This is a genomic window from Streptomyces sp. NPDC001492 (assembly GCF_053597275.1).
Genome location: NZ_JBSFHW010000004.1, coordinates 284,044 through 340,480, shown reverse-complemented (window position 1 = coordinate 340,480; position 56,437 = coordinate 284,044). Strand labels below are relative to the sequence as shown.

Sequence of the window (56,437 nt, the reverse complement as noted above, 5' to 3'; positions counted from 1 at the left end):
TCTCGTAGCCCGTGCAGCGGCACAGGTTGCCCGACAGGGCCTCGCGGATGTCCGCGTCGGTCGGGTTCGGGTTGCGCTCCAGCATCTCGTCGGCGGCGACCAGCAGACCGGGGGTGCAGAAGCCGCACTGGACGGCGCCGGCGTCGAGGAACGCCTGCTGGATCGGGGAGAGCTCGGTGCCCTCACCGGTCTGCGAGTCCTGGCCCTTGGCCGCCCACTCCTGGGCGTCCTGAAGGGACGTACCGCAGGCACCGGAGGCACAACCGCCGTGCTCGGCGCGCTGCTTGGCGTAGTCCGCGAGGCCCTCGACGGTGACGACGTCACGGCCCTCGACCTGACCGGCGGCGACCAGGCAGGCACACACGGGCACGCCGTCCAGGCGGACCGTGCAGGACCCGCACTCGCCCTGCTCGCAGGCGTTCTTGGAGCCGGGAAGTCCGAGGCGCTCCCTCAGCACGTACAGCAGGGACTCGCCCTCCCAGACGTCGTCGGCTTCCTGCGGACGTCCGTTGACGGTGAAGTTGACACGCATCACGCAGCTCCCTCGGTGGTGCGGCGGGCGCCGCGGTACGACTCCCAGGTCCAGGTCAGCGTGCGGCGGGCCATGACGCCCACCGCGTGCCGGCGGTAGCTCGCCGTGCCCCGGACGTCGTCGATCGGGTTGCAGGCGCCGGAGCACAGCTCCGCGAACTGCTTGGCGACCGACGGGGTGATGATCTTTCCGTTGTCCCAGAAGCCGCCCTCTTCGAGCGCCGCGTTCAGGAACTCCTCCGCGGCCTTCGCGCGGACGGGTGTGGGCGCCGCGGAACCGATGCCCGTACGGACGGTGCGCGACGAAGGGTGCAGGGCGAGGCCGAAGGCACACACGGCGATCACCATCGCGTTGCGCGTGCCGACCTTCGAGTACTGCTGCGGGCCGTCGGCCTTCTTGATGTGCACGCTCTTGATGAGCTCGTCGGCGGCGAGCGCGTTGCGCTTCACGCCGGTGTAGAACTCGTCGATCGGGATCAGCCGGGTGCCGCGCACCGACTCGACCTCGACCTCGGCGCCCGCCGCGAGCAGCGCGGGGTGGGCGTCGCCGGCCGGGGAGGCGGTGCCGAGGTTGCCGCCGACGCCGCCGCGGTTGCGGATCTGCGGGGAGGCGACGGTGTGCGAGGCGAGGGCGAGACCCGGCAGCTCGGCCCGGAGGCTCTCCATGATCTTCGAGTACGGGACGGAGGCACCGAGCCGCACGGTGTCCTGGCCGACCTCCCACTCGTAGAGGTCGCCGATGCGGTTCAGGTCGAGCAGGTACTCGGGCCGACGGTGGTCGAAGTTGATCTCGACCATCACATCGGTGCCGCCCGCAATGGGCACAGCGGTGGGGTGCTCTGCCTTGGCGGCGAGCGCCTCCTCCCAGCTGGCGGGGCGAAGGAAGTCCATGACCGGCTCTCTTCTTCTTCGTCTCGTAGGTCGTACGTATCAAGCCAGATCCGGTGCGGCTGGCCCGGCTTGTTCATGTGCTGTTTACGCGGAGTGGAGCCAGTACACAGCGCCGTGCTCCACCCAGGTCAGTCACGGAAACCATGAAGGAGTTGGCTGGCCAGGCCGGGCATCTTGTAGATTCGTATGAACGGAGGTCATCAGTAACCTCTTCGTTTTCCTGTAGAAACGCAGGAAACAGCCTGGCAATCAAAGGATGCGTCGTGCGCACCGGTCGCCGGGCTCCTCCCACCGACCATCCTCACGACTCATCGTAGATTTCGAGACAAAGAACGGCGGCGACGAGAATGCGGCTGCGCGCACTGCTGGACACCGACGCGCTGGGCCTCAGGCTGCTCGGCGGCGAGGACGAGCTGGACCGCACCGTACGCGGTGTGATGACCACCGACCTCCGGGACCCCAGCCGCTATCTCTCGGGCGGGGAACTGGTCCTCACGGGGCTGGCCTGGCGCCGCGACGCCGACGACTCCGAGGCGTTCGTGCGGATCCTGGCGCAGGCCGGGGTGGTGGCGCTGGCCGCCGGCGAGGCGGAGCTCGGGGACATCCCGGACGACCTGGTGGTGGCCTGCGCCCGGCACCGCCTGCCGCTGTTCGCGGTGCACGAGTCGGTGGCCTTCGCGACGATCACCGAGCACGTCGTACGGCAGGTGTCCGGGGAGCGCGCCGGGGACCTCGCGGCCGTGGTCGACCGGCACCGGCGGATGATGACCTCCGGTCCGGCGGGCGGCGGCCCTGACGTGGTCCTCGACCTGCTCGGCTCCGACCTGGACCTGCAGGCCTGGGTGCTGTCCCCCACCGGACGATTGATCGCGGGCCCGAAGGTCGCGGGCCCCGGGCTGCCCGCCGAGACCTGCGCCGAGCTGGCCGCCGAGCATCTCGCCGCCGCCCGCACGGGCCGGCGCGGACCCCACCGGGTGACGCTCGGTGCGGCCACCTACAGCCTCTTCCCGATCCGCAGCTCGGGGCACCGCCCGGCGGCGGCCGGGGGCGGGCGCTCCGCGCAGGCCTCCCGGGACGTGCGGGAGACGGTCCTGTCGGACTGGCTGCTGGCCGTCGAGGCGGACGCCGGGGATTGGCCCGCCGAGCGCCTGGACCTGCTCCAGGGCGTCACCCAGCTGATCTCGGTCGAGCGGGACCGCCGGGACGCGGCGCGCACGGTGCGCAGGCGGCTGGCGCAGGAGGTCCTGGAGCTGGTGCAGACGGGGGCCGCGCCCGCCGAGATCGCCGCCCGGCTGCGGGTGGCCGCGCCGGTGCTGCTGCCCGGCCTCGGGGCCGCCCCGCACTGGCAGGTGGTCGTGGCCCGGGTCGAGTGGGAGGGCGGGGAGATCGAGGCGGGGCCGGTCGCCCAGTCGCTCCTGGAGGAGATCCTCGTCGACCCGCTCGCCACGGGCCCCGAGCCCTCCGACCGCATCGCCGTGGCCCACACGGGCGACGAGGCGATCGCGCTCGTACCGCTGCCGGCCGTCTCCACCGAGCACGACGGCTCGGAGTCCGGCATCCTCGCGGACGCGCTCCTGGAGTCCGTCCGGGACCCGCTGTCGGCCGGGTTGGACGGCGACGGGCAGGTCACGCTGGGCGTCAGCGCGGCCGTGCACTCGGCGGAGGGGCTGCGCGGGGCACTGGAGGAGGCGCGGCACGCGCGCAGGGTCGCCGCGGCCCGCCCGGGCCGGGTGTGCGCGGCGGGCCACCAGGAACTGGCCTCGCACGTCCTGCTGCTCCCGTTCGTCCCGGACGACGTGCGGCGGGCCTTCACCGCGCGGCTGCTGGATCCCTTGCGGGACTACGACCGCCGGCACCGCGCCGAGCTGATCCCCACCCTGGAGGCGTTCCTCGACTGCGACGGCTCCTGGACGCGCTGCGCGACCCGGCTGCACCTGCACGTCAACACGCTGCGCTACCGGGTCGGGCGGATCGAGCAGTTGACGAGCCGTGACCTCTCGCGCCTTGAGGACAAGCTGGATTTCTTCCTGGCGTTGCGCATGAGCTGAGGTCACCGGGGCATGCCACGGATGGGGGTCCCCCCGGCTCGAGCGCAGCCGAGAGTTGGGGGAGGCACCAAGTGCCGTCGCTGTCCCACGACTTTGTGAAATCCTTCACCCACCCCCTTGGCCGGGCGCCGCGATTCGTGCTGAGATGCCGCCACCACTCATAGCTCGATGGCGTGCTCGGGGAGGGCAACGTGGCGCATACCGCCATGTCTGGTAACGGAACGACCGCTGGTGACGATCCCCTCCAGACCGCGGTATGGCGGCTGCGCTCACGCGCCTGCTGGGCCGACGCGGCGGCCCTGCTGGAGCCCGGCACCGCGGACGCCGCGCTGCAGCGGGCCGCGTTGCTGGTCGAACGGTGTCTGTACACCGAGCAGGGCTGGGAGGAGGCCGAGGACGCGCTGCGTACGGCCGAGGCGCTGGCCCACACCGACGACGAGCGGGGCGCGGCCGCTTGTGAACGCGGGTACTTGGCGTATGCCGCGACGCTGCTGGGGGTCCGTGACCGGGCCGACGAGGCGCGTGCCGCGCTCGGGCGGACGGCGGCGCTGATCCCTCCGGGAGCGGCGGGGCGGGCCTTGCTGGACTTCCGGCGCGGGCTGGTGGCGCAGAACCTCGCCAACGCGCCCCAGGCGGCGCGGGCCGCGTTCCGCCGCGCCCATGCGGGGGCGACCGCGCACGGCGATCTCCTGCTGCTGTCCTTCACCTGGCGGCATCTGGCGGGACTCGCGCTGCGGGAGGGGGAGTTGGCGGAGGCGCGGCACGGGTTCGCCGAGTCTCTGCGGATCCGTGAGGAGCTGGGGTATCTCGTGGGTACGGCGCCGGCGCTGGTGTCTCTTGCTGACGCGGAGGTGGAGCCCGAGGCGTCGCGGCTGCGGGAGGAGGCCCGGCGGCTGTTCCAGTTGCTCGGGGGTGTGCCGACGTGGCTGGCGCGGCAGTTGGCGCCGCCTGCGGCGGGGGCGGCCACCGCGTGAGCGCCGCCGCGGCCGAGAGCCCACTGAGAGGAACCTGAGAGGTTGCTGTGCCAGGGTGGCGCGCCCGACCCCCCTGGAGGAAAACCCCGATGAGCCTCGTCAACGGCTTGCCCGCACATGTCCTGCTGGTCCATTTCGTCGTGGTACTGGTACCACTGACGGCCCTGGCCCTGGTCGTGTGCGCCGTGTGGCCTGCCGCCGCCCGCCGCATGGGACTCGTATTGCCGGTGCTGGCCCTGGTCACCCTGGCGAGCGTGCCGCTGACCACGAGTGCCGGCGAGTGGCTGGAGAAGCACGTGAGCAGCAATGCCCTGGTGGAGCGGCACGCGGAACTCGGCGACGGGCTGCTCCCCTGGGCGCTGGGCCTGTTCGTCCTGGCGGCGGCGGTGTGGTGGACGACGCGTCGGTCATCGGCGCTGCGGGACGGTGCCCGGTCCGCCTCCGTCATCCGGATCGCGGCCGCCGTACTGTCCGTCGCGGTGGCGGCGGGCGCCGTCGTCGACGTCTACCGCATCGGCGACTCCGGCGCGAAGGCGGCCTGGAAGGACGGCTACTCGAAGCCGGCTACCGGATCGGCCGACGGGGACGACTGACCTCCGTCGGCGCCCGAAGGGACGTGCGGGGTTTCCGCCCGGCGGGAACTCCCGCACAGACCATGAACGCCCGCGCCCTCAAAGCCTCCCCGCCAAGCACTCTCCCACCAGCCCGCGCAACCACACCCGGACCCCGCCGACCACTCACGACCGACCTCCGCCGGCGCCGTCACGCGCCGCACCAGGAGTCCGCCCGGCGGGAACTCCCGCACGGACCATGAGCGCCGCACCCCTCAGAGCCTTCCCGCCAAGCACTCTCCCACCAGCCCGCGCAACCACACCCGGACCCCGCCGACCAGTCACGACCGACCTCCGCCGGCGCCGTCACGCGACGCGCCAGGAGCCCGCCCGGCGGGAACTCCCGCACGGACCATGAGCGCCCACAGCCCTCAAAGCCTCCCCGCCAAGCACTCTCCCACCAGCCCGCGCAACCACACCCGGACCCCGCCGACCACTCACGACCGACCTCCGCCGGCGCCGTCACGCGACGCGCCAAGGGTCCGACCGGTGGGAGTTCCCGTGGCCACACGTCCCGCAGCGCTCAGGACGCCCCCGCGAAGTGCTCCCCCACCAGTGACCGCACCACATCCAGGTCCCGGGCGATCAGCGCGTCCAGCAGAGTCGTGTGTTCGGTCGCGTCCGTCAGGAGGTCGGCGCGAGGCCGGGAGGACTGGGCTCCGACCAGGGGCCACTGGGCCCGGCGGTGGAGGTCGTCCGCTATCTGGACGAGCTGTTCGTTGCCGGAGAGGGCGAACAGGGCGCGGTGGAAGGTGCGGTCGGACTCGGCGTAGGTCGCGCGGCAGCCGGAGGACGCGGCGCGCAGGGTCGCCTCGGCGAGGGGGCGCAGTGCGGTCCAGCGCTCGGCGGGCACCGTGCGGGCCAGGCGCAGCATCACGGGGATCTCTATCAGTGCGCGGACCTCGGCCAGCTCGGCCAGCTCGCGGGCACCGCGCTCGACCACCCGGAAGCCCCGGTTGGGGACGACCTCGACGGCGCCCTCGAGGGCGAGCTGCTGCATGGCCTCCCGCACCGGCGTCGCGGAGACCCCGAACCGCTCCCCCAGCGCGGGCGCCGAGTACACCTCGCCCGGCGTCAGCTCGCCCGCGACCAGGGCGGTGCGCAGCGCGTCGACGATCTGCCCGCGCACGGAGGCCCGCTGGACCAGGCGGGGCCGGGGGATGGGCGCCTCGCTGTGCGTGTGCTCACCCCGCGTGGCCCCCTCGGCGACGCCCCGCTCCCGCTCCACGCCCTCGGCCCCGGGCTGCGGCGGGACCCGGGGCACCCCTCCGGTCCGGGCCACCGGAACCCCCGTGTCGGCGGAGCCATGGGCGCTCTGCTGCACGGGTCCTCCTCCGGATGTGTCGGTACTTGGGGTCATTACGGCGGGTTGTTACTCGCCCGTCAAGCACCTTAGGCGCAGTTGTCACCAGTTCAAATCCCATTCAATGAGGGTAAGGATAGCCTTACCTTGTTAGTCGTCATGTGTCCGTCACGAATCGGTGGTCCTTGCATGCCTGCGCCCCACTCGGCCCTCAGCGCCGCCTACGCCCGCCTGAGCAGGGCCTTCCCCGGGCTGGCCGTCATGGAGACGGCTGCCGGGGAGCAGGTCCCGACAGGCGGCGGATGGATCCGTGCCGCCTCGCTCGCGGAGGGGGGAGTCGGTCTCGACACATTTCTGTCACGGGACGACGCACAGGTGCTGCGCGACTACGGAGTGCGCGCCCGGCCGGACGTCGTCGCCGGCTTCGGGCTGCACCGGTACGCATGGCCGGCCTGTCTGCTGATCACCGTGCCGTGGTTCCTGCTGCGCCGGGTGCCCCGTCTGCCCGTGGGCCACGTCTCGTTCGACCGGAGCGACCCGGAGCTCTCGATCGGCCGCATGGCCGTGCGGCCCGCCGGCTTCGCCTGTCTGCCCGGCGATCCGGCCGCCGCACTGCCCGGCGCGCGCGTCGTCGCCGACGAGGAGGCGCTGCGGGAAGAGGTGCGGACCGCGGTGGCCGAGCATCTCGAACCCGTGCTCGCCGGGTTCGGGCCGCGGATGCGGCGGCGCGGGCGGGCCCTGTGGGGCATGGCCACCGACGAGGTCGTGGAGGGGCTCTGGTACGTCGCCCAGCTCCTCGGCGAGGAGCAGCGGGCCGTGCGCGAGCTGGAGGCGCTGCTGCCGGGGGCCACCAAGCCGTACGCCGGGTCCGCGGCCTTCCGGGAACTCGCCGGCCCGGACGGGGAGCCGCTGCCCACCCGGGACCGGATCAGCTGCTGCATGTTCTACACCGTGTGCCCCGAGGACACCTGCGCCACCTGCCCGCGCACCTGTGACGCAGACCGGGTGGGCAAGCTGTCGGCCACCGCCGCCAGTTGAGGCACCCTCAGGCGCACCCGCCGTCGGCCGTCCCGTAAGATCGGCGCGAACAAGGCGCCCGCCGGGTTACAGTCAATTCACAACTTCCTCACTTGCCGCAGGAACTTTCCGAGGAACCATCCGTACGGGTAGTCTTATTCGAACTCAACTCCCGCCCCTCAAGCGGCAGTTCGAGCAGAACGCCGCCCTGGGCATCCCCTTGCACTTCCTTGGCGGCCTCTTGCCCCGAAATCCCCTGAGGGCCGGTGGGATTGGGCCACTATGGCGGGCGATACGCCCTATCCCAATGCAAGGGACCCCAGATGAGACTGACCGACATATCGCTGGACTGGCTGCTTCCGGGCGCCGTACTGCTCCTGGGCATGCTGGCGGCGGTGGCGGTGCTCGCGCGCAGCAAGCGCTCCGGGGAGCACGCGAAGACGGACGATTCGTGGGAGCGCAGCGAGGAGCGCCGCCGGCGCAAGGAGGCCATATATGGCACCGCCTCCTATGTCCTGCTGTTCTGCTGTGCGGCGGTCGCCGCCGCCCTCTCCTTCCACGGTCTGGTCGGCTTCGGCCAGCAGAACCTCGGCCTGACCGACGGCTGGGAATACCTGGTGCCGTTCGGCCTGGACGGTGCGGCCATGTTCTGCTCCGTGCTCGCGGTCCGCGAGGCCAGCCACGGTGACGCTGCCCTCGGCTCCCGGATACTCGTGTGGACGTTCGCGGGCGCCGCGGCCTGGTTCAACTGGGTGCACGCGCCCCGGGGCATCGGTCACGACGGTGCGCCCCAGTTCTTCTCCGGCATGTCCCTGTCTGCGGCCGTCCTCTTCGACCGCGCCCTGAAGCAGACCCGCCGGGCCGCGCTGCGCGAGCAGGGTCTGGTGCCGCGCCCGCTGCCGCAGATCCGTATCGTCCGCTGGCTGCGGGCCCCCCGCGAGACCTACAAGGCCTGGTCGCTGATGCTCCTGGAGGGCGTGCGCAGCCTGGACGAGGCGGTCGACGAGGTGCGCGAGGACCAGCGGCAGAAGGAGACGAACCGGCTGCGGCGCCGCGAGGCGGACCGCCTGGAGCGCGCCCAGCTCAAGGCCATCAGCCGGGGCCACCGCGGGTTCATCGGCCGCGGCGGCGGACGGCAGGTGGAGCCCCAGGCCCTGGAGCGAGCCTCCGCCTCGGTCTCCGCGGAGCCTGCCATATCCAGCGCGGAACCGCTGCCCGTACGCTCACGGCCGTCCCTCCAGCCCGTCCGCAAGGCCGGTTCTGAACCGGTGACCGTCGACCTCACCGCGGAGGACGACACAATGGCCCTGCCGCGCCTCGACTCCCTGGAGCGCAAGCTCAAGGACCTCGAGCAGCAGTTCGGCTAGAACGGCCTGCACGGGAAGGGGGCGTGACCTTCGGGTCACGCCCCCTTCCCGTGTCATGTCGCTCCGGCGTCGAGTTCGAACCACACCGCCTTCCCCACCCCGTGCGCCCGTACCCCCCACGCGTCCGCGAGGGACTGCACCAGGACCAGGCCTCTGCCGTGCGTGCCGTCGTCGGCGTTCGGTACGCGCAGTCTGGGCCTGCGACCCACGAAGTCCCTCACCTCCACCCGCAGTCCGCGGGGCCCGACGGTGGCGGTCAGCACCGCGTCGTGGTCGGTGTGGATGAGTGCGTTGGTGACGAGTTCGCTGGTGAGCAGTTCCGCTATCTCCGAGCGACCGGGCCTGCCCCACTGCCGTAACAGCTCGCGCAGTGCCCGGCGTGCCTCGGGCACCGCCTTCAGGTCCGCCCGGCCCAGTCTCTGCCGCAGCTTCCGTATCTGGGACGGCTGCGCCTGGTCCGCGTCGCCGTCGGTCTTGTCCTCCGTCTTCGCCGAGAAGGCCCCGATCGCCATGGGACCGCCCCCTCGTGCCTGCCTCTTCATGACCCCCGCCCGCGTGCCGATGTCGGTTCCCCTCCTTGTCGAACACGTTCACGGGATCCATGCCCCTCTGGGCACGCGGCAGTCATGTCGAATGCTCAACGACCAGGTGTTCGGCCACGGATGCTGCAGTTCCGGCCGGATGGAGGGAACCTTCTGGAACGAGGCACCACAGCCGTCCGAGCGCCGAGGGAGCCGCCGTGCACGACGACCGAACGCTGGTGGAGGCGCGCCTGGAGCGCGCCATGGGACAGTTCGTGCGGCCCGCGCAGTACGCGCAGCGCGTGCCGCTGGTGCTGTCCGTGTGGCATGTGCCCGGCGAGCCCGTGCCGGTGGACCAGGCACTGCAGGCCGACTACGAGACCTTCACAACCGGAACGGCCTGGGGAAAGCCCTGGTCGACGAGTTGGTTCCGCTTGACCGGCCGGGTCCCTGAGGAGTGGGCCGGGCGCCGCGTGGAGGCGGTGATCGACCCCGGGTTCACCGGCGACGGCCCCGGTTTCCAGGCCGAGGGACTGCTCTACGACGCCGCGGGCGTCCCCCTGAAGGGCATTCACCCGCGCAACCGTCACCTCGCCGTCGGCTCCCCCGCGAGCGGAGGCGAACCGGTGCATCTGCTTCTGGAGGCGGCCGCCAATCCGGCCGTGCTGCACGGCTTCGCGCCTACGCACCTGGGAGACGTCCTGACCGCCGGGGACCGGCCCGTCTACCGATTCCGCTCTGCCGACCTCGCCGTACTCGACGAAGCCGTGTGGCAGTTGGTGCTGGACGTCGAGGTGCTTTCGGAACTGATGCACGAACTGCCGATGGACCGGCCCCGGCGGCACGAGATCCTGCGCGCCCTGGAGGACATGCTCGACGCCCTCGACCTGCACGACGTCTCCGGTACGGCGGCAGCGGCCCGTGCCGCGCTGACGGACGTCCTGTCCCGCCCCGCCTCCGCGAGCGCACACAGGATCTCCGCAACCGGGCACGCACACATCGACTCGGCCTGGCTGTGGCCGCTGCGCGAGACGGTCCGCAAGGCCTCGCGCACCTTCGCCAACGTCACCGCGCTCGCCGCCGACTACCCCGAGCTGGTGTTCTCCTGCTCGCAGGCCCAGCAGTACGCCTGGGTGAAGGAGCACCAGCCGCACATCTGGGAGCGGATCAAGAAGGCGGTGTCGGACGGCAACTGGGCGCCCGTCGGCTCGATGTGGGTGGAGTCGGACGCCAACATGCCCGGCGGTGAGGCGCTGGCACGGCAGATCGTGCACGGAAAGCGGTTCTTCGCCGAAGAACTGGGCGTGGAGACGGAGGAGATCTGGCTGCCGGACTCCTTCGGCTACACCGCGGCCTTCCCGCAGCTCGCGAAACTGGCCGGAATCCGATGGTTCCTCACACAGAAACTCAGCTGGAACCAGTCGAACAAGATGCCCCATCACACCTTCTGGTGGGAGGGCATCGACGGCACCCGTGTCTTCACGCACTTCCCGCCCGTCGACACCTACAACTCGCAGTTCCACGGCCGCGAACTCGCCCACGCGGAACGCAACTTCGCCGAGAAGGGGCGCGCCACCCGGTCACTGGTGCCGTTCGGGTGGGGCGACGGGGGCGGGGGCCCGACCCGCGAGATGCTGGAGAAGGCCCGGCGGCTGCGCTCCCTGGAGGGCTCACCGCGGGTCGAGGTCGAGAGGCCGTCCGCGTTCTTCGCCGCCGCCGAGCAGGAGTACGGGAGCGAGGCCCCAGTGTGGTCGGGCGAGCTGTACCTGGAGCTGCACCGGGCCACCTACACCACCCAGGCGAAGACCAAACAGGGCAACCGGCGCTCGGAACACGCCCTGCGCGAGGCCGAGCTGTGGTGCACCACGGCAGCCGTACGCAATCCGTCGTACGCCTACCCGTACGACGCCCTGGACCGGCTGTGGAAGACGGTGCTGCTGCACCAGTTCCACGACATCCTGCCCGGGTCGTCGATCGCCTGGGTGCACCGGGAGGCACGGGACACGTATGCGCGGGTCCTGGCGGAGGTGGAGGAGCTCACTGCGGCGGCCGTGGAGGCGCTGGGGACGGGCGGGCCCGTGGTGCTCAACGCCTCGCCGTACGAGCGGACCGAGGTCGCCGGGGGTGTGCTGGTGACCGCGCCGGGACTGGGCAGTGCGCCGGTCGTCGGCGCGGCGGGCGAGGTCGTCCGGGCCGAGCAGGGCGAGGGCGCCTGCGTACTGGAGAACTCCCGGCTCCGGGTGACCATGGACGCACAGGGGCTGCTCTCCTCGGTACGCGACCTCACCGCCGGCCGCGAGGTCCTGTGCGGCCCCGGCAACCTCCTCCAGCTGCACCCCGACCATCCCAACGCCTGGGACGCCTGGGACATCGACCGGCACTACCGGCACCGGCGCACGGACCTGACGGACGCCGAGTCCGTGGAGCTGGTGGAGGACGGGCCGCTGACGGCGGCGGTGCGGGTGACGCGGACGTTCGGGACGTCGCGGATCACCCAGGAGATCCGCCTCGCGGCCGGTGCCCGGCGTCTCGACATCGTCACGGACGTCGACTGGCAGGAGTCCGAGAAGGTGCTGAAGGCCGCCTTCCCGCTCGACGTGCACGCCGAACGTTCCACTGCGGAGATCCAGTTCGGGCACGTCCACCGCCCGACGCACACCAACACGTCCTGGGACGCGGCCCGCTTCGAGATCTGCGCACACCGCTGGCTCAGGGTCGCGGAGGAGGGCTATGGCGTGGCGGTGCTCAACGACTCGACGTACGGCCACGACGTGACGCGCACCCCGCACGAGGGCGGCCTCGGCACCACCGTACGCCTGACGCTGCTGCGTGCCCCGCACAGCCCGGACCCGGAGACCGACCTGGGCACGCACCGCTTCACCTACGCGCTGCTGCCGGGCGCGGACGTCGGGCACGCGGTCGCCGAGGGGCTCGCCCTGAACCTGCCGCTGCGGGTGGCCGAGGCGCCGGTCGTGGAGCCGCTGGTCCGCGTCGACCACCCCGCCGTCACCGTCGAGTCGGTGAAGCTCGCGGAGGACCGCAGCGGGGATGTGGTGGTACGGCTGTACGAGTCCCGGGGCGGGCGGGCGCGGGCCACGCTGACGCCCGGCTTCCCCGTGGGCCGGGCCGAGGTGACGGACCTGCTGGAACGGCCGCAGCACGAAAGCGACTTGGGCTTCGAGCTGCGGCCGTTCCAGATCCTCACACTGCGACTGCGACCGCAGTGACTACTTGGCCGCCGCGCCCTTCTCCCCGATGTGGAAGATCTGGCGGCTGTCGCGGGTCATGTCCACCACCAGCTTGGTGGTGGTGTTCCGGCTCCAGGTGAGGGTGACGACGGCCTCCGTGCGGTTCGCGGTGCTGCCGTTGTCGGTGACCTTCCAGGCGAGCGGGACGTTCTGGGCGCGCAGGACGCCGTCGGCGTGCTCCCTGTCCTCCCAGGCCGCCAGTTCCTTCTGGAAGGCGGGGGTCAGGTAGTGGGCGCGCAGCGCGTCGCCGAGGTTGCCGCTGTCCTCGTCGGTGACCGCGTCGATGTAGGCGCCGTAGAAGTCCGCGATACGGCTGATGTTGTCGGACGGCTTGCCGCTGACGCTGTGCGCGGCGCCGGCGGAGGCCTGGGCGGTGGCGCCGAGGCCGAGGGCCACGGCGAGAAGGCCGGCGGTCAGGACGGTGCGGGTCTTGCTGCTCATGTTCGGTTCCCCGTTTCGAGTGGGTGAGTGATCGAGTCGAGTGGTCGGGCTGTGCTGTGGGCCGCCCTCCCGACCCCCGAGGCGAGAGGGCGGCCCTGGTGGTGCGGTCAGTGGAGCTTGTTCACGGCCGTCGTGGTCGTCTTCTTGAAGGCCTTCACGGGCGCGCCCCTGAAGTCGCCCAGCTGCGCCCAGTTCACGACCGTGACGGTGCGGCCGTCCCGGCCGACCGACAGGAGGCGCACGTCGGTCGCGCCCCCGGAGGTCTCGGTGTGGACGCCGTACACATGGGCGCCCTCCTCGACGGCCAGCTTGCCGTAGTCCTTGCCGGTGGCCTCGGTCTCCGGGTCCTGCTGCTCGATCCGGGCGGCGCAGGACTTGATGTCCTTGTTGAGCCACGAGGTCAGCTGCTTGGCCGCACGGGTGTCGGGCAGGACCACGGTGATCTGCCGGGCGTTCGTGTCGAGGTCGGTGCGGAACTCGCGGTGCCAGGCGGACTCGTGGCCCGGCAGCGCCCGCAGGCAGGTGTCCCGGTCCGTGTCCTCCGGGACGCCGGCGGTGACCTTGCCGGCCGTCCAGGACGAGCTCGGGTGCGGCGGCAGGTCGGCCGCCGCGAGGAAGCCGGGCGCCTTGGGAGCGGCGGCCGCCGGTCCGGCGAGCGCCGCGGTCAGACCCGTGACGGCGACGGCGAGAAGCGCGCCTGCTCGGGTGCGCTTGGGCATGGGTGTCCCCCGTGAATGAGTGCATGGGTGTCGGCTGTCGCCCGACGCCGATGGGGCGGTCCGGCCCTGGTCGGTGCGACACCAAGAGCATCGGCGGTCACAGCGGCCCGGCGCAACGACTGCCGCCCTTTCGGCGACGGTGGAACCATCCCAGCCCATCTGACGTGCAGGTATATGAGTGCCTGGGATACGGGATGCGGTGGATGACGGGGGAAACAGTGGAGACTCGGGACGACGTCGAGGCGTTCGCGGCGCTGTTACGGCAGCTGAAGGACCGCACGGACCGGAGCTATGGCTCCCTGGCACGGCGCGTCAACATGAACACCTCCACGCTGCACCGGTACTGCGCGGGCGAGGCGGTACCGCAGGACTTCGCGCCCGTGGAACGGCTCGCGTCCTTCTGCGAGGCAACACCCGAGGAGCGGCTCGAACTGCACCGGCTGTGGCTGCTCGCGGTGGCGGCGCGGCAGCGCCCGCGGGCGGTCGAGGCAGCCGTGGAGCCGACGAAGGCCGAAGAGGCACCGCCTTCGAGTACGGAGCGTCCGGTGGTGCGCGCGCCCTGGTTCCGGCGCAGGCGCACGCTTCTCGGCACGGCGGTGGCGACCGTACTGCTGGTCACGCTGGGCAGCCTGTCGGCACTGTCGGCGGATCGCTCGCCGGACGATGCGGCGCAGGCGCCCGGTCACCCCCGTACGGGCGCCTCGCACCACCCCTCGGCCTCGGCGACCGGGCCCGCCCGCACCCGCCCCTCCGCCTCCCCCTCGTCGGGGGTACGGGACTCCGCGGGCCCCCGGCCGAAGAACAGCCCGTCGGCAGCCGCGCAGAGCGACACACCCGTGGCCACCGGTGTGCCGCTCGCCTGGACCGCCGACTCGCAGGTGTGGGACGGGGGCTGCGCACACGACTACGTCATCGGCAAGGAGCCGGACCAGGTGCCCCCGCCGCCGGTACCGCAGGACGCCGCGGCATGGGCGGCGACACAGGGGGCGGTGCACGGGCGGCAGACGATGGTGCGGATCTCGGTGCAGGGCAAGTCGTCCACGGCCGTGGTCCTCGAAGCCCTCCGGGTCCGCGTCGTCAGCCGCGGCACCCCGCTCAAGGGCATCACGTACGACATGGCGCAGGGCTGCGGCGGCGGCCTCGGCCCGCGCTACTTCGACGTGAACCTCGACATCAACCGCCCCGTCGCCCGCGCGGTTCCCGGCGTCGACGACAAAGAAAACCACGTCCCCGCCGTGCAGTTCCCGTACCGCGTCTCCGCGCAGGACCCGGAGGTGCTGCTGGTCACCGCGACGACCGAGGCCTACGACTGCGGCTGGTACCTGGAGCTCGACTGGTCCTCCCAGGGCCGCACCGGCACGGTCCGCATCGACGACCACGGCCGCCCGTTCCGCACCAGCGGCATCAAGGGCCTGCCCCGCTACTGGTACGGCACGAACGGCCATGGGGTGCGCCAGTGGGTACCGGCCGACAGCTAGTCAGGGCCGAGGCACGTTACGGAGGTTCGAGCGGGCCAGCTGCAGCATGCGGCCGACCCCGCCGTCCAGCACGATCTTCGAGGCGGACAGGGCGAAGCCGGTCACCATCTCGGCGCTGATCTTCGGCGGGATGGACAGGGCGCCCGGGTCGGTGACGATGTCGACGAGGGCCGGGCCCTTGTGCTTGAAGGCGTCCTTGAGGGCGCCTGCGAGGTCCTTGGGCTTCTCGACGCGGACGCCGTGGGCGCCGCAGGCGCGCGCGACGGCCGCGAAGTCGGGGTTCTTGTTCGCGGTGCCGTACGAGGGAAGTCCCGCGACCAGCATCTCCAACTCGACCATTCCCAGGGAGGAGTTGTTGAAGAGGACGACCTTCACCGGGAGGTCGTGCTGCACCAGGGTCAGGAAGTCGCCCATCAGCATGGAGAACCCGCCGTCCCCCGACATCGACACGACCTGCCTCTTCCGGTCGGTGAACTGGGCCCCGATCGCCATCGGCAGCGCGTTCGCCATCGAGCCGTGCGAGAAGGACCCGATCACGCGGCGGCGGCCGTTGGGTGAGATGTAGCGGGCGGCCCAGACGTTGCACATCCCCGTGTCGACCGTGAAGACGGTGTCGTCGTCGGCGAGTTCGTCGAGTACGGACGCCACGTACTCGGGGTGGATGGGCACGTGCTTGTCCACCTTGCGCGTGTAGGCCTTCACCACCCCCTCCAGCGCATCGGCGTGCTTCTTGAGCATCCGGTCGAGGAAGCGCCGGTTCTCCTTCGGCGCCACCCGAGGGATCAGACAGCGCAGCGTCTCCCGTACGTCGCCCCACACGGCAAGGTCCAGCTTGGAGCGGCGGCCCAGGTGCTCGGGTCTCACGTCGATCTGAGCGATCTTGACGTCGTCGGGGAGGAAGGCGTTGTACGGGAAGTCGGTCCCGAGCAGGATCAGCAGATCGCACTCGTGGGTGGCCTCGTAGGCGGCGCCGTAGCCGAGCAGCCCGCTCATGCCGACGTCGTACGGGTTGTCGTACTGGATCCACTCCTTGCCCCGCAGCGCATGCCCGACCGGCGACTTGATCTTCCCGGCGAACTCCATGACCTCGGCGTGTGCGCCCGCCGTGCCGCTGCCGCAGAACAGGGTGACCTTCCCCGCCTGGTCGATCATCTCGACGAGGCGGTCGATCTCGGCGTCGCCTGGGCGGACAGTGGGCCGGGAGGTGACGAGGGCGGTCTCGGCGGCCTTTTCGGGGGCGGGCTGGTCGGCGATGTCACCGGGCAGGGAGACGACACTGACGCCGCTGCGGCCGACGGCGTTCTGGATGGCGGTCTGCAGCAGCCGTGGCATCTGCTTGGGGCTGGAGATGAGTTCGCTGTAGTGACTGCACTCGCGGAACAGCTGGTCGGGATGCGTCTCCTGGAAGTAGCCCAGGCCGATCTCGCTGGAGGGGATGTGCGAGGCGAGGGCGAGGACGGGGGCCATCGAACGGTGGGCGTCGTACAGGCCGTTGATGAGGTGGAGGTTGCCGGGGCCGCAGGAGCCGGCGCACGCGGTCAGCTTCCCGGTGATCTGGGCCTCCGCGCCGGCCGCGAAGGCGGCGGTCTCCTCGTGCCGGACGTGCACCCAGTCGATGGCGGCGTTGCGGCGCACCGCGTCCACGACCGGGTTGAGGCTGTCGCCGACGACGCCGTAGAGGCGCTTCACTCCGGCGCGGACGAGGATGTCGACGAACTGCTCGGCGACGTTCTGCTTGGCCATGGCTCACTCATGCCCTTCGGTCTCCGCGGATCCCCGTAGGTCCATGCATAGCCCATGTGCGCGGCGTCCGCCGCCGCCGATCTGTCTTTCTGCTGGGGGTCCGGGGTTGTCCCCCGGACTGACGCAGCACAGGCCGGGCGCTCACGCCTCCCAAACGGCGGCAGCCGTACGGTCGTCCGCGTACCCCTTGACCCTGACCTGGGTGTCGGCGAGGAACGCGGCGAGGCCGGGCGGGGTGGGACCGGACCACCTGGTCGTCAGATACCGGCACAGATCGGGTTCGCCGCGCAACGGCTCCGCGAGGCCGCCGGAGCACATCAGCAGCGTGTCCCCCGGGCGGGCGACCGAGGCGCGGAAGCGGAAGGGTTCGCGGGGCGGCTCGGGGGCGGGTTCGTAGGGGCTCGGCGGGGTCGGGATCCCCAGGTCCATGGTGAGCCGGTCGCCCTCGGGGGTCTCGGCGGGCAGGGAGCCGAAGCCGACCACGGGCTCGCCGGTGACCTCGCCGACCCGCGGCTCGATGTCCTGCCAGTCGCCGTCGCGCAGTCGGAACAGTCCCCCGGCGCCCACACCGAAGAAGACGCGCGTACGGCACTCGGGGTCGGCCGGCAGGAGCAGACAGCGCAGGGTGGCCGCGTACTCCTCGGGCTCGATGCCCTGCTCGGCGGCGCTGGCGCGGAGTTTGCCGAGGCTGCGGTCGGTGAGGCGGTGCAGGCCCGACTTGAGGTCGCCGCGCCGGGCGGCCCTGATGTCCTCCGCGAGCCGGGCGTGACTGCGGCCGACGGCCCGGCCGATCCAGTGGCAGGCCTCAGCGGCCGCACGGTGGGCGCCGGGTGTGGCGCGGGCACCGGTGGCCATCGCCACCAGGACCAGTGCGTGCTCTCCGGTGCCGAAGCGGGCCGTGAGCAGGGAGTCGCGGCGGGGCTCGCCCCGGTACCGGGCGGAGTCGCCGCGGACGGAGACGGCACGGAGGGTGCAGGCGCCGTAGCGGGCGCCGTCCAGCACGGTGTCCGCGACCAGGTCGTCGAGGTCGTCGGGGTCGGCGGGCGGGAGCGCGGTGGGCTCGGCGTCGTAGGTGGGCGGGCCCGAGCCGACGTAGTCGACGGAGGCCGGGGGGAGGGTGGGGAGGTCCAGGTGGGTGGCCGTGCGGAGGGGGGCGGCGTCGGCCACGGGGGCCGGCGCCGAAGGGGAGGCGGCCTGCTGCGGGACGGGGCTCTGTGCGGCGGCGCGATGGCGTGCGGTGTGCGGGAGAGTGCCGTCGGGGATCTGCGGCGGAGGGTTGTCCGCGGCATGGCGGGGGCGGTGCTCCGCGTCCGCCGGGGTGGCGGCGGGCGAGCCGTCCCGGGCGGGGTCTGCGGACGGTTGCGCCGGTGCCTCGGGGGGCATGCGCGACTCGGGCACCGTCGTGACGGGTGTTTCCGTGGAGGTACGGCCGCCGGGCGGGGGCGGTGGGTCCCAGGGGGCCCTCCGCTGGGTCAGCCCCTCGTCCACGGCCTCCTCCCCGGCCTCGGCGCCCACGGCCCCGGCCACCGAGGCGAACCGGTCGTCCAGGGTGTCGGGCGCGGGTGCGGGACCCGTGTCCTCGGTGGAGTCGTCGTACAGCTGCCCCCACCAGTCGTCCTCATGACCGGTGGGACTTCCCCCCTGCTGGCTCATGCCCCTAATTGTCCACCGCATGGGCGGTATGAAAACGGGGCATCAGGAAAAAGCGGCGCAGCAGAACGCGTCCGGCACCCGTCGAGGGTGAGCCGTCGAACGGCGGTGCGGAAAGAGTGGCCGGTGTGACCCGGGTCCGGACTGCTGACCTGCGTCTCCTCCTTCCCTCCGGCACTCTGGTGAGATGGGAGTGTGGGACCTCCTGCTGGTCGGACTGGTCCTCCTGCTCGGCCTGTGCGGAGTGCTGGTGCCCGGGGTGCCGGGCTCGTGGCTCGTGTGGGCCGCGGTCCTGTGGTGGGCGCTGAAGGCCACACAGCCGGTGTCCTGGTGGATCCTGGTGGGCGCGACCCTCGCGATGTTCCTCTCCCAGGTGGTGCGCTGGGCACTGCCCCCGAGGCGGCTGCGCGCGAGCGGCGCCACCCCCCGGATGGGGGTGTACGCGGGGGCGGGCGCGTTCCTGGGCTTCTTCCTCATCCCCGTGCTCGGCGCGATCCCCGGCTTCATGGGCGGCATCTACCTGTACGAACGCCTCCGGCTCGGCCGGCACCGCGAGGCGAAGGCGGCACTGCGCACCGTGATGCGCTCGGGCGGCTCCAGTGTGCTGGCGGAGCTGTTCACCTGTCTGCTGATCGCGGGGGCCTGGCTGGGCGCCGTGATCTGGGGCTGACGTAGGGCCTCGGGACTAGGCCGAGGATCCGATGTGCTGAGCGGGCCGGGCGTGTTTCGCTGCTCCCATGACCGAATTCAGCGAGGCGGAACGCGCGTACCTGAAGTCGCAGCGCCTGGGGCGGCTGGCCACCGTCGACCCGCAGGGACAGCCGCAGGCCAACCCGGTGGGCTTCTTCCCCCAGGACGACGGCACCATCCTGATCGGCGGATACGCCCTGGGCCGCACCAAGAAGTGGCGCAACCTCCGGCACAACCCCAAGGTGGCCCTGGTCGTCGACGACATCGTGAGCCTGCGCCCGTGGAAGGTACGAGGCGTGGACATCCGGGGCGAGGCGGAACTCCTCACCGGCCCCCACGAGTTGGGCCCGCACCTCAGCGAGGAGTTGATCCGCGTCCACCCGCGACGCATCCACAGCTGGGGCCTGGAGGACCAGGAGGGCTAGGCCCTGTCGTTTGGATCAGGTCGGCCGTAGGGAACTGCGCCTTTCAGCCGCCCCGAGCGGGGTCTGGTGCGTGCAGCTGCAAGGCGGAGGAGGGAGTCGACGCGGAGCGTCGGCGAGTGACGACAACGCCGCAGATGTGCGTGCCAGACCCCGCGACGCTGAGCTGATCCAAACGACAGGGGCTAGAGGGCCGGAGGGGCCGACGGCGACCGGAGGACACCTTCCAGCGTCAGCAGCCGCACCTTCCGTTCGAGGCCGCCCGCGTATCCGGTCAGCGAACCGTCCGCTCCGATCACCCGGTGGCACGGCCGGACGACCAGGAGCGGATTGGCGCCGATCGCGCCGCCCACGGCCCGTACGGCAGCCCGTGAGGCGCCGATCCGGGCGGCGATCTCGCCGTAGGTGGCGGTCGCCCCGTAGGGAACGGTGTCGAGAGCGGCCCACACCCGCTCCCTGAACTCGCTCCCGGCGGTGCTGAACTCCAGCCGGAACTCCTTCAGTTCACCGGCGAAGTAGGCAGCCAACTGCTCCTCGGCGGCGCGGAACGGTGCCGGCTCGCGCCGCCAACCCGCCTGTACCGCAAGGCCGTTCTTCTGTCCGGGCACGGACACGGAGGTCAGAGCACCGTCCGTATCGGAGGTGAGGAGGAGGGGCCCGACGGGACTGTCGAGGCGGCTCCAGAGAACACTCATCAGGATCGGTCCCACTCTCTTGCTGCACGAAGGTGTTGCAGGGCGTACGAGCGCCAGGGGCGCCAGCTGTCGGGAACGTCCGCGCCGGGCGGGGCGACGTCGGGATCGCCGAGCGCCCGGGTGCGGATCACGGCGACGGTGCCGGCGTCCATGCCGGGCACGGCGAGCAGCGCGGCCTCCGCCTGGTCGCGGTCCACGCCCGGATCCAGTCGTACGGCGCCGTCGGCGAGGGCGGCGGTGAGCGCGCCCAGGGTGCCCTCCGGTTCGGCCTCCGCGAGGACGGCGGGCTCGGGGAACAGACGGGTGAGACTGCCGGACGGTGCGTCCAGCGCCTTCCCGTACTGCCGTACGAGCCGCTCGGCCTCCGCACGCCCTACCAGCGCGCGCACCGCCAGTTCCTCCGGGTCGGCGGCCCCCGGCGACCGCAGCCCCGGCCGTGCAGCGACCAGCGGCGCGAGCCGCTCGTCACCGCCGAGCCGCTCGTCCACGGCGTACGGATCGGCGTCGAGATCGAAGAGCCGCCGCAGCCGCCCCACGGCGGTGGTCAGATCACGGGGGTCGCTGAGATGCAGCCGCACGTCCAGCCAGCCACCGGGATGGGCACCGGACACGGACCTGGCCGCCCCCGGCCGCTCGTCGACGGCGACGATGCCGGTACCGTGCGGAAGCCGGAGGGTACGCCGGTAAGTCCGCCGACCACGCTCCCCGCCGACCTCCTCCACCCCCTCCACGGCCTCCTCCGCCAGCAGATCGAAGACGGCACCGGCCTGATACGGCCCCCGGTGGGCGAGCCGCAGCGGAATCCCCCCGGTCGGGGCGGCCGCGCGCCGGCCGGCCCTCGGGGCGGCGGCCCTCAGCTCGCTCGGCGTCGACGCGTACACGTCCCGGATCGTGTCGTTGAACTGCCGCACACTGGCGAACCCGGACGCGAAGGCGATCTCCGTGATCGGCAGCTCGGTCGTCTGCACCAGGACCCGCGCGGTGTGTGCCCGCTGGGCCCGGGCGAGAGCGACGGGCCCGGCCCCGAGCTCACCGGTGAGCTGCCGCTGTACCTGCCGGGCGCTGTACCCGAGCCGCGCCGCCAGCCCGGTGACCCCCTCCCGGTCGACGACCCCGTCCCCGATGAGCCGCATGGCCCGCCCCACCACATCCGCCCGCACATTCCACTCGGCCGACCCCGGCACGGCATCCGGCCGGCACCGCCGGCAGGCCCGGAACCCGGAGCCCTGCGCGGCGGCGGCCGTCGCAAAGAACCGGACGTTACGCCGCTTCGGCGTCACGGCGGGGCAACTGGGCCGGCAGTAGATCCCGGTCGTCCGGACAGCGAAGAAGAACTCCCCGTCGAACCGGGCATCCCGACTCCGCACGGCTTCGTACCTGCTGTCTTCGTCCACCACGCCCTCCAGTCTCCGCCGGACGGGACTCCCCGGCCAGCGGAAATCGGACGTGGAGTCCTCTCAGCCCGTCCGGCGTTTGAGGACGGGGCCGTTCAGGCCGAAAGCGGGGGTCTGGGCGCGGCAGGCCCCCAGACGGCGCCCCCGGCCCCCTTACCGCCGCCCCCGCTTCAGCTCCATCGCCGCCCGCCCCGCAGCACCCTTCCGTTTCCAATCCCGTCGAAGCTCCGCACGGAGCCGCGCATCGGTCTTGGCCACGATCCACTGATTCTCCCGAATCAGCTTGCGGTAGCTCTCCAGCCGCCGATGCGGCAACTCCCCGCTCTCGACAGCCTCCCGCACCGCACACCCCGGCTCCGCATCATGCGCGCAGTCGTGGAAGCGGCACCGCTCGGCCAGTTCCTCGATCTCGGAGAAGACCTGTCCGACCCCGCTCTCGGCGTCCCAGAGGCCGACGCCCCTGAGCCCCGGTGTGTCGATGAGGACACCCCCGCCGGGCAGGGCGAGCAGGTTGCGGGTGGTCGTCGTATGACGCCCCTTGCCGTCGACGTCCCGCGCGGCCTGCACCTCCATCACGTCCTCGCCCAGGAGGGCGTTCGCGAGGGTGGACTTGCCCGCACCGGACTGCCCGAGCAGCACGGACGTACCGCCGGAGACAAGGCCGACGAGGACATCGAGCCCGTCCCCGTCCACGGCGCTGACCGTCAGCACGGTCACGCCCGGCGCCGACAGCTCGACGTCCTGGACGAGATGCGCGCGGGTCACCGGGTCGGGCACCAGGTCGGCCTTGGTGAGCACGACCAGCGGCTGCGCGCCCGACTCCCAGGCCAGGGCCAGGAAGCGTTCGATGCGCCCGAGGTCGAGTTCGACGGCAAGGGACACGGCGACGATCGCGTGGTCGACGTTGGCGGCGAGGATCTGCCCCTCGGACCGCTTGGAGGAGGTGGAGCGTACGAAGGCGGTACGGCGCGGCAGATACGTCCGTACGTAGCGGGGGTTGCCGCCGGGTTCGACGGCGACCCAGTCGCCGGTGCACACGACCCGCATCGGGTCGTGCGGGGTGACGAACGCGGTGTCGGCCCGCAGGACGCCGTCGGCGGTGACCACGTCGCACTGGCCGCGGTCGACCCGGATCACACGTCCGGGCAGGAGCCCCTCGGGCTCGTGGGGGGCGAACGCGTCCGCCCATGCCTCGTCCCAGCCGTAGGGAGCGAGCGCGGAGAAAACAGCACCGGAAGCGGAACTGAAAGCAGAGCTGGAAGTCAAGGGTGACCCTTCACAAGGGTGGCCCCGGCGAAAGGAGTTGAGGTCAGCCGAAGGCCACGGAGGTGGACGTGATGATCTGGATGCGGGCAGCGCTCGTCGCAAAGACAGCCATCGGTCAACACCTCCCGGTTCCACGCTCGTTCGGCAGCGGCGGCCACCGGCCACCGCTCCATGTCCGCTCACCATAGAGCCGTACGTCCGCCGGGCGCCACGGAATATTCGGAAAGCCGCTCGACAGCCCCCACACCCGCTCACAGCGCCCACACCCGCTCAGAGGCCCGGTCCCGCAAAGGGTCCGGGCACCTCCCCCGACCCCCGCCTGATCAGCTCCGTCGGCATGACGAGGGTGCGGGGCGGCGAGTCGTCGCCCTGGATGCGGGCGAACAGCAGGTGCGCGGCCGTGGTGGCGAGCGCGACGGGATCCTGCGCGATGACGGTGACGGGCGGCGACAGCCGCTCGGCCAGCGGGAAGTCGTCGAAAGCGACGAAGGCGATCCGGGGCGGCAGGACCGTCAGCGCGCCGAGGGCGAGGTTCTCGTTGTCGGCGAGGAGGGCGGTGGGCGGCTCGGCGGAGGCGAGGAGGGCCGTGACGGCCTCGGCGGCGGACGGCGCCGAGCGCAGACCGTGGCGGACGAGCCCGGGGTCGGCGCCGATGCCCGCGGCCCGAAGTGCCGCCCGGTAGCCCCGGTGACGCTCGCCGTTGGTCCAGACGTCCTGCCGGCCCCCGAGGTAGCCGATACGGCGGTGGCCGTGCGCGATCAGGTGCCGTACGGCCTCCTCGACCGCGGCACGGTTGTCCACCACCACGGTGTCCGCGTCCAGTCCGGGTGCGGCCCGGTCCACGCACACGATCTTGGTTCCCTGCTCCTGCGCCGGCCGCAGGAAACGGTGGCTGCCCGCGGCCGGCGTGAGGATGAGGCCGTCGACGCGGCGGGCGGTGAAGGCGGCGACGACCTCGCGCTCCCGGCGCGGGTCGGCGCGGCTGGAGCCGATGAGCACCACGCTGCCGCGCCGGCGGGCGACGTCCTCGGCGGCGGAGGCGACGGCGGCCATGAAAGGATCGGCAACGTTGTCCACCAACAGGCCTATCGTCCGGCTGGGTTGGTCCGCTCGGCGCAGTTGGCGCGCCAACTCGTCGCGCTGGTAGCCCAGTTTGCGGACGGCGGCCTCGACTCGCGCGGCGGTCCGCGGTGCCACGCTCCCCGCACCGTTGACCACCCGGGACACCGTCATCGCGCTGACGCCCGCCTCGGCGGCGACGTCCTTCATCGTGGGGCGGCCGACCACGCCGCAGTCCTCCTCGGCAGTCGGGCGGGCGGCTCCCGGGCCGCTGTGCAACCTCTTGAGAACGGGTCACACACGACCCTTGACGCCCACCCACGGGGCTCCCAGAATCGACGAACTGTTAACGATACCAACGCGAAGGCACAACATGGCCTCTGCAAGGGAACCACTTCTCGCGGCACACGGTGTGGTCAAGCGTTTCGGTCACGTCCAGGCGCTGCAGGGCGCCGACTTCACGGCGTACGCGGGCGAGGTCGTCGCCCTGATCGGCGACAACGGCGCAGGAAAGTCGACTCTGGTGAACGTCCTGTCGGGGGTGCTCGCACCCGACGAGGGCGAAGTGCGGGTGGAGGGGCGGGCGGTCCGGTTCGGCGGGCCGATGGACGCCCAGCGGCACGGACTTGAGACGGTCTACCAGGACCTGTCGCTCGCGCCGGACCTGGACGCGGCGGCCAATCTGTATCTGGGCAGGGAGGTTGTGCGCGGCGGGCTGCTCGGCCGCCTGGGAGTGCTCGACCGGCCCGCGATGCGACGGGAGGCGGTCAAGGCGTTCGCCGAGCTGGGCGTCGAACTCAAAGATGTGACGGCTCCTGTGACAACGTTGTCCGGCGGTCAACGGCAGTCGGTGGCCGTGGCGCGTGCGGTCGCGTTCGCGAACAAGGTCATCTTCATGGACGAGCCCACGGCCGCGCTGGGGGTCGTGCAGCGCGCCCGCGTCCTGGACACCGTGCGCAGGGTCGCCGACCGGGGCATCTGTGTCGTGCTGATCAGTCACAACATGCCGGAGGTGCTGTCGGTCTCGGACCGGGTGGAGGTGCTGCGGCTCGGGCGCCGGGTCGCCTCGTTCACGGCGGCGGACACGACGATCGAGGAGCTCGTCGGGGCCATGACCGGGTCGCTGGACGAACCCGCCGGGCAGAACGGGTCCTTGAGGAAAGCGGAGGACGGGCGATGACCGCCGACAGCAAGGAAGTCCGGCCGGCCGCGGCACAGCAGCAGGCCCCGCCCGCCTCGGACGGTGGACACCGGACCGTACCCGACTGGCTGCGGCGGGCGGCCGGCATCAGCGAGCTGTGGACCTTCGTGATCCTCGTGGTGCTGGTCCTGTTCTTCACCGTCGCCGCGCCGGGCAAGTTCTTCACCCAGTACGACCTCACGCAGATCGCCGTGAACGCGGCCATCTATCTGGTGCTGGGCGTCGGCATGACGTTCGTGATCATCACGGCGGGCATCGATCTGTCGATCGGTTCGGTGCTGGTGCTGGCCGCGGTGGCCGCGGGCGAGTACAACATCCACCACGGCGGGCCGGACGCCGGCTGGGGCACGGTCGCGATCTGTGTGGTCATCGCCCTTGCGGTGGGCGCCGGTTGGGGTGTGCTGCAGGGTGCGGTGGTGGCGACCGGGAAGGTTCCGCCGCTGATCGTGACGCTGGGCGGCCTGGGTGCCGCCCTGGGGATCGCCGAACTCGCCACCGGGGGCCAGGACCCGGCGGGTGCGGCGGCCACGCATCTGCAGAACAGCCTCGGCTTCGGCAAGGTGCTCGGCATTCCCTGGCTGGTGGTCCTGGCCGCGGTGGTCACGGCCGTGTTCGGCCTGGTGCTGGGCGCGACCCGGTTCGGCACGCACACCTTGGCCATCGGCTCCAATCCGACCGCCGTACGCCGTGCGGGAATCGGGGTCGGCCGCCACCTGGTGATGGTGTACGGGCTGATGGGCCTGCTGGCCGGGCTCGGCGCGGTGATGTGGCTCGCCTCGTACGGCACCACGTCGATCGCCGGGCACTCCACCGACAACCTGAAGGTGATCACCGCCGTGGTGCTCGGCGGCACCAGCCTCTTCGGCGGGCGCGGCTCGGTGCTGGGCACCGTGATCGGTGTCTTCATCCCGGCCGTGCTCACCACCGGACTGATCGTCATCGGCGTCCAGCAGTACTGGCAGGACGTCGCGGTGGGCGTGGTGCTCGTCGCGGCCGTCTACGTCGACCAGATGCGCAGGAAGACCCGAGAGCAATCCTAAGGAGATGTCTCGATGTTGAGCATTCGCAGCAGGCGCAGCGCACTGGTCGCCGCGGGCACCGTACTGGCCCTCACCGGGGCCGCCGCGTGCAGTTCGTCCAGCGGTGGCGGGTCGGGATCGTCCGGCGGGGCAGCGCACAAGAAGGTGCGGCTGATCACCGGAGTGAAGAGCGACCCCTTCTACATCACCATGACCTGCGCGGCGAAGACGGAGGCGAAGGCCAAGGGCATGGACTTCGGCGCGGACGGTTCCGCGCAGTGGGACGTGTCGGTGCAGCGTCCGCTCCTGGACTCGGTGGCGGCCTCCCGGCCGGACGGGCTGCTGATCTCGCCGGTGGACACCAGCGCGCTCACGCCGTCGCTGAAGCAGATCCAGTCGGCGGGCACCAAGGTCGCGCTGGTCGACACCACGGTCACCGACGACTCGATCGGCATCACCCGCATCTCGTCCGACAACGAGAAGGGGGGCCGGGTCGCCGCCGACGCGCTCGCCAAGCTGATGGGCGAGAAGGGCTCGGCGATCGTGATCAGCGTCAAGCCCGGTGTCTCCACGACGGACGCCCGGATCAAGGGCTTCACGGAGGAGATGAAGAAGTACCCGAAGATCAAGATGCTGCCCACGCTCTACGACAACGACCTCCCTGCGACCGCCGCCTCCCAGATCCAGTCGACGCTCGCGGCCCACCCCGACCTGGGCGGTGTCTTCGCAGGCAACACCAACACCGGCCAGGGCATCGCCACCGGCCTCAAGCAGGCCGGCAAGCAGGGCAAGGTGAAGGTCGCCGCCTTCGACGCCGAACCCGACGAGGTCGCCTCGCTCAAGGCGGGCACGCTCCAGGTCCTGGTCGCCCAGGACCCGGCGGCGATCGGCAGGGAGGCCGTCGACCAACTGGCGGCCGCCTTCGAGGGCAAGAGCGTCCAGAAGGCGATAGGCACCAACATGGTCGCCATCACGAAGGCGAACATGAACGACCCGTCGGTCAGCAAGTACTTCTACAAGTCGGGCTGCTGACCGGCCGGCGCCGAACGACCGGGGGACTCTGCCGGGTCCACCCGGTCGGGGCGCCTGACTCGGGGCCGTACGAGATCAACTCTTCGCGCAGGCCAGCCCGTTGAGCGTGAAGTCGTACGGCGAGGAGTTCTTGCCCTGCCAGGACCCCAGGAAGCCGAAGGTGATCTTGCCGTCGGCGGGGACGGCCTTGTTGTAGTCGGCGGCGGTCGCGGTGACCCGGGAGCCGTTCTGGGCGACGCTCGCGTCCCACATCTGGCCGACCTTCTGGCCGTCCCGGAAGGACCAGGCGACGCGCCAGGTGTCGAGGGCGTCGACGGTGGTGACGGTGACCGTGGCCTGGAAGCCGTCGGTCCACTGGCTGTCCAGGTGGTAGGCGGCCTTGCAGGTGGCGGACGCGCTCTTGCCCGGATCCGGTGCGCTGCTCTGCGTGGTGGCGGAGGTGCCCTGGGGTTCCGGGTCGGAGTGCTTGCCCCCCTCGGGTTTCGTCGGGGTGTCGGAAGGGGTCGGGGAGGCGCTCTTCGGCGTCGGTGTGGCCGACGTCAGGGACGGGCGCGGGGCCGCCACCGGGCTGCTGTCGGTCGGAGCGTCACTGCTCGCGGCCTCGTTGTCGTTGCCACCGAACGGCATCATCGAGGTGGCCAGCGCCAGCAGCGACACCATGACGGCGGCCACGAGCAGCCCGCCCCGTATGACGCGGGCGCGGTCGGCACCGCTCTTCGCCGCACCGCTCTGCCCGTCTCCCGCCCCCGGTCGCCCGACACCGAGGCGCACCTCGGCGGCCCGGCGGCGGCGCTCCAGATAGGCGAGGCCGCCCCAGCCGATCACGCCGCCGGCGAGGGCGGCGGGCAGCCCGCCGCCCTGCGGACGCAGACAGGAGGCGGCCTCCGCGCAGTCCACGCAGGTGGCGAGGTGCCGCGAGAGGTCCGGCGGGATGTCGGCGGCGGGCGACCTGGTGATCGCGTCCAGCAGGCGCGCATAGCTGCGGCACTGCGCGTCCATCGGCGTGTCGAGGTGGTTACGGTGGCAGCGGTCCCTGAACAGGCCCCGCACCTGGTCGAGTTCCTCGCCCACGAGGTCCGGGTCGAGGCCGAGCCGGCGGGCCACCGCGGACCGCGGCAACGACTCCACCTCGGTCAGCCACAGCAGCGCCGCATCCGCCTCCTGGAGGTCGCGCAGACCGCGCAGGGCGATCGGGCGGCGCAGCGGGGGGCCGGTGTAGCGGGCGGCCTTCTCCGAGTTGAGCCACAGGCGCAGGTCGGGGTCGAGGTCCTGGCCCTGTCCGCCGGCCTCCCAGGCCGCGGCCGTGGTGCGTACGGCGGTCAGCAACAGGGGGATCACGGGGAGCCGGGGCGAGCGACGGCCGTTGCCCGGTGAGCTTGCGGTCTCGGCGGCGCGGACCTCGCGGATACCGAGGGCGAACGCCTCCGTGGCCAGCTGAGTGGCCGCACTGGCGCCGGCCGTGCACAGATCGGCGTAGGAAAGCACCGCGTCCCAGCACTCGGAGAACAGCGCGGCCTCGGCGGCGTCCTTCGGGGTCGGCAGGTCGGGCATGAGTCTCCTGCATCCACAAGCGAGGTCAACTCACCATTTCGGCGAAGGAGTTGGGGGGAACCTCGCGGCAGGACAGGAGCCTTTCACGTTTTCGACACAACTGACAAGCGCTGTGTTCAGTTGCCGTGACGGAACCTGTGAACCGGCCGGAGACACAACTCCGGCCTCTTGTACGGACGGGGACCCGATGTGACTCGAAGTCCCCGCCTGTCACTTACACCTCAGCCGCCTCCTGCGCCGGGAGGCTGTCCATGAACGAGCTGACGGAGAAGACCGCGCGGCCGGGTCCGGGCGGGCCGTATCCGGGCGGGGAGGAGAGGCCGAAGTCGTCCATCGTCCTGCGATAGGCCTGCAGCAGCCGGATGTGGTACTCCAGCGGGGCGCCGTGCGGGTTGGCCTTGCCGAGCGGGGTGGTGGGCTCGGGGCACCAGGTGGTGAAGCGGGGTGTGATGCCGTGCGACATGAAGAAGCGCAGGCCCTCGGTGGTGGACTCGATGGCCTCGTCGACCGTCTTGAACCCGAAGGGCTCGGCCATCTCCACGCCGGCCACGAAGTTGGGGATGACGTTGCGGGCGCCGAAGATCTCCGCCGAGTCGAGGATCCGCCTGTGCCACTCGTCGCGGCCGACGTAGCGCTCCTTGCCCGGGCAGTACATCTTGAACAGGTACTCGTCCCACACCTCGTAGTTGGGGTGGTAGATCTGCACGCCGTAGTCCTTGAACCGCTGCACGTCGTCACGCGGCAGCGCCTGGGCGACGACCTTGCCGATCCACCGGCCCGGGAACCGCTCCTCGATGGCCTTGGCGTAGTGGCCGTAGAAGTCGGCCTCGTCGCGCCCGGAGACGGTCTTGGTGATCGCGCCGCCGGTCAGCGTGTAGGCGGTGGACGCCTTCGCGGTGTCGTAGCGGTCGATGATCTCCAGGGCTTCGAGGACCTCCTCGACGTCCTTCACGCCCGTGTACGGCCGCCCGGCGGCCTTGTGCTGGCGCCAGTTGTGGTTGATGTCGCAGTACTGGCACTCCTCCTTGGCGCCGAAGTACTGGCAGACCCGGAAGACGGTCAGGTAGATCAGATAGCCCCACTGGATGGTCGGGGCGACCTCCATGACCGACTTCCCGTTGGAGAGGGTGTGCCGGTAGTACTCCGGCATCGGCGGCACACCGACATCCGCGATGCGCTTGCCGTCGAGGTAGAGCCCGAGCATGCCCTCCTCGTCGGCGGCGACGCGGTAGGGCGAGGCCGGGTTCACGCGTACGGAGACGACGGTACGGCGCAGGTCGTACGGGCCGCCGGTGAGGATGATCTCCTCCGGGGGGCGCCTCAGCGCGGCCTCGCCCAGCTCCGGCAGGGTGCCGTGGTCGAAGGAGAAGATGAAGTACGACTTCGGCTTGACCTCGCCGGACTCGTTGTCGCTGAGCGCGGACGGGTCGAAGGCCACGCCTCCACGCAGCAGGTCCTCTTTGAAGACGGCTTCCCGCGGTACCTGCGGGAACCGCTCCATCAGATCCTCGACCAGTGCGGTACGGCTGCCCATCCCGACTCTCCTTCCGGCTCAGGCGTTCGACTCCTCACGGTATGCCCCCGCGTGTACGTCAGCCGTGCCGGGTCCCCCCGCGGCGCGCGATGTGTCCTGGTACGGGGGTGTCCGACGGCAGCCGGGGGTCGGGGACAGGGGTGCCCCAGGCGGAGGTCAGCGGCAGGGTTCCGGCCCACAGGCCCAGCTCCGCGTCGGGTCCGTCGCCGTCGTCGGGTGCACCCGTGCGGATCTTGACCGAGGCCTCGTCGAGGGACAGGGCGAGGAGGGTGGTGGCCGCGAGTTCCTTGCGGTGCGGCAGCCGGGCGTACGACCACTGGCCGGGCGCCGCATGCTCGGTGAGCCGGCGCAGGCCTTCCAGCTTCTCCTCGGGGTCGGTGACCTTGCGTGCCGCGCCGTGGATCATCGCGCTGCGGTAGTTGACACCGTGTTCGAAGACGGAGCGGGCGAGGACCAGGCCGTCGACGTGCGTGACGGTCACGCAGACCGGAGTGCCGCCGACGAGACTGCGGCTCGCCACCGAGCCGTGGAGGTACAGCTGCCGCTCGTCCCGTCCGTAGACCGTGGGCACGACCAGCGGCCGCCCCTCGACCACCACACCCAGATGACAGACGAACCCGGCATCGAGGATGGCATTGAGATCGGCGCGGTCGAGGCTGCCCTGCTCGCGCAGTCGGCGGTGTCGGGTCAGGTCGGTCTCGGGGAGCGGTTCGAGCGTCATACAGATTGACGCTACTGATATCGCAGTCGTAGCGCCAGAGCTTTACGAATAGCTCCGTGAGCCCTGCCCGCATCTACGAAATCCGCACTTCACGCCTCCCGCTCCAGCGCCCCCGGATCGACCGGATGGGCCAGCTCCCCGCCCGTCAGCAGACGTGCGGCCTCCTCCGCGACCGTCATGCCGAGACGGGACAGCTCGTTGCCCTGGGAGCCCGCGAGGTGCGGGGTGACGAAGGCGCCCGGCAGGTCGTAGAGGGGAGAGTCGGCGGGGAGCGGCTCGGGGTCGGTGACGTCGAGGACGGCGTTCAGCCGGCCGGTGCGGACCTCGTCGACCAGGGCCTCGTGGTCGACCAGGCCGCCGCGCGCGGTGTTGATGAGGGTCGCCCCGTCCGGCATCAGGGCGAGTTCCCGGCGGCCGATCAGGTGGTGGGTCTCCGGCGTCTCGGGCGCGTGGATCGTGACGATGTCCGACGTGCGCAGAAGGTCGTCCAACGGCAGGAGCCGCACCCCGAGTTCGGCCGCCCGCGGCCCGGTGACGTACGGATCGCTGAGGCTCACCCGCAGGTCGAAGGGTGCCAGCAGCCCGATGACGCGGCGGCCGATCCGGGAAGCACCGATCACGCCGACACGGCGGCCGTGGTTGCCGATGCCCGCGACGACGCCCCAGCCGGGATGGGTCCGTGTGGTGCGCAGACGTTCCCGGGCGCCCAGGAGGTCCTTCCCGGCGAGCAGGATCATCGCGAGCGTGTACTCGGCGACCGGCAGCGCGTTGGCCGCGGCGGCCGAGGAGACCGTGATGCCGCGCCGCCAGACCTCGGGAGTGGTGAAGCCCTTGACCGAACCGGCCGAGTGCAGGATCGCGCGCAGTTTCGGGGCCGCGTCGAGGACGGCCGCGTCCAGGCGGGGGCAGCCCCAGCCGGTGACCAGGATCTCGGTGCGCGCGAGCACCTCCCGGACGCGCGGCTCGGTGAAGTCCTCGGTGACCAGGTCCGGATCGATGTCCACCGCCTCGCGCAGTCGCCCAAGCACCTCTGCGGGGAAGACGAGCGGCAGGTTCTCGGCGGTCATGGCGAACAGAGCCTGGGGACGCTCGGGCAAGGGTGGGCCCTCCGGCTTCGGCGGGGACGTTGCAGAAAACGCTCTCAACGGTAGGTCGCGGCAAATGAGAGGGTCAATGCAGAGGGTCAATGCACACGCACTCGCCGGAGGACGACAGGAATGACGGAGACGGTCACCAACTGGGCAGGCAACATCACCTATGCGGCCAAGGAGTTGCACCGCCCCCACTCGCTCGACGCGCTCAGGACTCTGGTGGCCGGCAGCGCCAAGGTCCGCGTCCTGGGCAGCGGCCACTCCTTCAACGAGATCGCCGAGCCGGGCCCCGAAGGCACCCTGCTCTCGATCGCCGGGCTGCCGCCGGTGACCGACGTGGACACCACGGCCCGCACGGTACGGGTGTCGGGCGGCGTCCGGTACGCGGAACTGGCCCGCGTGGTGCACACGCACGGGCTCGCGCTGCCCAACATGGCGTCCCTGCCGCACATCTCCGTCGCCGGTTCGGTGGCGACCGGCACGCACGGCTCGGGGGTGAGCAACGGATCGCTGGCGGCACCGGTGCGGGAGGTGGAGCTGGTCACGGCCGGCGGGGACACGGTACGGATCGGGCGGGGCGACGCGCGGTTCGACGGCGCCGTCACCTCGCTGGGCGCGCTCGGCGTCGTGGTCGCCCTCACCCTCGACCTGGAGCCGGCCTTCGAGGTCGAGCAGCGCGTGTTCACCGAACTCCCCCTCGCCGGGCTGGACCCGCAGACGTACGAGACGATCGCTTCGGCGGCGTACAGCGTGAGCCTGTTCACCGACTGGCGGGAGCCCGGCTTTAGGCAGGTGTGGCTCAAGCGTCGCACCGACCAGCCGCTGCAGGACTTCCCGTGGGCCGCGCCCGCCACCGAGAAGCTGCACCCCGTGCCGGGGATGCCGGCCGTGAACTGCACGGAGCAGTTCGGGGTGCCGGGGCCGTGGCACGAGCGGCTGCCGCACTTCCGGGCGGAGTTCACACCGAGCAGCGGGGCCGAGCTGCAGTCGGAGTATCTGCTGCCGCGGCAGCACGCCGTCGACGTACTGCATGCCCTCGACGGGATCCGGGCGACGGTGGCCCCCGTGCTGCAGACCTGTGAGATACGGACGGTCGCCGCCGACCAGCAGTGGCTGAGCCCGGCGTACGGGCGGGACACCGTGGCGGCGCACTTCACCTGGGTGGAGGACACGCGGGCGGTGCTGCCGGTGGTGCGGCGGCTGGAGGAGGCGCTGGACCCGTTCGACGCCCGCCCGCACTGGGGCAAGGTCTTCACCACGCCCGCGGCGGTCCTGCACGGCCGGTACCCCCGGCTGGGTGACTTCCGGGTGCTTGCGCGGGCCCTGGACCCGGACGGAAAATTCGCCAACCCCTTCGTGCGGACGGTGCTGGGCGACTGACCTGTGAAGGGCTTTATAAACCCCCTTTCCTAACCCCTTGTCGAAAGTCCCCCGCAGGCCATAGCCTTGCGCCGCGCCGGTGCCGACGTGCCCGGTGCGCCTGAGCGAAGGGACGGGGGTACGCCACCGGTGCTGTGTCTTCCCGGGGGGCAACCCCCGGACCCCCGGCCGAGATGCACGCACCGGCGCCCGCCTGTGAGGGGAGATCGATGAAGCGCGGCACATCACGTGACATCCGCACCGCGAATCGCTACGAGGTGCTGCGCCAGATCATCGCCGCGTCCCCCACCTCCCGGCAGGAGCTGGCGGCCGCCACCGGTCTGAGCCTTGCGACGGTCGCCACGCTCGTCGGCGAGCTGCTCGATCTGCGGATGATCACCGAGGTCGGGTTCGAGGACTCGGCGGGCGGCCGCCCCCGGGGTCTCGTGGCGGTCAACGCGTCGGGGGGCGCGTTGATCGGCGTCGACATCGCGGAGACGTATGTCCGTGTCGAGCTGTTCGACCTGGCGCTGAATGTGCTCGCCCGCGCCGAGGAGGACGTCCGCCCCGGTGAGAGCCTCCCCGAGGAGATGGTCGGCCATGTCGCCGCTGCCGTCGGCTCGGTGGTCGCACAGGCCGGCATCGAGGGCGCGCGGGTGCTGGGCGTGGGCGTCAGCGTGCCGGGGCAGGTGGACCGCGACACCGGCGTCGCCGAGTACGCGCCCAACTGGGACTGGCACGACGTGCCGCTGCTCGACCTGCTCACCGAGCACATCGCCTACCCCCTGTACCTGGACAACCCGCTGCGCGCGGTCGCGGTCGCCGAGCTGTGGTTCGGGGCCGCCCGCGGGCGCGGAGACGCCGTGGTGGTCACCCTCGGCACCGGTGTGGGCGCCGGGCTCGTCCTGGGCGGCGGGCTGCACCGCGGGATCAGCAACAGCGCCGGCGAGTGGGGGCACAACACGATCGTCCTCGACGGCCGGCTGTGCCACTGCGGCAACCACGGCTGTGTGGAGACGTATGTCGGGGCGCCCGGAATCATGCTGAACCTGCGGGAGCTCAGCCCCGGCAGCCCGCTGCTGCACCCGGAGGACCAGACGGCCACCATCGCCGCGCTGGCCCAGGGGATGCGCGAGCACGACCCGGTGGCGGTCAAGGTGGTCCGGGACACCGCCCGTTACCTCGGTGCCGGCATCGCCGACCTGGTCAATCTGTTCAACCCCGAAGTGGTCGTGCTCAGCAGCTGGGTCGCGGCCGCCCTCGGCGAGCCCCTGGTCGCGGAGGTGCGCGAGGCCGTCGCCCGGCACGCGCTGCCGCGGCCGATGGCCGCCACCGAGATCGTCCTCTCCCCGATCCCCACCGACCCGGCGTGTCTGGGTGCGGCGACGTTCGCGCTGGAAGGCGCGCTGCAGTCCGTCGGGCAGAGGAATGCGAAACGCACCCCCGCAAGGAGCCGTACCGCACCACCTTCATGACGACGGAAGGGATGCACGTGTCTCACCCCCACCCCCGCAGATCCGCTTTGTGGACGGCCGCAGCCGCACTCGCCGTCGCGGGTCCCCTGATATCCGCCCCGTCCTCCTCGGCCGCGACCCCCACGGCGGCCGAGGTCTCCCCGCACGCCGCCCAGACCATCGACGACATCGGTGCGTCGGGTGCCTGGTGGGTCAACGACCTGCAGCACTTCAGGCCCGCGGTGCAGGCGCGGGTCGCAGGCCTGCTCTTCTCCCGGCAGGGCCTGGCCCTCTCCTCGTACCGCTACAACATCGGCGGTGGCGGTGTCGCGGTCACCACCCCGGCCCGCGCCGCCCAGGACTTCCTGGGCCCCGACGGCTCGTACAACTGGAGCAATGACAAGGGGGGCCGCACCTTCCTCAAGTACGCCGCGAAGTACGGAGTCAAGGACCTGATCGGCTTCGTCAACAGCGCGCCCGCGCAGTGGACGACCAACGGCCAGAGCTGCGGCGGCCAGTTGAAGGCGGGCAGCGAGGCGGACTTCGCCACGTACGTGGCGGACGTGACCGACCACTTCGCCGAGCAGGGCGTGAAGCTGGATTACATCAGCCCGTTCAACGAGCCGGACAACGACTTCGGGGACTGCGGCCAGGAGGGCATGCAGGTCACCGTCGACCAGCGCGACGACATCGTGCGGGCGTTGGGCGCCGAGCAGCGGGCCCGCAAGCAGCGGACGTCGATCATCGCCGACGAGTCCAGCAAGACCACCCAGTTCACCGACGAGCTGCCGCAGTGGATCTCGCAGCCCGGCACCGCGCAGTATGTGTCCGCGCTCGCCCACCACACGTACAACAACCCCGATGACGGCCAGCTGGGCAACGTCTACGAGACGTCGAGGGCGGTCGGCAAGAAGTCCTGGGCCACCGAGATCTGCTGCTTCGGCAAGGGCGGCACGGGCTGGAACCAGGAGTACGACCCCACCATCGACAACGCCCTGCTGATGTCGCGGATCATCTACAAGGACTTCGCGAGCTCGCACGACTCGGCGTTCCAGTGGTGGGTGGCCCTGGCCTCCGGCTACGGCACCTCGCCCACCGAGCGCAACGACACGGGCTGGAACGACGGCCTGATCTACTACGACCCCGACTACGCGACGAACGGCAACCAGAAGCTGTACTTCACCAAGCGGTACTACGCGCTCGGCCAGTACAGCAGGTTCGTGAGGCCGGGCTCCGTCGCGCACAACGTGACCGGGGCGCCGGACGGCGTCGAGGTGTCGTCGTACGACCGGAACGGCACGTGGGTGGTCGTGGTCAACAACCACAACTCCACCGACACGCCGCTGAGTTTGCACTTCAACAACAAGACGCCGGTGCGGGCCGAGAAGGCCGTGCGGACCTCGGCCACCGAGGACTGGGCGAACGTCGCCAGGCCGACGGTGAGCGGCGGCACGGCCTCCACGACCCTCGCCGCCCGCTCCGTCACGACGTACGTCTTCGACCAGAAGGGCAAGAGCAGCTCGGCGGTCACGGGTGCGCTGCAGGGCAAGCAGTCCGGCAAGTGCCTGACCGCGGGCGCGTCCGGGGCGGCCATCAGCACGTGCACGGGCGGGACCGAGCAGTCGTGGTCGTACGACGGCAAGGGCGCCCTGAAGGGTGCGAACGGCTATCTCACGGCCGGCAGTTCGGGCCTGACGACGGCGGCCGACTTCACCGGCGACGCGAGCCAGCGCTGGCTGCTGAACGCCAACGGCCAGATCCTCAGCGAGGCGTCCGGCAAGTGCCTGGACGTCAGCGGGCAGGCGACCGCCGACGGCGGCAAAGTGATCCTGTACAGCTGCAACGGCGGCACCAACGAGGTCTGGAACAAGGCCTAGTCCCCTGCACCGAGGGCCGCCGGCCACATCCTGACCCGGCGGCCCTCACCTCCGCACCGACCCCCATGTTCGGGATTCCGAACCGGATTTAACGCTTCGAACAGACTTCGTCCAACCCCTTGCCGAAGCCTTAGCCGAAGGTTAACGTCCCCGCACCACAACGCAATTCGAGCCACGCAGCAGCCAGGTGCGCTGGAGCCGTGGAGCCGCAGCCGCAAACGAGACAAGGACGTCAGCATGTCGGCAATGAGCAACAGCAACTTCTCCCGCCGGTCACTCTTCCGGGCGGCCGCGGGCATGGCCGCCGCAGGCACCCTGGCCGCGTGCGGCAGCAACAACGGGCGGGGCGGGAGCGGTGGGGGGTCGGGCAAGCAGCTCACCCAGTACTTCCACGCCTACGGCGAGGCCGGTACGGAGCAGGCCCTCAAGCGGTACGCGGCGGCCTACAAGAAGGCCAACGTCAACACCAACTGGATCACGGGCAACAACTTCGAGTCCGCGCTGTTCGCGGCGCTGCTCACCGCGAAGGCGCCCGACGTCTTCGAGTTCCACCCGCAGCTGCAGCTCGTCAAGAGCGGCCAGGTGGCGGACCTGACCGACATCATCGACCCGGTCAAGAGCGACTTCAACCCGAACGACATCAAGTCCCACACCGTCGACGGGAAGATCTACGGGATACGCATGATCGACGACCCGCAGTTCTTCTACTACCGCAAGTCGATGCTGGAGAAGGCGAAGGTCGACGTCCCGACCACGCTCGACGAGCTGATCGAGGCCGCCGCCAAGCTCACCACCAGCAAGGTCAAGGGCATCTTCCTCGGCAACGACTTCAGCGCGATCCAGAACCCCATCATCTGGTCCGCCGGCGCCGACACCATCAACGAGAAGAACGAGATCGCCTATCACACGGACGGCGTCATCGGGGGCCTCAAGCAGCTGCGCAAGCTGTTCACCAGCGGCCATGTGCTCCTCGACGCCCCGACCGACTTCTGGGACCCGTCCGCGCTCAACCAGGGCCTGTGCGCCATCCAGTGGGGCGGCATGTGGTCCATGCCCGCCATGCAGAAGGCGCTCGGCGACGACCTCGGCATCTTCCCGTTCCCGAAGATCGGCAGCGCCGGCAAGCAGTCCGTCTACAACGGCGGCTGGTCGATCTTCGTCAACGCCAAGGGCAAGAACGTCGAGGCGGCCAAGGAGTACGTGAAGTGGCTGTGGATCGACCAGACGCAGTACCAGGAGGACTGGGCCACCTCGTACGGCTTCCACATCCCGCCGCGCACCTCGATCGCCAACAAGGCCACCAAGCTCAAGTCGGGCCTGCCGGCGGAGGGCGTCAAGCTCTTCACCGACTACGGCCACTTCGACAACATCGCCTACGACCAGACCATGCAGACCGCGTTCGCCGACGTGATCGCGTCCTCGGTCCGTAAGAACGGGGACCCGGAGAAGGCGCTCGACACCTGCGACAAGAAGGTCAACGTCGAGCTCAAGAAGCTGTTCGGATAGGCCGCCGGGAAGACCACGACATGTCGACCACCACCACGCGCGGGGTCGCCCAGCCCGCCCCGGCCAAGGCCTCCCCGGCCCGGCCGCGGCGGGGCCTGCGGGGCAACGCCACCGTCAACTTCTGGCTCTTCACCGGGCCCTTCCTGATCGGCCTGGCGATCTTCGTCTTCGTGCCGATCGTCTGGAGCGTCTGGCTCAGCTTCTTCGACGCCCGCTACACCGTCACACCGAGCCATTTCATCGGCTTCGACAACTACAAGCAGATCCTCACCAACAGCGAGTTCCCCGGTTCGCTGGTGACGTTCACCGTGTTCGCCGCGTTCATCGTGCCGACCACCTGGGCGCTGTCGCTGGGCCTCGCGCTGCTGGTCAACCGGCTGCGCTTCATGCGGGCGTTCTTCCGCTCGGTGTTCTTCCTGCCGACCGCCGTCTCCTATGTGGCCGCGGCCCTGATCTGGAAGATGTCCATCTTCAGCGGCGTTCGCTTCGGACTCGCGAACACGGTCATCGGCTGGTTCGGCGCCGACACCATCGCCTGGATGTCCAACCCCACCCCGCCCTGGTACTGGCTGGTCATCGTGACCCTGCGCCTGTGGATCCAGTCCGGCTTCTACATGATCCTGTTCCTGGCGGCGCTGCAGAACATCCCGGCCGAGCTGTACGAGGCGGCCGCCATCGACGGTGCGAAGAAGGGCTGGCAGACCTTCCGGTACATCACGCTGCCCCAGCTGCGCGCCACCTCGACCGCGGTGATCCTGCTGCTGCTCATCGCCGCCTACCAGGCGTTCGACGAGTTCTTCAACATCATCGGGCAGAAGGCGACCTGGGCCCAGACACCGCTCATGGTGCTCTACAAGTCGGCCCTCGGCACCAGCCAGGACTACGGCGCGGGCAGCGCGGGCGCGGTCATCCTGTCGCTGCTCATCTGTCTCGTCACCCTGATCCAGGGCAAGTTCATGGGCTTCGGAAGGGGGGATGAGTCCAAGTGACCACCACCGCACCCCAGGTCGGCCGGCAGCGCAAGAAGGGCCGGGGCGTCTTCGGCAACACCGGGCTGTACATCGCCGTCGGTGTCGCCGCGCTGCTCTTCCTGATCCCCTTCTATCTGATCGTCCGCAACTCCCTCTCCACGGACCTGGAGATCACGGGCGAGAACTGGAAGGTGCTGCCCTCCTTCCAGTGGGGCAACATCTCCGAACTGTTCGACGACCCCACGGTCGACTTCGGCCGCTCCATGCTCAACTCGCTGGTGGTCGCCGTCCTGACCACCTTCGGCACCCTCCTGGTCTGTTCGCTGGCCGGCTACGGCCTGGCCCGCATCCCGTACAAGCACGCCAACAAGGTCTTCTACGCGGTCCTGGCGACCCTGATGGTCCCGACGGCCGTCACCTTCGTGCCCAGCTTCGTGCTGGTCTCGTCCCTCGGATGGGTGGACACCTACCGCGGTCTGATCATTCCGGGCCTGTTCAGCGGTTTCACGTGTTTCCTCTTCAGGCAGTACTTCCTGGGATTCCCCAAGGAGCTGGAGGAGGCGGCACGCGTGGACGGGCTCGGCTACTGGGGCGCGTACTGGCGGATCGTCGTGCCGAACTCGCTGAACTTCTTCGCGGCGATCGCCACGATCACCTTCATCAGTGCCTGGAACTCCTTCCTGTGGCCGCTGGTCATCGGCCAGGACCCGAGCTCCTGGACCGTGCAGATCGCGCTGTCCTCCTTCATGACCAACCAGACCGTGAACTTCCATCTGATCTTCATGGCCACCGCCATCTCCATCCTGCCCCTGATCTTCGTGTTCCTCTTCCTCCAGCGCTGGCTGGTGCAGGGGATCGCGCAGACCGGTATCAAGGGCTGACACCCGCAATCCCGAGACCCCGAGACCTGGAGACCGATGTCTTTCCGCACGACCACGGCCATCGACTACGTCGAGGACGTCTCACCCGGCAGCGGGGCCCTTCCGCCCCGCGCCTGGTACGCGACCTCCGACGCCAAGTCGCTTTCTCTCAACGGCAGTTGGCGACTTCGCGTCTCACCGACCGCCGACGCCGAGGACGACTCCTTCGCGGAGGAGGGGTACGACGCCGGCAGCTGGGCCGAGGTCACGGTCCCCGGCCACTGGGTCCTCCAGGGCGACGGCGCATTCGGCCTGCCCATCTACACCAACCACCTCTACCCCTTCCCGGTCGACCCGCCGCACGTCCCGACGGAGAACCCGACCGGCGACCATCTGCGCGTCTTCGACCTGCCCGCGGACTGGCCCTCCGAGGGCGGTTCCGTGCTCCGCTTCGACGGCGTGGAGTCCTGCGCCCGCGTCTGGCTGAACGGCACGGACATCGGCGAGTTCAAGGGCTCCCGGCTGCCGCACGAGTTCGCGGTCGGGCACCTGCTGAAGCCGAGCGGCAACGTGCTCGCCGTACGCGTGCACCAGTGGTCCGCCGGCTCCTACCTGGAGGACCAGGACCAGTGGTGGCTGCCGGGCATCTTCCGTGACGTGACGCTGCTGCACCGCCCGGCGGGCAGCGTCCTGGACTTCTTCGTCAACGCTTCCTACGACCACGTCACGGGCGAGGGCACCCTGCGCGTCGACTCCGACGTGGACGGGCGGGTGACCGTGCCCGCGCTGGACATCGATGTCGCCACCGGGGAAGCGGTCACGGTACCGGTCCAGCCGTGGTCGGCCGAAGTGCCGAAGCTGTACGACGGCGAGCTGGTCACCGAGGGCGAGCGGGTACCCCTGCGCATCGGCTTCCGCACGGTGGAGCTGGCCGACGGCCTGATCAAGGTCAACGGCAAGGCGGTCCTCTTCAAGGGCGTCAACCGCCACGAGTGGCACCCCGAGAAGGGCCGCGCCCTCGACCTGGAGACCATGCGCGAGGACGTGCTGCTGATGAAGCGGCACAACCTCAACGCCGTGCGCACCTCGCACTACCCGCCGCACCCGGCCTTCCTCGACCTGTGCGACGAGTACGGCCTGTGGGTCATCGACGAGTGCGACCTGGAGACCCACGGCTTCACCGAGCAGGCCTGGCGGGACAACCCGGTCGACGACGACCGCTGGACCCCGGCCCTCCTGGACCGTGCGGCCCGCATGGTCGAGCGGGACAAGAACCACCCGTCGGTCGTCATCTGGTCGCTGGGCAACGAGGCCGGCACCGGGCGCGGCCTCACCGCCATGGCCGAGTGGATCCACGGCCGCGACTCCTCGCGCCTCGTGCACTACGAAGGCGACTGGAACAGCCGCGACACGGACATGTACTCGCGGATGTACGCCGACCACGGCGAGGTCGAGAAAATCGGCAAGGAGCTGGACGGCGGCACGCACAAGCGCCGCGACCTCCCCTTCATCCTCTGCGAGTACGGCCACGCCATGGGCAACGGCCCGGGTGGCATCGCCGACTACCAGGAGCTGTTCGAGAAGTACGAGCGGCTCCAGGGCGGCTTCATCTGGGAGTGGATCGACCACGGGATCACCCACCCGGAGCTGGGCTACGCCTACGGCGGCGACTTCGGCGAGGAGCTGCACGACGCGAACTTCGTCTGCGACGGCCTGATCTTCCCGGACCGGCAGCCCTCCCCGGGCCTGCTGGAGTTCAAGAAGGTCATCGAGCCCGTCTCCATCGAGGGCGCCGACGGCACCGTACGGGTCACGAACAAGCAGGACTTCGCCGACCTGTCCGCCTTCGCGTTCGAGTGGTCGTACCAAGTGGACGGCGAGACCGTGGAGTCGGGCCCCCTGTCCGTGCCCGCGCTCGCCCCGGGTGCCTCCGCGGACGTCAAGCTGCCCGAGCCGCCCGCCGACCACGGTGGCGGCGAGACGCAGTGGACGGTACGGGCGCTGCTGGCCGCCGACACCGTCTGGGGGCCCGGGGGCCACGAGGTGGCGTGGGGCCAAGTCCCCCTCGCTGCACGGGTGTTGCCGTCGGTTGCGGCCACCGACGGTCCGGTGGCGGGCGACGGCGTGATCACGCTCGGCCCGGCCTCCTTCGACGCCCGGACGGGTGCGCTGAAGACGATCGGCGGCGTCGAGGTGAGCGGCGGTCTGCGGCTGGACGTGTGGCGGGCGACCACCGACAACGACGAGGGCGCCGAGTGGCTGACCGGCATCCGCTCCGCCGAGCTGTGGCGCAAGTACGGCCTGCACCGCATGCGGCACCGCCTGGGCTCGGTCGAGCTCGGTGACGACGCGCTGACCGTGCGGACCCGGGTGGCGCCGGCCGCCTGGGAGTTCGGGCTCGCCGTGGTGTACCGCTGGACCTCGGACGGCAGCCACCTCAGGCTGACCGTGTCCGTGGGACCGGAGGGCGAGTGGCCGGTGCCGCTGCCGCGCCTGGGCGTACGGTTCGGGCTCGCGCAGGCCGACACCGTGAAGTGGTTCGGCGGCGGTCCCGGCGAGGGCTATCCGGACACCAAGTCGGCGTCCAGGGTGGGCCGTTGGGAGTCGACGGTCGACGGGCTGCAGACGCCGTACCTCCGCCCGCAGGAGAACGGCGCACGCGCCGACGTCCGCTGGGCGGAGATCGGCGGGCTGCGCATCGAGGGAGACCCGGAGTTCTTCCTCACCGCCCGCCGCTGGACGACCGAGCAGCTGGACGCAGCCACCCACCTCACCGGCCTCACCCCCGGCGAGACGGTGTGGGTGAACCTCGACCACGCCATCCACGGCATCGGCACCGGGTCCTGCGGTCCGGGCGTGCTCCCCCAGTACCAACTGCACGCCACACCCGCCGAGTTCTCCTTCGCCTTCTCGGAGATCAGTTGACGGACACGGACATACAGTCCCCTGCGGCCGGCCGGCTCTTCAGTCGGCCGGCCGCGGTGGCGTCCTGTCTCGGCTTCGTCCTCATCGGCATGCTCCAGGCGCTGTACGGCCCCTCGGTGCCGGGCCTGCGTGCGCAGTTCGGCCTGTCCCCGTCCGGTGCCGGGCTCGGTCTGAGCCTGCACTTCACGGGCGGTGTCGCGGGCGTCCTGGCCTTCAACGCGATCCACTCGCGGATCAGCAACAAGGCGCTGCTGGCGGTGAGTTACGGCCTGATGGCACTCGGCGGCGCGGGCTTCGCGCTCGCCCCGGACTGGCCCCTCGCGCTCTCCGCCGCCTTCCTCGGCGGCCTCGGCTTCGGCGGCATCGACTACGGCCTCAACCAGCTGTTCGCGGTCGGCTTCGGCGACCGCTCCACGGCCATGCTGAACGTCCTCAACGCGCACTTCGGCATCGGGGCGGTGCTCGGCCCGGCGGTGGTGGCCTGGCTGGGCCCGGACGCGTACGCGTATGCCTTCGGGGCGTGTGCGGTGCTGGCCGCGGTGCTGGTCCCGCTGGGCTCAAGTGGCGTACATACGGCCGCTGTTGAGCCGCCGGACCAGCAGACCGGATCGCTGGGCGGCCTTCCTCGCATCCTGGTCGGCTTCCTCGCGCTCTACATCCTGAACGTCGGCGTGGAGGCCGGTGTGGGCGGCTGGGAGCCCACGCATCTGGAGACCGTCGGCTACAGCGCGACCGTGGCCGCCTCGGCGACCTCCGTGTACTGGCTGATGATGACGGCGGGCCGTTTCCTCGTCGTGCCGATCACCCTGAAGCACTCCCCCGAGCGGATCCTGACGATCTGCGCGGCCGGTATGACCGTGTGTCTGCTGCTGGCACGTGTAAAAGGAGTGGCGCCGGTGGCCTACGCCGGTGTTGGGTTGTTCATCGCGCCGGTCTTCCCGACCGGACTGCCCTGGCTCAACAGGGCGCTTCCCCAGGCGAGGCGCGCCGGTGCCTGGGTCATCGCCGCGTCGATGATCGGCGGAGTGGCGGCTCCCCCGCTGCTGGGGGCGGGCATCGAGGCCTCGGGCATCCACGCCGTCCCCTGGCTGCTGACCGCGCTCTCCGCCGCCTCGCTCGCGGTGACCGTCTGGCTGATCCAGCTCACCCGGAGGTTCATCGAGTGATCGGCAGTATCGAGGTCCGCTCCCTCTCCCGCTCCTTCCACACCACCGTGCGCCGTCCGGGTTTCGCCGGCGCCCTCAGATCTCTCGTCAACCCGGAGCGGGCCGTCAAGCACGCCGTCTCCGACATCAGCTTCGACGTGGCGCCGGGCGAACTCCTCGCCCTGCTGGGCCCGAACGGCGCAGGCAAGTCCACCACCATCAAGATGCTCACCGGCATCCTCACGCCCACCTCCGGCGAGGCCCGGGTGGCGGGCGTGGTGCCGTACGAGGAGCGGGAGCGCAACGCCCGCAACATCGGTGCCGTGTTCGGGCAGCGCACCCAGCTGTGGTGGGACCTGCCGGTGCGGGAGTCGTTCTCGATCCTGCGGGACATCTACGACGTGCCGGATGCCGAACACGCCGCCCGGCTGCGGGAGTTCGACGACATCCTCGAACTGTCCGCCTTCTGGGACACCCGGGTACGCCATCTCTCCCTCGGCCAGCGGGTGCGCTGCGACCTGGCCGCCGCGCTGCTGCACGACCCGCCCGTCGTCTTCCTCGACGAGCCGACCATCGGCATGGACGTGGTGGTCAAGGAGCAGGTCCGGGAGTTCCTGCGCCACCAGGTGGAGGAGCGCGGCCGTACGGTGCTGCTGACGACGCACGACATGACGGAGGTCGAGCGGCTCGCGGAGCGGGTCGTCCTGATCAACCACGGGCGGCTCGTTCTCGACGGCACTCTCGACGAGATCCGCCGCAAGTTCGGCTCGACCTGGCAGGTGCGGGCGACGCTCGCCGACGGGCACGGCGACGTCGTACCGCCCCCGGGCATCGCACTGCTGCGGCAGGACGGCCCGCAGGTGGTGTTCGGCCCGGACGGACCCGGCGCCCCCACGGTCCACCAGGCGCTCAAGGCGGTCATCGAGCGGTACGAGGTGACCGGCGTCGCCATCGACGAGGCGGACCTGGAGGACGTCATGCGGGTCGCGTACGCGCATGCGGAGCCCGCGGCGGAAGGGGTCTGACATGGCCGTTCTGCACGCGTGGCGGGCCGCCCGCGTCACCCCGCTCGGCGAGCTGCACGCCCCGCCCCGGATGACGGCCGTCCTGGTCCGGCTGGTCGTCCAGGTGGTCCTGGTGGCGTCCCTGTGGAGCGGCCTGTACGCACATTCCGGCGCCACGGCCGGTATGAGCCGCGAGCAGGCCGTCACCTACGCCGTGCTGGCCGTACTCGCCTCCCGGCTGAGGGAGTTGGACCAGTACGCGGGCCGGGACACGGTCCTGCAGCACATGCACTTCGGCACCATCGTCTACTGGTATCTGCGTCCGCTGCCGCCCGCCCGCTACCACGCGCTGCGCGCGCTCGGCGAGCAGGTCTACGGGGCCGCGTGGGCGCTGGCCGGATACGCGGTGTGTCTCGCGGCCGGGGTGATCGAGCCGCCGGGGTCAGCGGCGGTCGCCGGGGTGTTCGTGGTCAGCCTGCTGCTCGGCCAGCTGGTCCTGTACTTCGTGATGCTGCTCCTGGACCAGCTGTGCTTCTGGACCCTCCGCAACAACTCCGCGATGCTCATCCTGCTCTTCGCGCAGAACCTGCTGTCCGGGGTGTACGCCCCGCTGTGGTTCTTCCCCGGCTGGTTCCGCACCATGAGCACCTTCCTGCCCTTCCAGGCGACGCTCAGCGTGCCCCTGTCGCTGTATGTGGGCCGGATCCGACTGGCCGACGCGGGCGGGCAGTTGGCGATCCAGGCCGTCTGGGTCGTACTGCTCTTCTTCCTCACCCGGTTCCTGTGGCGGCGGGCCGCCCATCGGGTCGTCTCCCAAGGAGGCTGATGGCCATGAATGCCGTCCGGATCGCCTGGCGCATCACACGCCTCAACATTCGCGCCCAGATGGAGTACCGCATCGAGTTCCTGCTGAACATCGCGATCGGCGCGATCTGGCAGGTCTCGGTGATCGTGTTCGCGACCGTGCTGCTGACCCGGTTCACCGGGATGGGCGGCTGGGACAGCTCTCAGGTGCTGCTGATCCCGGCGACACGGATGCTGGCCCACGGGTTGTTCGTGCTGTGTCTGGGCCGGGTGCACCAGCTGGGCCGGTTCGTCCAGGAAGGGAGGATCGACATCTATCTGCTGCGCCCGATGCCGGTCCACCGGCAGGTGCAGCTGCAGTTCTTCCCCACCAACGCCTTCGGTGACCTGACGGTCGCGGTGGGCCTGATGGTCGGCGCCCTGTCCCGCAGCCACCTCGACTGGACGGCGGGGCGGGCCGCGTATCTCATCGCCTGTGTGCTCGGCGGCATGCTGCTGGAGGCCGCCCTGTTCACGGCGGTCGCCTGCGCCGCGCTCCGCTTCCCGGCCGCCGACTACTGGGGCCGCTGGCTGGAGGAGCTGCTCGGCACCTTCGGCAGCTACCCGCTGAACGTGCTGCCCAAGGCGGTGGGCGGCTTCCTCACCTTCGGCCTCCCGCTCGCCTTCGTCGCCTACTTCCCGGCCGCGGTGCTCACCGGGCACGGACACGACACGGGCGTTCCGTACTGGCTGGCGGCCGCCTCCCCGCTGCTCGGCGCGCTCGCGTACCTCGGGGCGCGGCTGCTGTGGCGCCGGAGCCTGAACCACTACACGGGGGTCAATGGATGACGGTGACCGCGACGGCCGGGGCTTCCTCCGGACGCCTGGGCCGCCCTCGGCCGCCGTTCACGCGGTGACCAGGTCGTCCCAGTGCTCTGCGAGCTCCGGAATGGGCTGCGGAACGGGGCCGAGGCCTCTGTCGTACGGGGCCTCCAGCTCGTCGACCGCGTCCTTGACCGCCCGTTCGGAGACGGCCGGCGGCACGGGAGGAAGGGTGTAGCGGACGCCCGGGCCGTCGCAGGTGTGCGGGGAGGTGTCGGCGTGGTGCGGTACGGGTGTGTAGCTGGTCCAGTCGAGGCTGTTGAGGCGGTGGATCTGCTCGGCCCAGTGCTGGGCGTCACGCATGTCACCGCGGCGCAGATGGAGCAGATACAGGCACAGGGCGGCGGTGACGCTGCCGGCGCCCGCGGTGTAGCGCCACCAGAACTGGGCGCCCTCCTCCTGGTCCGCGAGGTACAGCAGACAGGCGAAGGTGAGGGCGCCGTCGGGGTCGCGTTCGGTGTCGAAGGCGGTGATGCGGCGGGCGGCACCGTGGTGGTGGACGGTGCCGCGGCACAGCAGGCGCAGGTCGTGCGCCGCCTGTTCGTGCAGGGCGGCCGGGAGCGGGGTGGCCCCGGCGGCGTGGCCGCAGTGCGCGGCGGTGTTGAGGAACCGCATCCAGCGCAGCTCGTGCAGGTCACGTGCGAGGTCGTGCCGGGCGGCTTCCAGGTCGGCGTAGCTGTACTCGCCCGGGAAGACGCGGGAACGGCGCAGGGCCTCCTCGATGCTGCGCGGGGTGCGGTTCACGGGTGGGTCACTCCTTGTCGTCGTCGGCGGTGTCGGGAGCGGTGCCGGGGGCGTCCTCGGTCCGGTAGCCCATGGCGGTCGCGAGCCGGTGGATCGCGGTGCGCCGGGTGGACCGGACGGTGGCCTCACGGATGCCCATGATCAGCGCCGTGTCCCTGGTGTCGAACTCGAGCACGTCCCGCAGCAGGATCACGTCGAACTGGCGCTCGCTCAGCCGTGACATCTGCCGGAACAGGCCCAGTCCTTCCTCGAGTTCGGCGATCTCCTCTCCGTACTCGGCCTGGAAGGCGCTGCGGAAGGCGCCGAGCAGGGGTGCGCTGGCCGCCCGGATGGCCCGTGCGAAGGCGAGGGTCTCGGTCGTGGCCGGGCTGCGGCCCTGGGCGGTGAGTTCGCCGTGGACACGCTGCTTGAACAGGGCCCAGGCGTAGGCGCCGGGATTCTCCATGGCCTCCAGGCGGGGCCAGATGGTGGCCAGGTACAGGAAGGTGCGGTTGACCAGCCGGCGGGCTGCGAGGGCGTTGCCGCCGAGGTGGATGCGGCTGTACTCGAAGCACGCGCGGTCGTAGCGGGCGTGGAAGTCCCAGAACTCCGGCGGCATGACGAAGTCGGAACTGCGCCTCGTGCCTCCCGCGGGGTCGGGCTGCGGGCTGGTCATCGGTGGCCTCCTTCGGACCAGGAGGCCGGGGCGGGGGGTGTCGGAGCGGGGGGAGGCTGCTGTTCGCTCAGGGCGAGGGCCCCTACGCGGACCCCGGCGCCGAGCAGACGCCGCACTAAGAACCACACGTCGGGCGCGTACGAGCGCGCCACGGCGGCGAAGGCCAGCACGAGGCTGACTACGTCGTAGTTCACAGTGACTGTTTTCCTTCTCTTCGGTCAGTGCCGTTACCGCCCGGTCCCCCGCACTGGACGGGCCTGGCACCTAGAGCCTCGTTGCTCTGGGAAACAGACAACCGGACGCGACCCGGGAAACGTGCAGTCCTTCGAACAGATCTTTCTAACGGAGGGTAACTTTCCGCTGACGGTTGGCCAGCGGCGAATTCACACCCGCGCACCACGGCGACCCGCCGCCCCTCACACCCCGTGCGCCACCCCTGCCGAACTGCACGTCCACCGAAACCGAAGAACTTCGAACGCCGTTTGCGCGAACGTGACGTGATGGACTCCGTAGGTGCTGTGCCATAGGTCACATTCACGCGGAAGGGATGCGGGCCGCCGCGCAGGATGGGGCCATGAACCCGCCCTTCGACGACCCTGCTCCCCGTCAGGTCCAGCCCGGCGAGTACCCCGCACTGGATGAGGCTCTCGCCCTGGTCAACCGGGACCTCGCCGCGACGCTGCCGGAGCAGGCCGCGCTCCGGATGATGGCCCGGCCGCACTGGGAGGAGAGCGAGCTGGAAATCGTGTACCTCTCCCCGCCCAACGGCGACTGGTGGGGCAGCAGGCTCTGGCTGAACTCCCCCGAGGCGCCCCGCGACGACCCCCTCGCCACTCTCACCGTCGTCGCCGAGGCGGCGCAGGACGCCCTCACCGAGGACCTCTGGCAGGCCTGGCCGGTGTGCACCGTGCACGACCTCGGGATGCATCTGGGCGAGGCGGACGGGCGGCCCGTGTGGCGGTGCGTCGGCACCGGGCAGGACCCCGCGCACGTACGGGCGGCGGTCGGAGAGCTCGGCACGCTCCGTCCAGGAATGTGATCACGCCAACTCCGCACGGAACCCCTGGCGCCACGACGGGTACCGCGGCTCCCAGCCCAGCTCCCGCCTCGCCTTGGCGTTGGAGAAGCCGCGGCCCTCGGTCATCATGGCGACCACCATCTCGCCGGCCAGCAGCCGGGCCAACCACACCGGGAGCCGCCGCGGCGGCTTGGCGCCGGCGCACCGCGCGAGATACGGCAGCCACGCGGCGACCGGCGCGGGCTCGTCGTCGACGATGTTGAAGACACCCCTGGCCTTCTGCTCCACGGCCAGCACGGTGGCGCTCGCCGCGTCGTCGAGATGGACCCATGAGGTGTAGCCGGTGCCGCCCCCGACGAGCGGGAACATCCGCCTGCGCACCATCCTCACCTGGTCGTCGTTGGCGCCCGGCCCGTAGAACGCGCCGTAGCGCAGGGCCGCGCCGCCGGCGCCGACGACGGCGTCCTCGAGGTGACTGAGGGCCTTGGTCCCCTCCACCACCTCCAGCGGGTCCTCCTCGGTCTTGACCCAGCCGCCCTCTCGGTTCCCGTTGAAGCTGGCGTGGCTCTGCGCGACGACGTGCGAGACGCCGGTGGCCTCGGCAGCGGCCAGCAGATGGTCGATCCCCTCGGTGCGGAGCCGGTTGGTGGTGGCGAAGAACCGCTCGGCCTTCCTCATGTCGGGCTTGCCGGCGTGCCCCTCGGAGAGGCCCGTCATCTGATGCACGATCACGTCCGGCCGGGCCCCCGCCACCGCCTGTCCGACCGACACCGCGTCCAGCCCGTCCATCACGACCCCTTCGGCACCCAGCCGCCTCAGCAGGTCCAGCTTGGCCGGACTCGTCGTCGTGGCCGTCACCTGATGCCCCCGGGCCACCAACTGCCCCACCAGCCGCCGCCCCAGGACCCCGCTCCCGCCTGCCACGAACACCCGCATGACCATCACCTTCCTGATCCCGAACCTGGTTACGAAGCCTTTCTTCGGGATCTGGGACGAGACGGCCCGGTCGTCTGTGACACGGGAACCACATTTCGCTCGCCGAGAATCGACTTGGGGTACTAGGTTATTGCCTAGGAACCCTAGGAAGGGCATTCGATCCATGGTCAGAGCCGGCCTCACCCCCGCCCGCATCGTCGCGGCGGCAGCCGACCTCGCCGACGAGGTCGGCTTCGAGAACGTCACCCTGTCCGCCCTGGCCCGCCACTTCGGCGTGAAGGACGCGAGCCTCTACTCGCACGTCAGGAACCTCGACGACCTCCGCACCCGCCTCGCGCTGTTCGCGGGCGCCGAGCTGATCGACCGCATCGCCGTCGCGGTCGCGGGACGGGCGGGCAAGGACGCGCTGGCCGCCTTCGCAGGTGCCTACCGGGAGTACGCGCTGGAGCGGCCCGGGCGGTACGCCGCCACCCAGATCCGTATGGACCAGACGCTGATCGCCGCCTCTCCCGACTTCCGCCGCACCGCCGAGATCACCTACGGCATGCTCCGCGCCTACGGCCTCGAGGAACCCGATCTCACCGATGCCGTACGCCTGTTGCGCAGCACCTTCCACGGCTACTGCGCCCTGGAGGCCACCGGCGGCTTCGGCGCCGCACGCGAGGTACAGAAGTCCTGGGACCAGGCCGTCGACGCCCTGCACGTGGCGCTCGAGAACTGGCCCCGGGAGAACAACAACGAGAACAACAGCAAGAAGAACAGTGAGGAGCAGAGCAATGGCTGAGGACCTGCACTACGACGTACGCGGCAAGGGGCCCGTCCTCCTGATCGTGCCGGGCGGGGCCGGGCATCCCATGGGATTCGCCCCCATGACGGAGGTGCTCGCCGACCGCTTCACCGTCGTGACGTACGACCCCCTCGGCCTCGCCCACGGACGGCTCGGCGAACCCGTCGGCGACCAGCGGGTGCAGGAGTGGAGCGACGGGGCAGGCCGCGTCCTCGACCAGGTCCTCGCCGAGGGCGAGTCCGCGTACGTCTTCGGGACCAGCTCCGGCGGTATCGCCGTCCTCGACCTGCTCGCCCGGCACCCCGAGCGGCTGAGCCACGCCGTCGCACACGAGCCGCCGTGCGTGGGAGTGCTCCCCGACGGGCCACGGCAGCAGGCCCTGTTCCAGGAGGTGTACGACACCTACCGCGCCGCCGGACTGCAGGCAGCCGCCGTCCGGCTGGGCGCCGTGCTCGCGGGACAGCAGCCGGAGGACGATCCGTCGGGTCAACCCCTGTCCCGCGACGAGGAGTTGGGCACCCCGATGGCCCTCTTCCTCGCCCATGTGCTGCGGCAGTTCACCTCGTACGTCCCCGACCTCCCCGCGCTCGCCGCCTCATCCGCGAGACTCACCCTCGCCGCGGGTTCCGACTCCCGCGGTCAACTCCTCCATCGGACCGCCCGGTTCCTCACAGAGCAGAGCGGCGAAGACAGCCGCTTCGTCGAGTTCCCCGGCGGGCACATCGGTGTGGCCGAACATCCCGTCGCGTTCGCCGAGCTGCTCACCGGGACGCTGGAGGAGGCGGCACACCTGCCCCTCTGACCACCTAGACTGGAGGCTTCGGGGGAGGGAGCGTGCCGTGTCTCAACAGCAGCTGGGACGCGGTCCCTTGAGATCGGACCGCACCGCACCGGAACCCGGCGGGCCGAGCGAGGCCGCACGGTTCGTCGGCTGGCTGGGCAGCCTCGGCTGCGCTGCCGCCGGGTATGCCGTGTTCCAGTTCCTGTTCGGGGTGCTGCCCGGCTCCCTCGGCGGGGAGGCCGCCAAATACCTGGTCTCGGGGGTCAGCGGGATCGGGACCGGCGTGGCCGCCTGGCTCGCGGCGGCACTGCTCAGGGCCCGTGCCGCGGCCGGCCCCTCCCGGCCCGCCACCACCGCCCCCGTCGTCACGGAACGCTCCGCGCCGGGCCCGCTCCCCCAGGTCTACGCCGCCGCGTACGGCACCCTCGTCGACAAGGTGTGCGTGGTCGACGACCCGGCCCGCGGGCGGCTGACCGGCTGGTCGCATTCCCTGGGCGAGAGCAGCCCGCCCCGCCCCACCTCCGTGGGCACGGCCTACGGCCTGCACATCATGCTCGACTTCGGCGTGCCCGACGGACGGCTGCGCACCGGCGATCTCGTCGACACGCTGTGGCGGCTGCGGCTGCCCCACGGGGGCTGGTCCGCACGGTCGCAGGGCGCGGAGCCACGGCCCGAGGTCACCGCGCTGGTGCTGGGCGCACTGGCCCGGGCGGGCGCGTCCGGCGAGCGGCTGGCCGAGGAGGTGGGCCGCTGCACGGCCGGCTTCACCCGCGAACTCGACCGCGCCGGGCGGGAGTCGACCCACGTGGTGACGACCGTGCTGCGCGGGCTGCTGCGCGCCGCGCCCGGCTCCGCCGTACTGCCCGTGCTGCGCGAGGCCCTGGCCGACGGCGCGATCAGCGACCCGCGCCGTGAGCACCTGCGCTGCTGGAGCTACCGTCTCGACCCGCCGTACGGAATGCCCTCCGCTCTGCACACCGCGCAGGCGGTGGTGGCCCTGGACCGGGCCGCCCGGGTGCTGGACGAACCCGAGGGCGCGGGTGCCCGCTCCGCCCGCGAGGACGGGGTGCGCTGGCTGCTGGCCTGCGCCGGCGCGGCCCACATCCGCTGCCCGGACCTGCGGAACCTGCGCGAGGAGGTGCGCCGCCCCCGCACCGACGACCCCGAGCGCCACGAGGTGCTGAACGTACGGCACTTCACCGCCTCCTGGGTGCTGCGCGCCCTGATGACCCCGGGCGCCCGCGAGGTCGCGGCGCAGGACGGACTGGAGGATGCCTGGCGGGAGCGGCTGGACGGGGCGGCGGCCGCCGTGTGGGCCGGGCAGACGGACGGCATCTGGTCCTGGGGCCGGACCGACAGCAGTGAGCTGCGGCATCCCATGTGGATGACCTACCAAGGTCTTTCGGCGCTGCGGGCACATGCCGTATGGATGTATCGACCGGGAGAATGAACCGGAAGCCGTAGGACGAAAAGCAGCGAACGCGGAGGTATGTGTGCATGGGCGGTCGGCAGGTTCTGGCGGCGCGACGACTGCTGGCCGGGACGCTGGACGGTGAACTGCCCGAACACGACCGGGTCGCCGCGGCCCGCTGCGTCGTCGCCGAACTCGGTTCACCCGAGCGGCTGTTGGAGCTGGTCGCCGAGCTGGCCTCCGGCGAGGGCGATCCGGAAGGGTGCGCCCGGCTCTCGTACCGGCACGTCCTCGGCTTCGACAAGCTGCTGCTGATCGACGGCGGACCGCGGCACATGCTCCGCGCCCACCTGTGGCACCCGGGCGCCGGGGCGATCGGCAAGGAGGACATCCACAACCACCGCTCCCCGCTCGCCTCCTATGTCGTCCGCGGGCGACTCGCCATGGAGTTGTACGACGTCGAAGGCGGCGGCAGGAACGGAATCCCGGCCGCCCGGTACGAGGAGTCGCTGAAGGAGGGTTCGGCGGACTGGCTGCTGGAGCCGGCCGGTCCCGCGCGGCTGCGGCTGACGCATGTGGGGCAGTACGCGGCGGGCAGCGCGTACGCCCTGCCGGCGCACACCCTGCACCGCGCCTGGTGCGACACGGACGTACCCACGGTGACGCTGTTCCTGGAGACGGGTAGCGGACGACGACAGCACACCGACGTGTTCACCGAGGCGGGGCCGCATCCGGGCGCCGTACCGAAGGTGCCGCTGGAGACGGACGACTATCTGGCAGCGCTGGGCGGACTCGCCGAGCTGCTCAGGAGTTCGTGAAGGCCTGGTCCACGATGTCGAGGTTGTACTCGTCGATCTCGACCGTGGTGAGCTCGGAGCGCTTGAGCCAGGCATAGGACTGGTCGGCCCGAGGGAGGGTGATCTGCTCGCTCAACGGCCTGACCAGGAAGTTCTCCTGCCAGTTCTTGATCTCGTGCCCCCGGTACTCGCTGACGAAGGACGACTCGCCGACCTTGCGGACGACCTCACCGAGGAGCCCCGTCTCCTCCTTCAGCTCCCGCAGCGCACCGTCCCGGGCGCCCTCCTCCGGATCGAGTTTGCCGCAGGGGACGCCCCACACTCCGGGCAGGAACTTCTCCGTCTCGCTGCGGCGGACCAGGAGCACCCGGCCCTCGTCGTCCATGACGACGGCAGCCGCCAGTCGCTTGTCGCCGGGGATGTCCATGTCCATGGTTCCTCGGTCCCTCGCCGGAGATGAGTCCAAAGGGTCTGATACCCACGAAAGTCCCTACTCTACCAAGGACTCGGCGCCGAGCGCTGTGAGCCGGGTCATGAGAGGCGGGTTTACCGGCCCGGTTCGTCCAGGTGGCGGCCAGTTCGAGGACGCGGTCGACGACGCCGGTGACGGCCCGGGCGGGTGATTCCTGTGGCGTGTCGGTCATACCGGCAGGCCAGGAGCACCTCGCATCGGTGACGGCCGCACTGTTCGCGCGTAAACCGTTCGCCTCATGCCCCATCCGTTCGAGTCACGCCCGCCCCCTTCGTCCTCGCCGGGTTGCCGGAGGACACGGTCCGGACGGGTGAAATCGCTGCTCCATGAGAGGCGTTGCGCGCGGTCGTCACGCACCGCGCGCACACCGCTCCTCGATCATCTCGGCGTCGGCGCTCGGCCGGCCTGAGACGAGGAGCGGCGCGATGACTGATCGAAATGTTCCCTGGAAGCGGTCGGGCCGGCGGCGCGCCAGGTGGGCCGCGGTCTGTGCGGGGTTCGCCCTGACGCTGGCCGTGGGGCAGCAGGGCGCGGCGGTCGCTGCCGACAGCCCGGCGCCTCCTCCGCCACCGCGGAACCTCCTGGCCCTCCCTGCGGCGGGGGTCGGCGGGCTCCTCGACCCCGAAGGGTCACCGACCGGGGCCAACGACTGGACCTGCAAGCCCACGCGTGAGCATCCGCGCCCGGTCGTCCTGCTGCACGGGACCTTCGCGAACGCCAAACTCAACTGGGGCGTGATGTCCCCGTATCTGAAGGAGCTGGGCTACTGCGTCTTCGCCGTCAACTACGGCGGGACGCCCGGCAACCCGATCAAGGCCACCGCGCATGTCCCGGACTCCGCCCGGCAGATCGGCGCCTACGTCGACCGTGTGCTGAAGGCCACCGGGGCCAAACAGGTCGACCTCGTGGGGCACTCCCAGGGCGGCGGTCTGACGCCCCGCTGGTATCTGCGGTTCGCGGGCGGCACGGACCCCGCGCACCCGAAGAAGAACAAGGTGCACAGCCTCATCGGACTGGCGCCCTCCAACCACGGCACGACCGCCTCCGGCCTCGGCACACTGACCACCAAGCTGGGTCTCAACCCGACCGTGTCCCTCCTCGTCGGTCAGGCGTACGCGGACCAGATGGTCGGCTCCGCGGTGAACACCACGCTGGACCGGGACGGGGACACCCAGCCGGGCGTCTCCTACACCGTCATCGCCAGCAAGTTCGACGAGGTCGTCACCCCGTACACGCACCAGTTCCTGACCGCGGGACCGGGCGCGACCGTCAAGAACATCACGATCCAGGACATCTGCCGCCAGGACCTCTCCGAACACGTGTCGATCGCCTACGACTCCAACGCCGCCCAACTCGTCCGCAACGCCCTCGATCCCACCCACGCCCAGCCCGTCCAGTGCGGCCTCACCCTGCCCGTGCTCGGCGGCTGAAACCCGCCACGAGGTGACGTCCGCCGCCCCGGGAAGCCGGGGCGGCACCCTTTTGACCCGGCCGCCGGCGCCCTCTCGGTCACCACCGGCTCGGTGAGCCTGCAAGTTCCCCTGTCCTTCGGCGCGCGGGGTCCAGCCCTGTGCGCCGCCACCACTCCGCGGGCTCGTGCGGCCCCCGTCGTGAGTCATCACCCTGCGGGACGGGACTCCTCCACGACGATCTCGTCCCGCACTCCGCGGAGCCGCACCCGGACCTCGGGCCCGTCGCTCCAGCGCACGGTCAACTCCCCGGCCCCGTCAACCCGTACGCTCACCGTCTCCCCCAGCGGCACGGGATCCTTCTCCCCGGTCAGCCGGGCCAGCGCGACGAACAGGGTCTCTCCCGCGCCGGTGACCCCGGTGAGCGCGTCGGAGAGCCCGGCG

51 protein-coding genes (2 of these 51 running past the window's edge) are annotated in these 56,437 nt (G+C 71.0%); 29 read left to right on the top strand and 22 right to left on the bottom strand.

Annotated features, from left to right (window positions below; genetic code table 11):
- Positions 1–532, bottom strand: the 5' portion of a protein-coding gene (locus ACWC1K_RS07535; protein ID WP_450829302.1) for a (2Fe-2S)-binding protein. Its footprint begins 53 nt before the window's first position; only the first 532 of its 585 coding nucleotides appear in the window; it begins with the start codon at positions 530–532; the stop codon falls past the left edge of the window.
- Positions 532–1,422 carry an FAD binding domain-containing protein gene (locus tag ACWC1K_RS07530; RefSeq protein WP_344397828.1) on the bottom strand — a complete coding sequence of 297 codons (891 nt, stop codon included), beginning with the start codon at positions 1,420–1,422 and terminating at the stop codon, positions 532–534. The genes ACWC1K_RS07535 and ACWC1K_RS07530 overlap by 1 nt, the downstream gene beginning before the upstream one ends.
- Positions 1,423–1,769: 347 nt before the next feature.
- Between ACWC1K_RS07530 and ACWC1K_RS07525 the strand changes: the two genes are divergently transcribed.
- From ACWC1K_RS07525 to ACWC1K_RS07515, 3 genes are all read left to right on the top strand, one after another.
- Entirely contained in the window at positions 1,770–3,470 is a 1,701-nt protein-coding gene (locus tag ACWC1K_RS07525; protein WP_450829301.1) for a PucR family transcriptional regulator, read from the top strand.
- A 191-nt stretch (positions 3,471–3,661) separates the two neighbouring features.
- On the top strand, positions 3,662–4,444 hold the full coding sequence (locus tag ACWC1K_RS07520; protein WP_450829300.1) for a hypothetical protein: 783 nt from the start codon (positions 3,662–3,664) through the stop codon (positions 4,442–4,444).
- Between the two features lie 89 nt (positions 4,445–4,533).
- The gene (locus tag ACWC1K_RS07515) at positions 4,534–5,037 is read left to right on the top strand and encodes a DUF2231 domain-containing protein (RefSeq protein WP_450829299.1); all 504 of its coding nucleotides are present in this window, start codon (positions 4,534–4,536) and stop codon (positions 5,035–5,037) included.
- A gap of 541 nt (positions 5,038–5,578) precedes the next feature.
- Here ACWC1K_RS07515 and ACWC1K_RS07510 read toward each other — a convergent pair.
- Positions 5,579–6,379, bottom strand: a complete 801-nt coding sequence (locus ACWC1K_RS07510; RefSeq protein ID WP_450829298.1) for a GntR family transcriptional regulator — start codon at positions 6,377–6,379, stop codon at positions 5,579–5,581.
- A gap of 168 nt (positions 6,380–6,547) precedes the next feature.
- Between ACWC1K_RS07510 and ACWC1K_RS07505 the strand changes: the two genes are divergently transcribed.
- Together ACWC1K_RS07505 and ACWC1K_RS07500 are read left to right on the top strand one after the other, a co-directional pair.
- Positions 6,548–7,396: an iron-sulfur protein gene (locus tag ACWC1K_RS07505; RefSeq protein ID WP_450829297.1), complete on the top strand. Its 849-nt coding sequence runs from the start codon at positions 6,548–6,550 to the stop codon at positions 7,394–7,396.
- Between the two features lie 302 nt (positions 7,397–7,698).
- Complete coding sequence (locus ACWC1K_RS07500; protein WP_450697481.1) at positions 7,699–8,742, top strand: DUF2637 domain-containing protein; 1,044 nt, start codon at positions 7,699–7,701, stop codon at positions 8,740–8,742.
- Positions 8,743–8,795: 53 nt separating this feature from the next.
- Here ACWC1K_RS07500 and ACWC1K_RS07495 read toward each other — a convergent pair whose 3' ends face one another.
- Positions 8,796–9,254 (bottom strand): ATP-binding protein, encoded by a 459-nt coding sequence (locus ACWC1K_RS07495; RefSeq protein ID WP_450829296.1) that lies wholly within the window; start codon positions 9,252–9,254, stop codon positions 8,796–8,798.
- A 227-nt stretch (positions 9,255–9,481) separates the two neighbouring features.
- Between ACWC1K_RS07495 and ACWC1K_RS07490 the strand changes: the two genes are divergently transcribed.
- Complete coding sequence (locus ACWC1K_RS07490) at positions 9,482–12,490, top strand: alpha-mannosidase (protein ID WP_450829295.1); 3,009 nt, start codon at positions 9,482–9,484, stop codon at positions 12,488–12,490.
- Here the strand turns inward: ACWC1K_RS07490 and ACWC1K_RS07485 are convergent, their stop codons facing one another.
- Both ACWC1K_RS07485 and ACWC1K_RS07480 read right to left on the bottom strand, forming a co-directional pair.
- Entirely contained in the window at positions 12,491–12,952 is a 462-nt protein-coding gene (locus ACWC1K_RS07485) for a hypothetical protein (RefSeq protein ID WP_450829294.1), read from the bottom strand.
- Between the two features lie 107 nt (positions 12,953–13,059).
- Positions 13,060–13,671, bottom strand: coding sequence for a hypothetical protein (locus ACWC1K_RS07480; protein ID WP_450829293.1), 612 nt, complete (start codon positions 13,669–13,671; stop codon positions 13,060–13,062).
- Positions 13,672–13,889: 218 nt separating this feature from the next.
- Between ACWC1K_RS07480 and ACWC1K_RS07475 the strand changes: the two genes are divergently transcribed.
- On the top strand, positions 13,890–15,149 hold the full coding sequence (locus ACWC1K_RS07475; protein WP_450829292.1) for a helix-turn-helix domain-containing protein: 1,260 nt from the start codon (positions 13,890–13,892) through the stop codon (positions 15,147–15,149).
- Here the strand turns inward: ACWC1K_RS07475 and ACWC1K_RS07470 are convergent, their stop codons facing one another.
- Both ACWC1K_RS07470 and ACWC1K_RS07465 read right to left on the bottom strand, forming a co-directional pair.
- Positions 15,150–16,892, bottom strand: a complete 1,743-nt coding sequence (locus ACWC1K_RS07470) for a pyruvate dehydrogenase (RefSeq protein WP_450829291.1) — start codon at positions 16,890–16,892, stop codon at positions 15,150–15,152.
- 141 nt (positions 16,893–17,033) lie between these two features.
- Positions 17,034–18,545, bottom strand: a complete 1,512-nt coding sequence (locus ACWC1K_RS07465) for a protein phosphatase 2C domain-containing protein (RefSeq protein WP_450829290.1) — start codon at positions 18,543–18,545, stop codon at positions 17,034–17,036.
- A 184-nt stretch (positions 18,546–18,729) separates the two neighbouring features.
- On the opposite strand from ACWC1K_RS07465, the gene ACWC1K_RS07460 reads away from it, so the two are divergent.
- Together ACWC1K_RS07460 and ACWC1K_RS07455 are read left to right on the top strand one after the other, a co-directional pair.
- The gene (locus ACWC1K_RS07460) at positions 18,730–19,212 is read left to right on the top strand and encodes a DUF456 domain-containing protein (RefSeq protein WP_450829289.1); all 483 of its coding nucleotides are present in this window, start codon (positions 18,730–18,732) and stop codon (positions 19,210–19,212) included.
- Between the two features lie 67 nt (positions 19,213–19,279).
- The gene (locus ACWC1K_RS07455; RefSeq protein ID WP_450829288.1) at positions 19,280–19,657 is read left to right on the top strand and encodes a PPOX class F420-dependent oxidoreductase; all 378 of its coding nucleotides are present in this window, start codon (positions 19,280–19,282) and stop codon (positions 19,655–19,657) included.
- A 182-nt stretch (positions 19,658–19,839) separates the two neighbouring features.
- Here the strand turns inward: ACWC1K_RS07455 and ACWC1K_RS07450 are convergent, their stop codons facing one another.
- The 4 genes from ACWC1K_RS07450 to ACWC1K_RS07435 form a co-directional block, all read right to left on the bottom strand.
- The gene (locus ACWC1K_RS07450) at positions 19,840–20,349 is read right to left on the bottom strand and encodes a methylated-DNA--[protein]-cysteine S-methyltransferase (protein WP_450829287.1); all 510 of its coding nucleotides are present in this window, start codon (positions 20,347–20,349) and stop codon (positions 19,840–19,842) included.
- Positions 20,349–21,743 carry a DNA-3-methyladenine glycosylase 2 family protein gene (locus ACWC1K_RS07445; RefSeq protein WP_450829346.1) on the bottom strand — a complete coding sequence of 465 codons (1,395 nt, stop codon included), beginning with the start codon at positions 21,741–21,743 and terminating at the stop codon, positions 20,349–20,351. Before ACWC1K_RS07445 ends, ACWC1K_RS07450 begins: the two co-directional genes overlap by 1 nt.
- A gap of 153 nt (positions 21,744–21,896) precedes the next feature.
- Positions 21,897–23,009, bottom strand: a complete 1,113-nt coding sequence (rsgA, locus tag ACWC1K_RS07440) for a ribosome small subunit-dependent GTPase A (protein WP_450829286.1) — start codon at positions 23,007–23,009, stop codon at positions 21,897–21,899.
- A gap of 270 nt (positions 23,010–23,279) precedes the next feature.
- The gene (locus ACWC1K_RS07435) at positions 23,280–24,296 is read right to left on the bottom strand and encodes a LacI family DNA-binding transcriptional regulator (protein ID WP_450829285.1); all 1,017 of its coding nucleotides are present in this window, start codon (positions 24,294–24,296) and stop codon (positions 23,280–23,282) included.
- Between the two features lie 145 nt (positions 24,297–24,441).
- Between ACWC1K_RS07435 and ACWC1K_RS07430 the strand changes: the two genes are divergently transcribed.
- From ACWC1K_RS07430 to ACWC1K_RS07420, 3 genes are read left to right on the top strand one after another with little or no spacing between them, the layout of a single operon-like run.
- Positions 24,442–25,248 (top strand): ATP-binding cassette domain-containing protein, encoded by an 807-nt coding sequence (locus tag ACWC1K_RS07430; RefSeq protein ID WP_390696126.1) that lies wholly within the window; start codon positions 24,442–24,444, stop codon positions 25,246–25,248.
- Positions 25,245–26,309, top strand: coding sequence for an ABC transporter permease (locus tag ACWC1K_RS07425; RefSeq protein WP_450829284.1), 1,065 nt, complete (start codon positions 25,245–25,247; stop codon positions 26,307–26,309). The genes ACWC1K_RS07430 and ACWC1K_RS07425 overlap by 4 nt, the downstream gene beginning before the upstream one ends.
- A gap of 12 nt (positions 26,310–26,321) precedes the next feature.
- Positions 26,322–27,320, top strand: a complete 999-nt coding sequence (locus tag ACWC1K_RS07420) for an ABC transporter substrate-binding protein (RefSeq protein ID WP_450829283.1) — start codon at positions 26,322–26,324, stop codon at positions 27,318–27,320.
- 75 nt (positions 27,321–27,395) lie between these two features.
- On the opposite strand, the gene ACWC1K_RS07415 is transcribed toward ACWC1K_RS07420, so the two are convergent.
- From ACWC1K_RS07415 to ACWC1K_RS07400, 4 genes are all read right to left on the bottom strand, one after another.
- The gene (locus ACWC1K_RS07415; protein ID WP_450829282.1) at positions 27,396–28,871 is read right to left on the bottom strand and encodes a cellulose binding domain-containing protein; all 1,476 of its coding nucleotides are present in this window, start codon (positions 28,869–28,871) and stop codon (positions 27,396–27,398) included.
- Between the two features lie 214 nt (positions 28,872–29,085).
- Positions 29,086–30,405 (bottom strand): radical SAM protein, encoded by a 1,320-nt coding sequence (locus ACWC1K_RS07410; protein ID WP_450829281.1) that lies wholly within the window; start codon positions 30,403–30,405, stop codon positions 29,086–29,088.
- Positions 30,406–30,463: 58 nt separating this feature from the next.
- Entirely contained in the window at positions 30,464–31,126 is a 663-nt protein-coding gene (locus ACWC1K_RS07405) for a pyridoxamine 5'-phosphate oxidase family protein (RefSeq protein WP_450829280.1), read from the bottom strand.
- Positions 31,127–31,215: 89 nt separating this feature from the next.
- Positions 31,216–32,223 (bottom strand): hydroxyacid dehydrogenase, encoded by a 1,008-nt coding sequence (locus tag ACWC1K_RS07400; RefSeq protein ID WP_450829279.1) that lies wholly within the window; start codon positions 32,221–32,223, stop codon positions 31,216–31,218.
- 120 nt (positions 32,224–32,343) lie between these two features.
- Here ACWC1K_RS07400 and ACWC1K_RS07395 point away from each other — a divergent pair, with 120 nt between their 5' ends.
- The 11 genes from ACWC1K_RS07395 (at position 32,344) to ACWC1K_RS07345 (ending at position 46,950) form a co-directional block, all read left to right on the top strand.
- A complete protein-coding gene (locus ACWC1K_RS07395) occupies positions 32,344–33,597 on the top strand; it encodes a D-arabinono-1,4-lactone oxidase (protein ID WP_450829278.1) in 1,254 nt (417 codons plus the stop codon).
- A 209-nt stretch (positions 33,598–33,806) separates the two neighbouring features.
- Positions 33,807–35,051 carry an ROK family transcriptional regulator gene (locus ACWC1K_RS07390; protein WP_450829277.1) on the top strand — a complete coding sequence of 415 codons (1,245 nt, stop codon included), beginning with the start codon at positions 33,807–33,809 and terminating at the stop codon, positions 35,049–35,051.
- 11 nt (positions 35,052–35,062) lie between these two features.
- The gene (locus ACWC1K_RS07385) at positions 35,063–36,907 is read left to right on the top strand and encodes a glycoside hydrolase (RefSeq protein ID WP_450829276.1); all 1,845 of its coding nucleotides are present in this window, start codon (positions 35,063–35,065) and stop codon (positions 36,905–36,907) included.
- 237 nt (positions 36,908–37,144) lie between these two features.
- Positions 37,145–38,413: an ABC transporter substrate-binding protein gene (locus tag ACWC1K_RS07380; protein ID WP_450829275.1), complete on the top strand. Its 1,269-nt coding sequence runs from the start codon at positions 37,145–37,147 to the stop codon at positions 38,411–38,413.
- A 20-nt stretch (positions 38,414–38,433) separates the two neighbouring features.
- Complete coding sequence (locus tag ACWC1K_RS07375) at positions 38,434–39,402, top strand: carbohydrate ABC transporter permease (RefSeq protein WP_450829274.1); 969 nt, start codon at positions 38,434–38,436, stop codon at positions 39,400–39,402.
- Complete coding sequence (locus ACWC1K_RS07370; RefSeq protein ID WP_450829273.1) at positions 39,399–40,265, top strand: carbohydrate ABC transporter permease; 867 nt, start codon at positions 39,399–39,401, stop codon at positions 40,263–40,265. Before ACWC1K_RS07375 ends, ACWC1K_RS07370 begins: the two co-directional genes overlap by 4 nt.
- Positions 40,266–40,301: 36 nt before the next feature.
- A complete protein-coding gene (locus ACWC1K_RS07365; protein WP_450829272.1) occupies positions 40,302–43,169 on the top strand; it encodes a glycoside hydrolase family 2 TIM barrel-domain containing protein in 2,868 nt (955 codons plus the stop codon).
- A gap of 89 nt (positions 43,170–43,258) precedes the next feature.
- On the top strand, positions 43,259–44,335 hold the full coding sequence (locus ACWC1K_RS07360) for an MFS transporter (RefSeq protein ID WP_450829345.1): 1,077 nt from the start codon (positions 43,259–43,261) through the stop codon (positions 44,333–44,335).
- Positions 44,332–45,339, top strand: coding sequence for an ABC transporter ATP-binding protein (locus ACWC1K_RS07355; RefSeq protein ID WP_450829271.1), 1,008 nt, complete (start codon positions 44,332–44,334; stop codon positions 45,337–45,339). The genes ACWC1K_RS07360 and ACWC1K_RS07355 overlap by 4 nt, the downstream gene beginning before the upstream one ends.
- 1 nt (position 45,340) lies before the next feature.
- Positions 45,341–46,144, top strand: a complete 804-nt coding sequence (locus ACWC1K_RS07350; RefSeq protein ID WP_450829270.1) for an ABC transporter permease — start codon at positions 45,341–45,343, stop codon at positions 46,142–46,144.
- A gap of 5 nt (positions 46,145–46,149) precedes the next feature.
- Positions 46,150–46,950: an ABC transporter permease gene (locus tag ACWC1K_RS07345; RefSeq protein ID WP_450829344.1), complete on the top strand. Its 801-nt coding sequence runs from the start codon at positions 46,150–46,152 to the stop codon at positions 46,948–46,950.
- Positions 46,951–47,007: 57 nt separating this feature from the next.
- On the opposite strand, the gene ACWC1K_RS07340 is transcribed toward ACWC1K_RS07345, so the two are convergent.
- From ACWC1K_RS07340 to ACWC1K_RS07330, 3 genes are read right to left on the bottom strand one after another with little or no spacing between them, the layout of a single operon-like run.
- A complete protein-coding gene (locus ACWC1K_RS07340) occupies positions 47,008–47,727 on the bottom strand; it encodes a hypothetical protein (RefSeq protein ID WP_450829269.1) in 720 nt (239 codons plus the stop codon).
- A 7-nt stretch (positions 47,728–47,734) separates the two neighbouring features.
- On the bottom strand, positions 47,735–48,382 hold the full coding sequence (locus tag ACWC1K_RS07335; protein ID WP_450829268.1) for a sigma-70 family RNA polymerase sigma factor: 648 nt from the start codon (positions 48,380–48,382) through the stop codon (positions 47,735–47,737).
- Entirely contained in the window at positions 48,379–48,576 is a 198-nt protein-coding gene (locus ACWC1K_RS07330; protein ID WP_123968235.1) for a hypothetical protein, read from the bottom strand. The genes ACWC1K_RS07335 and ACWC1K_RS07330 overlap by 4 nt, the downstream gene beginning before the upstream one ends.
- Positions 48,577–48,956: 380 nt before the next feature.
- On the opposite strand from ACWC1K_RS07330, the gene ACWC1K_RS07325 reads away from it, so the two are divergent.
- The gene (locus ACWC1K_RS07325) at positions 48,957–49,421 is read left to right on the top strand and encodes a hypothetical protein (RefSeq protein ID WP_450829267.1); all 465 of its coding nucleotides are present in this window, start codon (positions 48,957–48,959) and stop codon (positions 49,419–49,421) included.
- On the opposite strand, the gene ACWC1K_RS07320 is transcribed toward ACWC1K_RS07325, so the two are convergent.
- Positions 49,422–50,336, bottom strand: a complete 915-nt coding sequence (locus tag ACWC1K_RS07320) for an NAD-dependent epimerase/dehydratase family protein (protein ID WP_450829266.1) — start codon at positions 50,334–50,336, stop codon at positions 49,422–49,424. It abuts the gene before it with no gap.
- A gap of 163 nt (positions 50,337–50,499) precedes the next feature.
- Between ACWC1K_RS07320 and ACWC1K_RS07315 the strand changes: the two genes are divergently transcribed.
- The 4 genes from ACWC1K_RS07315 to ACWC1K_RS07300 are packed head-to-tail and all read left to right on the top strand — an operon-like array spanning position 50,500 to position 54,133.
- Positions 50,500–51,120, top strand: coding sequence for a TetR/AcrR family transcriptional regulator (locus ACWC1K_RS07315; protein WP_450829265.1), 621 nt, complete (start codon positions 50,500–50,502; stop codon positions 51,118–51,120).
- On the top strand, positions 51,113–51,925 hold the full coding sequence (locus tag ACWC1K_RS07310; RefSeq protein ID WP_450829264.1) for an alpha/beta fold hydrolase: 813 nt from the start codon (positions 51,113–51,115) through the stop codon (positions 51,923–51,925). Before ACWC1K_RS07315 ends, ACWC1K_RS07310 begins: the two co-directional genes overlap by 8 nt.
- Before the next feature lie 37 nt (positions 51,926–51,962).
- On the top strand, positions 51,963–53,354 hold the full coding sequence (locus ACWC1K_RS07305) for a hypothetical protein (protein ID WP_450829263.1): 1,392 nt from the start codon (positions 51,963–51,965) through the stop codon (positions 53,352–53,354).
- A 47-nt stretch (positions 53,355–53,401) separates the two neighbouring features.
- Positions 53,402–54,133, top strand: a complete 732-nt coding sequence (locus ACWC1K_RS07300; protein ID WP_450829262.1) for a hypothetical protein — start codon at positions 53,402–53,404, stop codon at positions 54,131–54,133.
- Here the strand turns inward: ACWC1K_RS07300 and ACWC1K_RS07295 are convergent.
- Entirely contained in the window at positions 54,120–54,539 is a 420-nt protein-coding gene (locus ACWC1K_RS07295) for an NUDIX hydrolase (protein WP_450829343.1), read from the bottom strand. The two genes, ACWC1K_RS07300 and ACWC1K_RS07295, sit on opposite strands and share 14 nt — an antisense overlap.
- A 470-nt stretch (positions 54,540–55,009) precedes the next feature.
- Between ACWC1K_RS07295 and ACWC1K_RS07290 the strand changes: the two genes are divergently transcribed.
- Positions 55,010–56,014 carry an esterase/lipase family protein gene (locus tag ACWC1K_RS07290; RefSeq protein ID WP_450829261.1) on the top strand — a complete coding sequence of 335 codons (1,005 nt, stop codon included), beginning with the start codon at positions 55,010–55,012 and terminating at the stop codon, positions 56,012–56,014.
- A gap of 188 nt (positions 56,015–56,202) precedes the next feature.
- Here ACWC1K_RS07290 and ACWC1K_RS07285 read toward each other — a convergent pair whose 3' ends face one another.
- Positions 56,203–56,437, bottom strand: the final stretch of a protein-coding gene (locus ACWC1K_RS07285) for a DUF2264 domain-containing protein (RefSeq protein WP_450829260.1). It continues 1,472 nt past the right edge of the window; 235 of the gene's 1,707 nt are visible here — the last part of the coding sequence; its start codon lies off the right edge, out of view; the stop codon is at positions 56,203–56,205.

What these genes read in the sequence shown, in the direction of transcription:
- ACWC1K_RS07530 (WP_344397828.1), bottom strand. Translation starts at nt 1,422, where the DNA reads ATGGACTTCCTTCGCCCCGCCAGCTGGGAGGAGGCGCTCGCCGCCAAG.
- ACWC1K_RS07525 (WP_450829301.1), top strand. Translation starts at nt 1,770, where the DNA reads ATGCGGCTGCGCGCACTGCTGGACACCGACGCGCTGGGCCTCAGGCTG.
- ACWC1K_RS07515 (WP_450829299.1), top strand. Translation starts at nt 4,534, where the DNA reads ATGAGCCTCGTCAACGGCTTGCCCGCACATGTCCTGCTGGTCCATTTC.
- ACWC1K_RS07505 (WP_450829297.1), top strand. Translation starts at nt 6,548, where the DNA reads ATGCCTGCGCCCCACTCGGCCCTCAGCGCCGCCTACGCCCGCCTGAGC.
- ACWC1K_RS07500 (WP_450697481.1), top strand. Translation starts at nt 7,699, where the DNA reads ATGAGACTGACCGACATATCGCTGGACTGGCTGCTTCCGGGCGCCGTA.
- ACWC1K_RS07495 (WP_450829296.1), bottom strand. Translation starts at nt 9,254, where the DNA reads ATGGCGATCGGGGCCTTCTCGGCGAAGACGGAGGACAAGACCGACGGC.
- ACWC1K_RS07485 (WP_450829294.1), bottom strand. Translation starts at nt 12,952, where the DNA reads ATGAGCAGCAAGACCCGCACCGTCCTGACCGCCGGCCTTCTCGCCGTG.
- ACWC1K_RS07480 (WP_450829293.1), bottom strand. Translation starts at nt 13,671, where the DNA reads ATGCCCAAGCGCACCCGAGCAGGCGCGCTTCTCGCCGTCGCCGTCACG.
- ACWC1K_RS07470 (WP_450829291.1), bottom strand. Translation starts at nt 16,892, where the DNA reads ATGGCCAAGCAGAACGTCGCCGAGCAGTTCGTCGACATCCTCGTCCGC.
- ACWC1K_RS07465 (WP_450829290.1), bottom strand. Translation starts at nt 18,545, where the DNA reads ATGAGCCAGCAGGGGGGAAGTCCCACCGGTCATGAGGACGACTGGTGG.
- ACWC1K_RS07460 (WP_450829289.1), top strand. Translation starts at nt 18,730, where the DNA reads ATGGGAGTGTGGGACCTCCTGCTGGTCGGACTGGTCCTCCTGCTCGGC.
- ACWC1K_RS07455 (WP_450829288.1), top strand. Translation starts at nt 19,280, where the DNA reads ATGACCGAATTCAGCGAGGCGGAACGCGCGTACCTGAAGTCGCAGCGC.
- ACWC1K_RS07450 (WP_450829287.1), bottom strand. Translation starts at nt 20,349, where the DNA reads ATGAGTGTTCTCTGGAGCCGCCTCGACAGTCCCGTCGGGCCCCTCCTC.
- ACWC1K_RS07430 (WP_390696126.1), top strand. Translation starts at nt 24,442, where the DNA reads ATGGCCTCTGCAAGGGAACCACTTCTCGCGGCACACGGTGTGGTCAAG.
- ACWC1K_RS07425 (WP_450829284.1), top strand. Translation starts at nt 25,245, where the DNA reads ATGACCGCCGACAGCAAGGAAGTCCGGCCGGCCGCGGCACAGCAGCAG.
- ACWC1K_RS07420 (WP_450829283.1), top strand. Translation starts at nt 26,322, where the DNA reads ATGTTGAGCATTCGCAGCAGGCGCAGCGCACTGGTCGCCGCGGGCACC.
- ACWC1K_RS07415 (WP_450829282.1), bottom strand. Translation starts at nt 28,871, where the DNA reads ATGCCCGACCTGCCGACCCCGAAGGACGCCGCCGAGGCCGCGCTGTTC.
- ACWC1K_RS07410 (WP_450829281.1), bottom strand. Translation starts at nt 30,405, where the DNA reads ATGGGCAGCCGTACCGCACTGGTCGAGGATCTGATGGAGCGGTTCCCG.
- ACWC1K_RS07405 (WP_450829280.1), bottom strand. Translation starts at nt 31,126, where the DNA reads ATGACGCTCGAACCGCTCCCCGAGACCGACCTGACCCGACACCGCCGA.
- ACWC1K_RS07395 (WP_450829278.1), top strand. Translation starts at nt 32,344, where the DNA reads ATGACGGAGACGGTCACCAACTGGGCAGGCAACATCACCTATGCGGCC.
- ACWC1K_RS07390 (WP_450829277.1), top strand. Translation starts at nt 33,807, where the DNA reads ATGAAGCGCGGCACATCACGTGACATCCGCACCGCGAATCGCTACGAG.
- ACWC1K_RS07385 (WP_450829276.1), top strand. Translation starts at nt 35,063, where the DNA reads ATGCACGTGTCTCACCCCCACCCCCGCAGATCCGCTTTGTGGACGGCC.
- ACWC1K_RS07380 (WP_450829275.1), top strand. Translation starts at nt 37,145, where the DNA reads ATGTCGGCAATGAGCAACAGCAACTTCTCCCGCCGGTCACTCTTCCGG.
- ACWC1K_RS07375 (WP_450829274.1), top strand. Translation starts at nt 38,434, where the DNA reads ATGTCGACCACCACCACGCGCGGGGTCGCCCAGCCCGCCCCGGCCAAG.
- ACWC1K_RS07365 (WP_450829272.1), top strand. Translation starts at nt 40,302, where the DNA reads ATGTCTTTCCGCACGACCACGGCCATCGACTACGTCGAGGACGTCTCA.
- ACWC1K_RS07360 (WP_450829345.1), top strand. Translation starts at nt 43,259, where the DNA reads ATGCTCCAGGCGCTGTACGGCCCCTCGGTGCCGGGCCTGCGTGCGCAG.
- ACWC1K_RS07350 (WP_450829270.1), top strand. Translation starts at nt 45,341, where the DNA reads ATGGCCGTTCTGCACGCGTGGCGGGCCGCCCGCGTCACCCCGCTCGGC.
- ACWC1K_RS07345 (WP_450829344.1), top strand. Translation starts at nt 46,150, where the DNA reads ATGAATGCCGTCCGGATCGCCTGGCGCATCACACGCCTCAACATTCGC.
- ACWC1K_RS07335 (WP_450829268.1), bottom strand. Translation starts at nt 48,382, where the DNA reads ATGACCAGCCCGCAGCCCGACCCCGCGGGAGGCACGAGGCGCAGTTCC.
- ACWC1K_RS07325 (WP_450829267.1), top strand. Translation starts at nt 48,957, where the DNA reads ATGAACCCGCCCTTCGACGACCCTGCTCCCCGTCAGGTCCAGCCCGGC.
- ACWC1K_RS07320 (WP_450829266.1), bottom strand. Translation starts at nt 50,336, where the DNA reads ATGCGGGTGTTCGTGGCAGGCGGGAGCGGGGTCCTGGGGCGGCGGCTG.
- ACWC1K_RS07315 (WP_450829265.1), top strand. Translation starts at nt 50,500, where the DNA reads ATGGTCAGAGCCGGCCTCACCCCCGCCCGCATCGTCGCGGCGGCAGCC.
- ACWC1K_RS07310 (WP_450829264.1), top strand. Translation starts at nt 51,113, where the DNA reads ATGGCTGAGGACCTGCACTACGACGTACGCGGCAAGGGGCCCGTCCTC.
- ACWC1K_RS07300 (WP_450829262.1), top strand. Translation starts at nt 53,402, where the DNA reads ATGGGCGGTCGGCAGGTTCTGGCGGCGCGACGACTGCTGGCCGGGACG.
- ACWC1K_RS07295 (WP_450829343.1), bottom strand. Translation starts at nt 54,539, where the DNA reads ATGGACATCCCCGGCGACAAGCGACTGGCGGCTGCCGTCGTCATGGAC.
- ACWC1K_RS07290 (WP_450829261.1), top strand. Translation starts at nt 55,010, where the DNA reads ATGACTGATCGAAATGTTCCCTGGAAGCGGTCGGGCCGGCGGCGCGCC.